Here is a 57671-nt window from a genome sequence, read left to right on the forward strand (position 1 = left end):
CTTCCTATATCGAAGAGTATTATTGACGCTCCAGCAGGTGCCGCTAGCACATGGAGCGGTCTCTTGACTTCAGCCTTCCGGGTGAAAAAATTTACTGAAGGCGAAATTTTTTACGCGGTAAGGACGGAGCAGGCATGACATTTACAGCGGCAGTGATTCTTTTCATTCTTGTCATGGATCCTTTGGGTGGCATTCCCTTTTTCATTGCCGCGCTACGGAAGGTTCCCCTGGAACGTAAGAAGAAGGTAATCGCTCGTGAAATGCTGATCGCTCTTACCTTCCTCATACTTTTCATGTTTCTCGGGCCGAAAATTCTTAAGCTCCTCAGTATTTCGGGACCCTCTCTCACCATTGCGGGAGGGATCATCCTGCTCCTGATCGCGATAAAGATGATATTTCCGGGGCATCAGGACTGCGGATTTGAGACCCTCGTGCAGGACGAGCCGCTAATTGTTCCCCTCGCCATTCCGTATGTTTCAGGCCCTTCCGCGCTGGCTACGGTGATGCTCGTCGTGAGCAGGGAGCCGCAGAGGTGGCCGGAGTGGCTGTTGGCGCTAGTTGTAGCCTGGCTCATAACCGGGATAATCCTGATGATGTGTGTGGAATTGGAGAATATTCTGGGAGAAAGGGGGGTAGTCGCCATAGAGCGGCTGATGGGGATGATCCTGACAGCCATAGCCGTAGAAATGACTTTGACGGGCGTGCACTCCTATCTCACCCTTCTGGCGGAGGTCGGATGAGGCCGTATGCACGATCAGCCGCAGTTTATGTGTCCTGATCGCGCATAGCTCGAAATAAAGAGGCTCTGTTACCCTACCGTTACCGTGAGAGTAGCGACTCCAGGAATGTCGGCTGTGAGGCTGTCTCCGGAAACTATTTGACTGACCCCTGAGGGGGTTCCGGTGAGTATCACATCTCCCGGCTCCAGGGTGAAAATTCCCGACATGTGGCTAATGATGGCCGGGATGCTGTGTATCATCATGGATGTATTTCCGTCTTGACGAATTTCACCATTAACTGAAAGTACGATCCGCAGGTTTTGAGGGTCCGGCACCCGTTCCGCCGGTGTGAATCGGGAGAGGGGACAAGCGGTATCGAATCCTTTTGCAATTTCCCATGGAAGCCCCTTCTTCTTCAGGTCAGCCTGGACGTCCCGCAAAGTCAGGTCTATCGCCACACCATATCCCGCTACATGCTCAAGCGCCTTTTCAATGGGTATGTTCTTTCCCCCTGTCCCGATGAGAAGTGCCAGCTCTGCTTCATGATGACAGTCACGCGAGTATTCCGGGATCACTATGGTTTCCCCTTCGCCGATGACGGAGCTGGCAGGTTTTATGAAAATTACCGGTGCCTCGGGAGTCTCATTTCCTAGTTCCCTGATGTGCTCGGCATAGTTGCGGCCGATGCATATGATCTTGCCGATGGCGTATCCGTCGCTATCCATGATTTGAGCAGTCCTCAAGATTTCCTCCTGTGAAATGTCCAGCCGAAGCGTGGTTCTGGAGCTTCATGCGCTTCTCGCCGCATTCGCTATACTTGCATCATACGGGGGTGTTGCTATGGCTGCCAATCTTGATGATCGGAGCGATCGTTCCTCGGAAACGGGCGGAATGGCCGCCGTCGTAGATCGTAACATCGCAGCACTCCTCACGAGACGTCAGTCGGAGGAGAAGGCGAAGGGGCTGCAGGAGCGGCTTGCCGACGCAATTACCCGCTTTACCGGCAGTATGCTTTTCGTCTACATCCACATCGTAATTTTTGGCTTATGGATACTGATTAATGCAGGGTTTATACGGGTAATCCCCAGATTCGATCCATCACTAGTCATTCTTGCCATGGCGGCATCGGTGGAGGCCATTTTTCTGTCCACCTTCGTTCTCATCAGTCAGAACCGGATGCAGGCACTCGCGGATCGGCGAGCGGAGCTTGAGCTTCACATAAACCTTCTTGCCGAGCACGAGGTGACGCGTCTTATTACTCTTGTGACGGCAATTGCCGAGCGCATGGGAATAGAAGAGTCGTTAAATCCGGAGCTTGAAGAGCTCGCTCAGGATGTGGCTCCGGAGAAGGTTCTCGACAGGATGAGCGAGGTCGAAAAGGAACTCGTCGATTAAGTCCCCGGATTATACCTGGCATCCCTGCCACGTGCCACGGCGTTTGAGTTCATTAACCACCGAGTACCACATCTGGTTATTCTTCAAATCCCAGGTTGGCGCAACCCGTATTGAGAGTGGTGCTGACCCGTAAAGCCGCTGTATCGCTATGCGCGAAGGGATTCGCTCGAGGAAATCGCATGCGGCTGCCACGTATTCCGAATGGGCGAGTGGAATGAATTTTCCTTGGAAATAAAGATCTGCCAGGCGCGTTCCCCTAACTGCGTGCAACTGGTGAAGCTTGACGGAGTCGATGGGCAGCGAACGGATCAGTCCGGCGACCTGGAGGATGCTATCCCGTTTTTCTCCGGGAAATCCATGGATGAGATGGGTGCAGATGTCTATGCCTCTGCCGGATATGCGATCCACTGCTTCAAGGTATTCTGCAAGGTTGTGTCCGCGGTTGATGCTTTGCAGTACATGGTCATCCATTGACTGGAGCCCAAGTTCGACACAAACATAATGGGTCTTGGCGAATTCCTGAAGAAGGTCGATGGCTTCGTCTGAAAGCGAGTCGGGGCGGGTTCCAATCGAAATGCCGACCACTTCGGTATGTGCAAGGGCGCGGCCATAGAGCTCGCGAAGCAGTGCGACGGGAGCATAGGTATTGGTGTGCTTCTGAAAATAGATTATGAATTTTTCGCTGCCGAGCCTTTGCCGATGGTAAGCCATCCCTTCGGCCATCTGCACTTCTAGGGGAATCTCCGGTGTAGTTCTCCCGGGAGAGAACGATGCGTTGTCGCAGTAGATGCAACCTCCGGTGCCGCGACTGCCATCCCGGTTGGGGCAGGTGAAGCCGGCATCGACATTGACTTTGCTGATTCTGCACCGGAATTTCCTGCGCAGCCAGCTGCCGTACGAATTGAACCGCAGGTCGCGGTGTATGAGCGATAGATCCATGTAAGCGTGATCTTTTAAACGGCGCCGTTGAGACGGGCGATGAGGCTTTCAGCGGCTTGCTGCGGCCTGTCGGCGGCCAGAACCGCAGAAATGAGTGATATGCCGTGGGTTCCTGCGGCCATTACCTGATGTGCATTGTCGAGAGTCACCCCGCCCAGGCCAAAAACGGGTATAGTTAGCGATTCCGTTACCTGCTTAAGCTTGGAGAGGCCAAGAGGCTCTCCATACTGCGCTTTCGACGGGGTGTAGAAGACTGGGCCGTAGGTGATGAAATCTGCGCCCTTGTCCTGTGCGTTCATTGCACTTATCTGATTGTGGCAGGAGACACCGATCATCTTGTTTTTTCCAACCAGGTGGCGTGCCTTGTACAGCGGGATGCTATCGCCTCCGAGATGTATGCCGTCGGCATCAACGGCAAGCGCGATGTCGATGCGATCGTTTATAAAGAGAAGCGCTCCGTATTGAGCAGTCAGCTTTCGCATTTCGGTTGCCAGTTCAAAGAGCTCACGGCTTACGAGGTCCTTCTCTCGCAGCTGGACGGCCTTAATGCCACCGCTCAGTGCCTGCTCCACGCGGTCTAGCAGATTGCCCCTTGCCTGGTGCCGGTCGGTAATTAGATACAGTCTGAAATCGACCGGTAACCGTGGGCGGGGCATCAGACAAGGCCTTCAATGGGACTCGAGGCCGTCGCATACAGTTTTTTCGGAATACGCCCCGCGAGGTACGCAAGCCTTCCGGCCCGGACAGCGAGATTCATGGCGGTGGCCATGGAGACGGGGTCTTTGGCGCCTGCTATTCCCGTATTCATCAGGACCCCGTGGCATCCCAATTCCATGGCGATAGCGGCATCGGAGGCGGTGCCGACTCCCGCGTCCACTATCACGGGGACTTTCACGGTATCAAGAATGATGCGGATGTTGTACGGATTCCTGATACCGAGACCGCTCCCGATTGGAGCGCCAAGGGGCATTACTGCGGCACATCCTATATCCTCCAGCTTCTTGCATATTATCGGGTCGTCGCTGGTATAGGGGAGAACAGTGAAACCTTCCTTCACGAGGATCTTTGCAGCCTTTAGCAGTTCCTCATTGTCCGGAAAGAGCGTTTGTTCATCCCCGAGAACTTCGAGTTTCACGAATTCGGAAAGTCCGGCTTCCCTGGCGAGCCGGCAAGTGCGGATCGCATCTTCTGCGGTATAACAGCCGGCGGTGTTAGGAAGCAGTGTGTACTTGGATACATCGAGATGGTCCAGAAGGGACTCCTTGCTGCGGTCGGAAATGTTGACTCGGCGCACAGCAACCGTAATGACCTCAGCTCCTGATGCCTCAATTGCATCCACCATCTGCTTGAAGTCCGCGTATTTCCCGGTACCCACCATGAGCCGTGACGTGAACTCTCGGCCCCCGATTACAAGTTTATCTTCATTAGGCATCAGTAGCTCCTCTTGTTGTGTCTGCAGTGTTTATGCAAGATGCTCCGCCCCCTACGAAATGTACGATTTCAATGCGATCCCCGGATTTAAGACGCGTCTTTTCATATTCCATCTTGGGTAGGATTTCCAGGTTCAACTCAATTGCGATCCGGCGCGGATCTATGTCCAGCTCCTGCAGCAGTTCCAGTACCGTTGCCCCTTTCGTCTCCTGCAATTCGCCATTAACTGTAATCTGCATTACTGTTCCTTGTCGCCGAAAAAGAAATAGCCGCGGATGCGGCCATTATCGGTCTCAGCAAGCCGCTTCCCTACGCCGGCATTACCCGGATCAGGTACAAAGGGTTGTCCAGCGTTTCTGCAGACGGTTGCGTGATCAACCTGCAGAAACCATGGGACTCTCAGTCGAAACTCCCCCAGCGATTCTATTTAGTTGAGAATATGGGATTTTGCGGTGCTAAACTAGCAACAATGACAGCTGGCTGTCAAGCTCTTTTCCTCAGGACCGAGGCCGCGTGAGGGGGCGGATCCTACGGTGCTCATTCCTCTGCTTCATGCTTTTTTTTCAGCGTTCGGTGAAGTTCCTGGAGAGCTTCCTGCTCCTTTTTTATATCCTCGGTGCAGCGGGTCCAGCTGTGGTAACTTTCGAGGCTGAGAATGGTAAGGCCGGCTGCGAAAACTGCCCAGAAATTGGCTTCCATGGCGCCTGCAAAATGGTAGAAGAAAAAGAACCCGGCAAGATAGCCAACGTGGGCAATCCCGCTGCTGCTGGCAGAGCCGCTCGCCATTCGGGAGAGAATGAGAATAATTGCGGAAAAACTGTAGAGCATCAACGCGGCACTTATCATGTTTGAGGAAGGGGGGCGGCCAAGCAGCGCTCGGAACTGAGGCGAGAAAGAGGGTAGAAAATCGAAATCACGGACCGCTCCTATGCTCAGGGTGATGAAGAGCGCAAGCGAAAACAGGCCCCGGCTCGCTTTTGACTTAAGGCGGCGGATATTTTCAAGCGCTTCGACCTGCCTTTGTTGAAGTGCAGACAGGCCGTCGCTTCCTTTATCCCCCGAGGGGTGTGCGGTTTGGTTCTGCATCAGTCGGTGATTTCTCCGGCGGGGAAATGTAGATGATGTGGCTTCACCCGGATTTCTGCCTCACGCTGTTCCGGGCAAGTTCCAGCTCCTGTTCGGCCTTTTGCAGTCGCTGTGCAACAACGGCGACGTTGTCAGCGAGCGCTTTAAGTTCTCCGGTATGAGGGGGGGGCGCGGCATTTATATTACCATTCCTTACGGCCGCGGTGAATTCGATTATCTCCCGAAGCGGTACGAACACGTTGCGGCGAAGCAGAGCGCAGACTCCGCCGATCGTAAGTATCAGGACGAGGAAGCTGAAGATCATGAGCCTGCTGCGCATGAGAGAGAGTGCTTTCTGGAGCGGAGCGGATGAAACCCCCAGATCGAGTGTCCCGAGGACCTTCTGATTCGCGCTATGAAAATGGCAATCAGCGGTGAAGCAGACCGGTTCATTGTATACGGGAGCGGTAATGGCTATAACCTCGACCCCTTTTTCGTTCACGTACCGCCGCGCCTGCTGCATGACCCCCAGGCTGGCGGCTGGGACGGGGCCTGCGTGACAGCCGACGCATCCGGCTGCATTCTTGTCCACGAGCCTGTTGATCTCATTGTGGTCCTCGGAGAACATGACGAGGCCCTTTTTGTTGAAAATCCTGACATGCTCCATTCGCTCCTGCGCTCCCACGCTATCTATGATGTTGCGCAACGTTTCCCTGTCGGACTTGAGCATGGCGTAACGTGTGGATCTGATGATCGTGTCTGCCAGATCGGTTTCGTAGCTGACGGCGTCGTTGATCAGATCGTTCTTCATGTGGGAGTAGAGAAGTATGCTGCTCACGATCACGAAACCGGTTACGGCAACTACAACCGGCACGATGGCACGAGCGGTCAATGACTTGAACATACCATTCCTTTCAGGGGAGCGACAATTCCTGCGATGGGCAGGGGCACCGAAACTCGGTGCCCCTGCCAGTGGGGCTATTTGTGGTGGCAGGTATCACAATTGGCAGCGACGGTAAATGCGGTTTTGCCGTCATGGCATTTGCCGCAGGACTTCCCTTTCTCCATTTCCGTCATGGAGACAGGTTTGTTGCCGGTTGCAGGCTTGAAGACGCCATTGTGGCAGTCTCCGCATTTGTACATGCTGATATGGGTGTCGTGGCTGAACTTTACGTTGCTGATCTCTTTTACCTTGAAGGTGACGTCTCTCGTAGGGTGACAGGCCCCGCACTTGGCGACGCTGAAAGCAGTTTTCCCGTTATGGCAGGCTCCGCACGATTTTCCTTTTTCCATCTCGGCCATCGTGACCCGTTTGTTGGGTCCGGTTTCGTAGAGCTTCGTGTGGCAGGCGTCGCACTGCATTTCCTTGAGGTGCCTGTTGTGACTGAAAACCACAGGCCCTGTCTCGCGAATCTTGAAGGTTACGTCCTTCACCTTGTGGCATGCGGTGCAGTTGCTTAGGGGGAAGGCGGTCTTGCCATGGCACATGCCGCACGATTTCCCTTTTTCCATATCAGCCATGGAGTATCGGGTTTTCATCTTCATGTTGTCGTTATGGCATGATTTACAACTGACATTCGGCGATTTGGGAGATTTTTTCTTCAGATGCACCTTATGACTGAAGACGACCTTCCCTCCACCCTTGGTATCGTAGGTGACATCCTTCAGTTCCAGCGCTGCAGCATTGGAAGCACAGCAGACAAGTATTGCGGGAAGAAGCAGCCATCTGAATTTCATGTTTCTCTCCTTGCATAAAAATAGAATTGCCGGACCTTTTACAGCCCGGCAATTATAGAGCAATAAATTTCCATTTTCAATTAAATCCGATTAAGTAATTTCGTCCATGGACTTGTAGCTGTTCGAGGAAAGATTCTCATTCTGCATAGTGCTATACGTGGCGACGGAGGCAGGTCTATCCGACACCCGGTATCCCGTCTGCTTGTTCTCGGTTACCGGGACCGTTGCAAGTTCGTCAGCGGTCTTCCATGCGTAAAGGATCGGCAGGCGGTAAAGGATGAACCGGTACACTGTTATGTAGATGGCAAAAATCGTTATGCAAATGACAACTTCACGCCAATGCGGGATCTCTCTGTATGGGAGCTTCCAGTTGAAGGTGATGAGAGCGGTGTTTACCCGATTTAGAACTACGCCGAAGACTGTCAGGAATGCAGTGAATCGGACGAGTCCCACCTGCTTGTTTCTGATGGCGTGGGCGAAGAGGAAGAGCGGAAGAACTACGCCGATCCCCATTTCAAACATGAACCATTTACCCCACCCGGTGGTGAGATATTCCCACTTGTTGTCATGTGCGATTCCTATGAGCTTTATCGTCAGGTAGGTAGCGAGGCCCATGCTTGCGCCCTTTGCCAGAGCTATCTGAAGTTTTCCGAGAGTGTTCTTGAAAGTTTCGTCGCAGCGCCAGCCCATGAACTTGTTTGCGATGGTGCTGACTGCGATAACCATGCACAGACCACCTGGCAGCGATGATACGAAGAAGTGTAGCCACTGGAAGGATGCGGAGTACCAGAGTGGATGTACCTTGCCAGGAGCGTAAGTGAACAGCGCACCCAATGCCCCCTGGTGCAGGGTGGAGAGGATTATGCCGGCGACGGTAAGACCGAGGACGATCTTTTTCACCGCCCGCTTTCCTATCGGGAACCCAATCCACTCGAAGAAGGAAACGGAAACCTCCGCGATCTGGACAGAAAGGTACGTCGAGACGTGCCACGCGACCAGAAAAAGAACGGCTGCAGGCCCGAAGGACACTACCATCGGGTACGGTAGCCGCCACGGCTGCCCCAGATCCACCAGCAGGTACACGACTGCGAAGAAGTATCCGAGTAGGCCGTTGAGCAGTGCCAATCGCTCGATCGGCTCGAAATCGTGCCGCCCGAATACTTCAACTGTAGTCCCCAGTTGGAATCCGGAGGAGGAGAGCGGCACCATGGCGAACAGGCCGAATCCCAGGAAGAGTCCCCAGGGGTAGTCGTTGGAGCTGTGTGTTACCCATGACAGCCCGAAAATAAAGCGGCCGATAATTATCGGGATCCCGATAGCGAAGATCACGCCGAGTATCCAGTTGAAGGGATTGCGCAAGGCCTGGGTCAGGTACTGCCCCGGCGATAGACCGAGAAACAGTTTTTCCATGAGACTCCACTTCTGGCCTGAAGCCTTGTAGAGCGAATCTACCATTTCTATGCCGTGTGCTCTGTAGGTTTTCATTTGTGGGAGTCCTCCTGCGCTGATTTGGAATGATCATCGTGCTCATGCCCTTTGTTCTTAGTCGAGAGCAGGTGAAAGCCTGTGAAAAGGGCGGGCCAGATCGAGAGCACCATCGGGACGGTGCCGAGGAACTCCTTGACGTTGGAAATAATCGGTTCGTTGGCCATCGTGGTGTCAAATCCGACCTGATCGAAGGGGACACCTGACAGGTAGAGCCAGCCGGTTCCGCCAACCTCTTTTTCGCCGTACACGTGGTCTACGTACTTGTCGGGAGTTTCCCGTATCCGCTCATGAGCCCTCTTGATGAGGTCTTTGCGGTACCCGAATGTAAGAACCTCCTGGGGACAGATCTCTACACATGCTGGGGGTTTTCCGTATTTGACCCGTGTGTCGTAGCAGAATATGCACTTCTTCACCACCGGATTGAAGGCACTAGAGTAGCTGTAGCCCGGGGCGTTGAACGGGCATGCTATCATGCAGTTGCGGCAGCCTACGCAGATCTTGGGGTTGTAGATGACCGCGCCCTCTTTCGTCTTTGTATAGGCGTTGACAAAGCATGAAGTGAGGCATGCGGGTTCGTTGCAGTGGTTGCACTGGATCTTCCGGTAGACGGGTGCTCCATTGTTCTGTTGGTCGTATTTGTTTACGACGGTGTATGCATATTCATCCGGTCGGCGTTTTTCCTTGAATACGGATTGATCGGTGAAGGAGGTTTCCGGTTCCGGAAGCTTCTGCTCCTTGTTGCAGGCGGCTTCGCAGCTGCGGCAGCCGATGCAGCGCGTCAAGTCCACCAGAACTCCCATCGCCTCGGGATACCCCTCAAAGGAACCGCCACTCCAGGCTTTCTTAGACATGCCCACCGTGGACGCAGCAGCTCCGCATGCCAGACAGCCTTTCAGGAAATCTCTTCGTTTCATGGTTGTAGTCTCCTTCGGTTCGATTTCAAATCTTCAAGCATTTCAAATGCGAATCATCAGTGGCCGCCGTGTTTTCTTCCAGCGGTTGCCTTTGGAGCGAATGCCCCCGCTTTGTAAAGTTCGTCACCGGATTTGGTTCGAGGATGGCAGTCTTCACACCCTGTCGGACCACCCTTCTTGTCATGGCATCCGATGCAGTTTATGTGGTACGCACCCTTCAAGCCGGGCTTGTCGGTGTGGTACATCTGAGGATCACGGTCCCTGAGGCTGGCAGCGGCAAACGGTTCCCGGACATGACAGGATTTACATGCAACATTCTTGGTTTCACCACTGTTGCGGTGGCATCTGACGCAGTTGCGGTCCTCGAAAAGGGTTCCCGTCGTATGATGGTGACAATCGGCGCAGTCCTTAGTGAGGCTGATATGTTTCGCATGATCGAAGGGGACTCTCTCATAATATTGAACAAGGGAGTCTAGGTTTATCGTATCGGGCACGCTGGCACCCCGAGAGTCGAGTGGGACCAGGTACAGCATCAGTGCTGCAATTCCACCGATGAGCCAGTTCCTGACAGCATACATAGTTAGTTCTCCTTTATCGTTGGCATTACCATTCAATTGAAAGCCGGTGCCGAATCATCGGGTTAAAGCATGTCAATGGCTGGAATCATTGTTGTCCGATTTGTGGATGTAGCGGTAAAAAATCGGGAATCCGCAGAAAAAAGCGACGCAGATCAGGTACTCGACCCCTTTGATGTACTGGTAGAAATCTACAAGTGTGTACACCGATTTGATTTCGCCGATTGACTGAAAAAGTTCTGACATGATAGTTCTCCTCTCTTTTTTTATTTATGGTCTCTGAACGAGAGCTTTATTTTCCTGTTTCAGCCTTGGCTGCTTCACTTTTGCCTTCAGCGGTCACGACACTTTTGATCATTCCCCAAAGCGTGATGAGAGCGGGTATCAGCTGAGCAACTACCACCAGTGCGCAGAAGCCGAGGAAAACCAGAACGAGGATGCCGCTGTTGTAAACCTTGGTTGTTGATGCTGCAAATGCAGGGGTAATGGTCAGAAGCCAAAGCAGCAACGTGTTGAGAAGTAGCATAGTCCCTTTCATGACAGCCTCCTTTTGAATGTGATTTCCTCCTGCTTAATCTTACGCATCATTTTATTCAGCTAGCTCGCTGGCTCTTGAACGCACATTGCACGGCCTGCCGGATTTCTTCTCTGTCCTCCGGTTTGACTGGCTTGAGGGCGTGGTAGAAAATCCCTTCCTTGCGAAGTTTGCGGATCAGAGGTAGAGACATTTCGTTTGAAACCAGAATGATGGTCACGTCACGATTGCACTTTTTGAGTAGCGGTATGAGGTCCGTCGCCGTAATTTCATCGAACTCGCTGCTTATCAAAATCACCTGGGCCGTCTTTTTAAGGATTCCGTGGAGCGCGTTGGCTGCCGAGTTGGTTACAGTTACGTTGTATCCGGCCTCTATGAAAAGGTCCGCCATCTGTTTCCGGGAATCCAGATCCTCATCCGCTATAAGAAGTCCTTGCGTCATGATCAGCTCCTCTTCGCGTACGTAATGTGGCAGTCCCTGTGTATCGTCAGGTCCGATCGCTCTCGGTTCCCGTTGGTGAAGCCTCTTCTTTCACTGAAGAGAAAAGGCCCTTGATCATCGACATGAAGAGCATGGTGCCGGGGAAAAGCTGAAACACGACTATTAGGGCACCGAAGGCAATGAATAGCACCAGAATCAGGCTAAATCCTTCCGTCTCGGCTCCTCCGGCTGCATAAGCAGCAGAAGCGAATCCTGTAAAGATGGCAAATGGTAGGTTCTTGATAGTCGTTTTCATGGTGATCCTCCTTCGTGACCTGCAGAGGGACTTCCTTTGCGAGTGGAAATGCACCATATGTACCAGTATTAAAAATGTTTATTATTTTTATATTAACTATTTGAAACTCATCATTTTTTTTGTGTAGAAAGGCGCTATCGCCTGCAGGCTGTCTGTTCGTCTGTATAAGTTTTTTATACGGGATATACAGGAGAAAAGGGTGTGCAAGACTCGGTATGAACGTGTAAATACCCTAAACCAATGAAGATTACGCCTGCGGCGAAGGTGTATGTAAAAATATGCGGATGTATTTTCAAATAATATTTGTTAATAATATAGTTCCAAGAGTTCATGGGGCGCCACTGAGGTTTACTGGAAGGATGATACACTTACGATAAGGCATGTTCTTAGGGCAGGCGGCTGTTCGCGGGCGGGGTAATCATGATTGAGCGGGATTGCAAATGGAGGCTCAATCCACTCAACATTTCGCTTCTTTACGCGCTCATCGGGGTGTTGTGGGTTGTGCTTCCGAGCCAGTTTTTCACGATGCTGTCGCACGAGCCAAGCATATACAGAAGGATGGAGGACCTGTACAACGGGCTCTTCATCATAGTGACCGCCTGGGGATTGCACTTCATCATCAAGAACAACGAGGAGGCGATACGCCGTCGGCAACAATCGTTGCGAAGGCTGAACAGAGCACTGAAAGCCTTCAGTGAATGCAATCACACCCTGATCAGGACGACCGAGGAACTGGAACTGATGAACAGGGTGTGTGAAACAATTGTGAAGGTTGGCGGATACCGGCTTTCTTGGGTTGGTTTGGCGCAGAGCAATCCCGAGAAGACGGTGTTGCCGGTGGCGCAGTCGGGTGATGACGGAGGGTATCTCGACACCCTGAGGGTCACGTGGTCAGATACGGAAACGGGGCGTGGGCCTACGGGACTGGCAATCCGCAGCGGCATGCCCAGTGTTGCCCAGCACATCCTGACGGATCCTCGTTGGGAGCCGTGGCGGGAACGTGCCCTCAAGTATGGCTACGCTTCGGCAATATCGCTTCCTCTCACGGACGATACGGGAGTTTTCGGTGCACTCGTCATACTTTCAGGTGAACCTGGAGCTTTTGACCGGGAGGAGATGAAGCTCCTGGAGGAGCTTGCTGACAACCTTTCTTACGGGATAAATGCATTACGCCGAAATGAGCAGCGCAAGAAAGTTGAAAAGGAACGTAAGCTTCTGGCCTCCGTCGTCGAGCAGGCAATGGAGGGAATCATCCTGTTTGACAGTGATGGCACGATCCAGTACGTAAATCCGGCGGCTGAAAGAATAACCGGATATGTGCAGCAGGGAGTGAGCGATGACCCCCATGAGGGGGAGCAGAATCGGGAACTTTACGAGGCTATATGGGAGACCTTGTCGCGAGGGCACGATGGAGTCGGGCACTTCATCTACCAGGGGAGACAGGGCATTCAGTATGAAATCGACCCGACTATTTGGGCCGTTACCGACAGTTCCGGTAAAGTCAGCAACTATGCGGCGTTAATCAGGGATGTGACGCGGGAGGTACAATTGGAGCGCCAACTGCGTCTTGCTCAGAAAATGGAAGCCATCGCTACTCTTGCAGGGGGGATCGCGCATGATTTCAACAACAACCTCGCTTCGATAATTACCTGTACCGAGATGGCAAGAGAGGATGTGTCCCCCGATTCTCCCGTGCGGGAATTGCTCGACGTTGTTTTGAAGGCCGGGTACCGGGGCAGGAACCTGGTGAAGCAGATTCTGACGATCAGCTGCCAAGGAGAGCAGGAGAAGCAGCCCGTCCAGGTGGAGCTGATAGTGGAGGAGTGTCTGAAACTGTTGCGGGCATCTTTTCCTGCTTCAATCGAGATCCGGAAGATGTTCGGCGAAAACCTGGGAGTCGTACTTGCAGACCCCACTCAGATCCACCAGATAATCGTCAACCTCTGTACCAATGCAGCCTATGCCATGCGAGATAAAGGAGGGCTGCTGGAGATATCTGCATCTAATGTGGATATCGATGCAGACGCCGCCGCGGAATTCCAGGACCTCCAGGCTGGTCGATATATGCGGCTTGATGTTGGGGATACTGGACATGGCATGACCCCAGAGGTGATGGAGCGTATTTTCGATCCTTTCTTTACTACAAAGAAAAAAAGCGGCGGGACTGGCTTGGGCCTTTCGGTGATTCACGGGATAGTGAAGAACCACCGGGGCGCGATCACAGTCGATAGCAGTCCAGGCCATGGCGCACGTTTCCATGTTTACTTGCCTCGCATCGACAGTTCACGGGAAGTTTCCGCAAGCGAGCCACCGCTTCCTGCAATGAAAGGGAACGAAAGGATTCTTTTTGTAGACGATGAGGAGGATGTAGCCTACGCCGGAGGGAAGATGCTGGCCCGCTTCGGTTATGAGGTCGAGGTTCTGCGGGACAGCCGCGAGGCTCTAAAAATGTTCCGCGCGGACCCTTATCGTTTCGATCTCGTTTTTACAGATCAGAACATGCCGAACATGACAGGAACGGAACTCACCAAGGAAATTCTCACGATTCGTCCGGATACGCCTGTAATCTTATGTACAGGTCTTGGTCCGGCCAGCTGTTTTGTGAATAAGAAAGAAAAAAAGGCTCTTGGTATTCGAGAGGTTGTGGTTAAGCCCCTGGATCAGTCTGAATTGGCACGAATCGTCAGAAGGGCTTTGGATGCACCGGGAGAGTTGGGGAGCGCTGCCGGTGCGGGTTCCGGATGAGCAGCAAGAGGTGAGGGGGAAGTATGGCGAGAATCCTCATAATCGATGATGATGAAGAAATATGCAGTTCATTCTCCTTTGTCGTAAAACGAATGGGGCATGAAGCACTATGCGCAAACACCCTTAAAAAGGGGCTGGAGCTCTCTCGGTACGAGCCGTTCGATGTCATATTTCTCGATGTGCGCATGCCGGATGGAAACGGTCTTGAAGCTCTGCCTCAGCTCAAGGGTACGCCTTCGGCCCCGGAAATTATAATTATCACGGGGTTCGGGGATGCCCATGGTGCTGAGCTGGCAATAAAGAGCGGAGCCTGGGACTACATAGAGAAGGGATCATCCCTCAAGGAGATCAGCCTCCCACTTTCACGAGCACTGCAGTATCGGGAACAGAAGCAGGCTGAGAGCACCAACGTGGTAGTGCTGAGGCGGGAGGAGATAATTGGCAGCAGTACCAGACTGACCGAATGCCTGGAGCTAGTGGCACAGGCCAGCGGCAGTGAGGCCAATGTTCTCATAATGGGGGAGACCGGGTCGGGAAAGGAACTTTTCGCTCGTGCCTTGCACCGCAACAGTTCCCGGGAGCGAGGCCCTTTTGTGACGGTCGATTGCGCTGCTCTACCGGAGAACCTGATAGAGAGTCTGCTGTTCGGGCACGAAAAAGGGGCTTTCACAGGTGCTGACCAGGCTAAGGAAGGGCTTATACGTCAGGCGGACGGCGGGACGCTCTTTCTGGATGAGGTGGGCGAACTTCCTATGTCTCTTCAAAAGGCCTTCTTGCGTGTCCTTCAGGAACATCGGTTCCGCCCGGTGGGAAGCAGCAGGGAAGTCAGCAGCGATTTTCGGCTGGTAGCAGCAACAAACCGAAACCTGGAAAAAATGGTGGAGAACGGGCAATTTCGGGGGGATTTGCTGTTCCGTCTTCAGGCGTTCGTTATCGAGTTGCCGCCTCTGAGAGAACGCCGGGAGGATATAAGGGAGCTAACAAGGTATCACGTGGACAGGTTCTGCGAGCATTACAGCCTAAGCGCCAAAGGGTTTTCCCCTGAGTTTCTGGAGACGCTCTGCTCATACCCGTGGCCGGGAAATGTGCGGGAGCTGGTCAATACCCTTGAGCGGACGGTGATTCTCGCGCGTTTCGAGCCGATACTGTTCCCTCAGCACCTGCCCCCCTACATAAGAATACAGGTAACTCAGGCTTCGCTGGTCCACGAGATCCATATCGACGAGGATACAGGTGTCAATTATCTGGTCAGCCTGCCGAAACTTCACGACTATCGGGAGACTGTGTTTTCGCAGGCAGAGAAGCAGTACTTGCATAACTTGATGTCGCTGGCCGACGAGAACATGGGCGAAGCATGCCGTATCTCGGGCCTGTCCCAGTCGAGGCTGTACGCGCTACTCAAGAAGCATCAGATTTCTTCGTAAATGTACAGTTGCGCATCGTTGGGAGGAGTTCCGTATCAAAATTTTTCCTCGAAAAATTCAGGGGAGGGTGACATTATCTTTGGTGTCGGGCCTTCTGCTCGCGCTGGCCGGCATACTCCCCGGTGATGCTGCATTCAAGTCCGGTTTCCTCATGAAGCTGTTTTACCTCTTTTTGGGGGCGATTGTGGTCGGAATGATCATAGCCTTCCAGGTTCTTCCGGGGCTGGCGAGCATAGAGACAATGGTCAGAGGCATCCGCACCCTGTCCAGAAGAGCGGGAAGGCGCCGTTGAAATCCTCCTGTCCCTCGATTTTTCCCTCCTAGTGGTGCTGCGGCACCATCCATCTATCCATCTACTACCCCTAGCTGTTGACGCTTGACTTCCAGACTCTTTTTCTTTAAAGTAATTAAGCTCATTTCATGTATGGTGATTCATCGCTTAATCTTCTAATGCTTGTGTGATTTCAACTGGTTGCACAGGGGCGAGCACGATGGAAACAAAAAATATTCTGGTTGTGGACGATGAGGCGATCATTCGTGAGGGGCTTCGGCGTATCCTGGAGGGAGAGGGTTTTGTCGTAGAGACGTTCGGTGCAGGACGCCCCGCCATAGAGAGAATGCAGGATGAGGACTTCAGCCTAGTCATAACTGACTTGAAGATGCCCGGCATGAGCGGCTTGGAAGTCTTGAAGAGCATCAAGATACTTCAGCCGGAAGTTCCTGTGATCATCATAACTGGTTATTCCACTGTGGATACGGCCGTAGAGACGATGAAAAGCGGCGCAGTGGATTATGTGGCGAAACCGTTCACGCCGGAACAGATCATAGAGAAAGTGACAAAGGCTCTTGAGCAGAAGGCAGTACTGATCGACAGCATGTACCTGCGGAAGGAACTGCGCGATCACCACGGCTTTGACATGTTTATCGGCGAGAGTCGGGAGATGCAGCGGATCTACCGGCGTATCCTTCAGGTTACACCCACTGACAGCACCGTTCTGATCACCGGGGAGAGCGGGACGGGAAAGGAGCTCGTGGCAAGGGCAATTCACCGTAACAGCCCGCGGCGAGACAATCCATTCGTAGCGGTAGACTGCTCATCTCTGGCTGAGAACCTTCTGGAGAGCGAACTTTTCGGTCATATCAAAGGATCCTTCACCGGAGCGATCCAGACGAAGACGGGTCTCTTCAAAGTCGCTGACGGGGGAACACTCTTTCTCGACGAGATTTCCAACATCAGTCTCACAACACAGGCAAAACTGCTACGTGTCCTTCAGGAACGGGAGGTTACTCCGATCGGTGGTACTCAGCCAATCCCGATCGATATTCGTCTTGTCGGAGCTACCAACAGGAACCTGCGGTCGATGGTGGCCGAAGGGTCGTTCCGGGAGGATCTGTTTTTCCGCCTGAACATTATTCCCATCGACCTTCCGCCCCTGCGAGAACGGAAGGGGGATCTGCCGCTGCTCATCGGATTCTTTCTCAAGAAGTTTTCCGAGGAGTTCGGTAAAGAGATCCGCGGAATTGCTCCCGACGCCATGGCCCTGCTGGAAGGGTACCAGTTCCCAGGCAATGTACGGGAACTGGAAAATCTGATAGAACGCGCGGTGGTTCTGGCGGAGGGTGACCTTATTCTTAAGGATGATCTGGAATTGCAATCTGCCGAGGAAAAGAGGAGCCAGGTGGCGGAGTACGTTCCGCAGAGCCTTGAGGAGCTGAAGGAGACCAAGCGGCATATCCGGGAAAGAGCTATAGAGCCTATTGAAAAGGCGTTCGTACTCCATGCTCTGCAACGTAACAACTGGAATGTCACGAGGGCAGCGGAAGAAACGGGCATGCTGCGCCCGAATTTTCAGGCGCTCCTCAAAAAACTCGGAATTTCGGTGCGTAATCAGGTGGGAGGGCATTGACGTCAGCTGCAGAAATCTTTCAACTGGTTATTCATTCCCGAACCATTGTCTGCAATTTCTTCCGCATCAAGCGGAAGTCGTATAGTAAAGGTCGTTCCTGCTCCTACCGTGCTTTCAACTTCGATCTTCCCCCCGTGACTCTCGATGATCCCGTAAGAAACTGACAGTCCGAGCCCTGTCCCCTTCGTTTCCTTTGTTGTGAAAAATGGATCGAAGATCTTCTCCAGGTTGTCCGGGGCGATACCGCAGCCATTGTCTATAACTTCTACAAAGACTCCATCTGAACCCGTGCCTGAAGTTATGGTCAAGTCACCACCAAAAGGCATTGCATGGCTTGCATTGAGGAGGATGTTGACGAAAACCTGCTCGATCTGGTGCGGATCTACCAGCACCGAGGGGATATTTTCATCGTATCGCTTCGTGATTATTATGTCATGGAAGCTGGACTGGTTGGTGACAAGGGCCAGCGTCTCGTCCATTATGGTATTTATGCATGACAGCTGCTTCTGCGGAGGGGTCTCCCGGGAGAAGTCGAGCAGTCCCTTGACGATCTTTGCACACCGCTTCGTTTCCCGGACGATCATTGCCATATCGTTCTTCATGACAGGATCTAGCCTCGAGTCGTTGTTGATCATCGAAGAAAACATGAGGATTCCGGTAAGCGGGTTGTTAATTTCGTGAGCGATTCCGGCCACCAATTCTCCCAGTGACGCAAGTTTCTCGGAACGTACCAGTTGATTCTGCATCATCTGAATTTCCTTGGTACGCTCTTCGACCTTCTCTTCCAGGTTCTTTGCCCATTCTTCCAGTTCGGTTCTTGCTTTTTTCAGGTTGACCGTCATTGAGTTGAAGGCTTTTGCAAGTTCGCCAAGTTCGTCGGTTGAAAAATAGGGAACAGTGGCGTTGAGTTCCCCTCTGGACAGAAGTTTAGTGTGTTGCAGTAGATGTTTTACCGGCTGATTGACTAACGTTTGAGTGAAGAGGGTGATGCTTCCCCATACAAGCAGCGTCACGAATACCGTCATGGCGCTGAATTTGTACCGGTAGGAATCGAGCAGCGCACGCATGTTGTCGAGAGACACCACCACGTCGAGGACACCAAGAACGCGGGCCGTGGGAGGATGGAAGTGACAGGGGGCCGTGTAGCAGGCCTTCTCGTTATAGATGGCTTTGGCGAGCCCCATGACCTGCTTGTTGTTTCGGTCGTGAAACATTCGACTACGGCTCATGGTCGGGACTTGGGTCAGAGGCACCGAGCCGGCATGACACATATTGCATGCCTCCGCACTCTTGTCGACAAATGTGCCGATCTCGCTCGCCTTTGTTGAATATATGATAATCCCGTTCTTGTTCACCATTCTGATCTGCTCGATGCCGCTCTGCGTTCCTACCTCCCGGATCGTCTGGTAAACCCGCTTCTGGTCATTTTCAAGCATTTGATGGTGGGTCGTTTTGATGAGGGTCTCGGTGAGTTTGTCCGCATCGGAGGCCGCCTCTTCAAGGACTAGCTTTTCAAGCGCCTCGAGGCTTATGTACGAAAAGAGCGCCATGAACAGCAGGAGCATCAGGCTCGTCGAGATCGAGAGCTTGGTTATCAGGCTGAACCGGAAGAAATTCACCATTTGCTCCGCAGTGGCTTGGAGGAAACTGATTAAAAATTTGAGAGGATTCAAGACTAATGTACAACCATCCTCTAGTCAAGTCCTTATTCCCAGGGCGAATCATGAGTCCGACGTGATGCCGATTCTGTGGGGGACTATCGTGTGCGCCCGAGAGGAAAGTGTTGCAAAACAGGATTAAGGTAGGATAATTACAATGCATTACAATGCCCCGGGAGACGAACTACATGAATAAACCGCAGCTCGCCCAGCAGTTGTTCCCCTTCAATACACCGGTTTCCGCACATTTTTGGAGAAAGCTGCAGCTACAGGAACTGGTCCTGGTGGCTGATGCTGCCCTGAAACTCCCCCGTATAGTTCTCGTCCGACGTCTGGTGGAGAGGCTAAACCGCTTGCCGGAGCGAAGCGGGAACCCGGTGCCTCCGGGGCTACTTCATCTGTACGGGCTGGTCTGCAAGGTTTACCGCTATGTCATAGATCATTTCGAAGCTGCACATCCGGAGATGTGGCAGAAAGCCATCCGAGGTGCGGGATACGACCCGGAGGGGGATTCGGCTCGTCTGGTGATAGAGGCTTTCTGCAAGTTTTTCCCTCCTGTCGAGGTAGCCACGGAAACACGCGATGCACATGACTTTCTTTCCGCTGATCCCGATCGACGGGGGAGGAACCTTCTGCTTGGAGAAATGCTCCTGCTGCGGGTAGCCGCCGAAAATCCCGCTCTCGATCCTGTTCGGGAGCTTGTTGCCGACCACGAGCTGGTTACGCTGCAGCCCGAATATGCGCCATTCACGTTGAGAACGGAGCGGGAACTTGCCAACACGCCACCCGTTGCTCCTTTTGAAATGCCCATTCCGCAGCTACTCCGGGCTCCTGTCAAAGCGTCTCCCAATTCTCTCTCAGGACAGATGGATTACATACGTCTCCACTGGCGGCAGATGCTCCCTCCTGAAATGCTTGAGGAGATAACCGTAGCACTCGACATCGTTAAGGAGGAAGAGAGGGCGTGGTGGTCCGGTCCCGGGCTTCCGCAGGTGCTCCAGTTTCCATCCCGGGAAGAGCTGCGTGCCCATGGTGCAGCGGGCTACGAATATCCGGAATACGAGAGGTTTTCGCCCGACATTGACTGGATGGCGGATGTCGTGATGATGGCAAAGATGGTCTATGTCTGGCTGGATCAGCTTTCCCTCAAGTACGGAACAGTCATCCAGCGTCTCGACCAGATCCCCGACGAGGAACTGGATACACTCGCGCGCTGGGGGTTCACGGCTCTCTGGCTTATCGGACTCTGGGAGCGCTCTCCCGCATCACAGAAGATAAAACAGTTGAGCGGGAATCCAGATGCCATCTCTTCGGCCTATTCCCTCTATGACTACATGATAGCTGCGGACCTGGGTGGGGAGGAAGCTCTCAACAATCTGAAGGGGCGTGCGTGGCAGCGAGGCATCAGGCTTGCCAGCGACATGGTGCCCAATCACACCGGTATATACTCCCGTTGGACGGTGGAGCATCCCGACTGGTTCGTTTCACTCGACTACCCTCCCTACCCCGCCTACCGCTTTACAGGGCCCGATCTTTCCTTCGACGGACGGGTAAGTCTCCAAATCGAAGACGGGTACTGGGACAAACGTGACGCTGCTGTTGTCTTCAAGCATGTGGATAATCAGTCGGGGCACACCCGTTACATCTATCATGGCAACGACGGTACGAGCACCCCCTGGAACGATACGGCACAACTAAACTATCTTCTTCCTCAGGTGCGTGAGGCGGTGATACAGACGATCCTCCATGTGGCCCGGCAGTTTCCGATAATAAGGTTTGACGCGGCCATGACTCTTGCAAAGAAGCACTACCAGCGGCTCTGGTATCCCCAGCCGGGGCACGGCAGTGGCGTTCCCTCCAGAGCGGAGCATGGCATGAGTCGTGACGCCTTCGATGCCGCCTTTCCGGTGGAGTTCTGGCGGGAGGTGGTGGACCGTGTCGCGGCGGAAGCTCCGGATACGCTCCTGCTGGCCGAAGCCTTCTGGCTCATGGAAGGATATTTTGTGCGGACTCTGGGGATGCATCGCGTTTACAACAGTGCCTTCATGAATATGCTGAAGATGGAGGAGAACGCAAAGTACCGCCAGACCGTCAAAAACGTCCTTGAGTTCAATCCAGAGATCCTGAAACGGTTCGTCAACTTCATGAACAACCCCGACGAGCGGACTGCCATCGAGCAATTCGGGAAGGAAGGCAAATATATCGGGGCGGCTGTTCTGCTCGTGACCATGCCGGGGCTGCCGATGATAGGGCATGGGCAGGTCGAGGGATTCCACGAAAAATATGGGATGGAGTATCGCCGTGCTTACTGGAACGAGCCGGTGGATGAGCACCTGGTGGCCGTGCACGAGGCAAAGATCTTTCCCTTGATGCGCAGGCGGCACCTCTTTAGCGGCTCTGAAAACTTCATTTTCTATGATTTCTTCACTGCCGATCATGTTGACGAAAACGTTTTCGCCTATTCAAATCGTTCGGGAAATGAACGAGGCATCATAATCTACCATAACACCTTCGCTTCCACTGCCGGGTGGATCCGCACATCCACTGCCCGGGCCGAGAAGATCGATTCGGGAGAAACAGTGCTGCGGCAAACGTCTCTCGGCGAGGCACTTTCCTTCAACTCCGACGGACGCTACTATTACGGATTTCGCGATTATGCCTCCGGAATGGAGTACATAAGGGCAGGGCGCGAGTTGTGTGAAAAGGGGCTCTTTGTCGAGCTGGAAGCTTATGAGTTTCATGCGTTCCTCGATTTCAGGGAGATCATAGACGACGAATATGGTACCTGGGGAAGGATGTGTCATGTCCTGGAAGGCCGCCCGGTAATTAGCCTGGATGAGGAAGTGAAACGGATCCGTTACGGCTCGGTCATCGATAGGTTCGGAACTGCCCTCCAGCGGTGCAGTAGTTTCTTCCTTTCACCGGAAGAGGTTGAGCGTGCAGCCGCCCGGGAAGCATTGACCGACTTTTACTCCGCCCTCAATGAGACGACGATGTGTGGCGGTGATGCGGAACAGCTTGCGGAAGAAGCGTTGCTTGAGATGGCTGCCTCAGCTCGGATCGTGGCACCCCAGAAGGAGGAGAAATCCCGCCGAATGAAGGCTCCCTCGCAGCCTGCCGAGCCTGGCCGGAACCATCTGCTGCTTGCGGCGTTTCTCATGATGCACCGCAGCGGCCGGCTTGCCCGGAGCAAAGACTATTCAAAGACCGCTGCATGCTGGTTTGACGAACTCGGACTCGCTGCGGCCTTTGCAGGATCTTTCGATGGGGCTCGGGTCACCGACGATACTAAGGACATTGACGGCGCTGCCGCGGCCCTTCTCCTGGAAACGGTGCTGGCCAGGCAGGAGCTGTTTCTAGGGTGGGATCGCGCGACTGCGGCGGAAACCGTGAAGGAGTTGTTCGAGGATGACGCGGCGGGGAGATTCCTGGGTCGCCACTGGAGCGACGGGAAAGAGTGGTTCAACAAGGAGCGCTTCGAGCTGTTGGTCTTCTGGCTGATGCTTTCGGAAGCAGTACTGTCGCTGCGTCCGCCGCGCCGTACGATCAAACGGCTCCCCTCCCTGAACATCAGGCATGAGGATGTTGCATGGTTGGCGAGTCTTGCTCTTGAGGCGGGCTATCAGACTGAAGCTTTCCTTGAATTGCTGTCGGTAGAGGGGAAATCCAAACGAGATTGATTCTCGGGGGGATGAAGAAGGGAATGGGCCGGCTCCGGCTTAAAGGGAGCCGGCCTCTTTGTTGGCGTTACTTGTCTCCGAACCACCTTTCCTTGTTCTTCGTGATGTCCTGTATCAGCTTGTCACGCTGCGGAGGGCTCAGAATCGAATGCAGTTCGGCGAATTTTTCTCCCGAGAAGGTCAGGAATTCGTCGTAACGCTTGATGTTCTTATCCTTGAAGTCGTCAAACTCGGCCTGGTCGAATTTTTCCCTGCGCAGCTGAGTCGTCAGTTCGTATTGCAGCTGATCAACCATCTGCCGATTAAATATTTCAGTACGCTTGTTGAGGATATCGTTTTTGATGATTTCCACCTTGCGGCGCTGTACATCCGTCAGGTCGAGGTTCCTTGCTAGATGGTCGCTGATTTCGGTGGCTCTGTCCTCGGTCGATTTTTTTTGGCACCCCGTAGAGCAGGCCAGAACCAGAGCGAATAAGGCCAGCAGCGGGAGCATGGGAACCAGCGTCAATTTCTTCATGTCGTTCCTCCTTTCGTTGTATTGGTGGTCTCGTCTGTGCAACGAAGTAAAATGATTATTAAAAAGCATACATAAAGAATAGCGGCTTTCGGATGCCCGTCAAGTGGACAGGGGGACACGTTCACGATGGCTGGGGTGGGGGAGATATGTCGGGCAAAAAGAGACTGACTGTAAAAAACGTTTCACAAATACTCCTTAAGCGTGGGCTGATTTCTCAGGAGCAGTACGAGCACATCCTCGTAAAGGGGGAGGCGCAGGCCGCCCGTCTGCAAAATACTCAGGCGGCTGGTTACGCCCGGCGAAGCCTGCAACTGCCCGATGCCGTTTCTCCTGCAGAAGTGATTTCTTCTTTTAATCTGGAAATCCCCGGCTTGGGCGGGAAAATTCTCACCGAAGACGCGATAACCGAGGCTGTTGCCGCTGCGGTGGGATTGGCGTTTGTGAAGATCGATCCGCTCAAGCTCGATCTCGGCATCGTGACGTCCCATGTCTCGCGTCCCTTCGCGCTGAAGAACCTCATCGTTCCCATTGCTGAAGAGGGGGGGGAAATTACCATAGCAGTCGCCGATCCCTTCAACGACGACATCATCGAAGATCTGTGCAGCGCGAGGCAGATCAGGGTGCGGCGGGTCCTTACCTCCCGCAGTTCGATTCTGAAGATTGTCCGTGAATTTTTCGGGTTCAGGGCTTCGGTGATTGCTGCCCAGTCGGAAGTGGTTCCCGGTGCCGACCTGGGGAACCTTGAACAGTTCGTGACCATGAAGGGGGAGCACGAACCGGAGGGGAACGACAGAAACATCGTGAACGCCGTGGAGTTCCTCCTTTCCTATGCCTTCGATCAACGCGCCAGCGATATCCACATCGAGCCGAAGCGGGACAGGTCACTCATCCGGCTGAGGGTCGACGGGGTGCTGCACAATGTCCACACGGTACCGAAGCAACTTCATCCGGCTATCCTGTCCCGGATGAAAATGCTCTCCCGCATGGACCTGGCAGAGAAGCGTAGGCCTCAGGACGGAAGAATCAAGACCTCACACCAGGGTAAGGAGGTAGAGCTGCGTGTTTCGACCCTTCCGGTGGCATTCGGAGAGAAGCTCGTCGTCAGGATCTTCGATCCGGAGGTTCTCATGCAGGACCTTGATCAGATCGGTTTCTACCCGCGGGAGTACCAATTGTACAACTCCTTCATTCGAAAACCGAACGGGATAATTCTTGTAACCGGTCCCACCGGCAGCGGTAAAACGACAACCCTCTACTCGTCGTTAAGAGCCCTTTCGTCCCCCGACGTGAATATCGTCACGATCGAAGATCCTATCGAGATGGTGATGGAGGAGTTCAATCAGGTGGGGGTTCAGCCACATATCGGAGTGACCTTCAGCACCATACTGCGCAACATCCTGCGACAGGACCCCGATATCATCATGGTGGGGGAGATACGGGATAAAGAGACCGCGGAACATGCCGTGCAGGCCGCGTTGACGGGGCACCTGGTGCTTTCGACCCTCCATACCAACGATGCCCCTTCTTCAATTACGAGGCTCCTGGATCTGGGGATTCCGGGTTTTCTTATTTCGTCAACGGTGATCGGCATTGTGGCACAGAGGCTTCTCCGAAGGATCTGTCCGGCTTGCAAGCGTCAACGTCTGCTAAGTGACGAGGAGGCAGTTTACCTGCAACTGCAGCATAAGCAGGCTGTCTGGTATGGGGAAGGGTGCGGAGAGTGCCGCGGAACCGGCTATCGCGGAAGAACTGGGATATTTGAGGTCATGGACATGACCGATCAGGTGAGGGGGAGGCTTACGGATAGTGTGGACCCGGCAGCGCTTCTCGATGTGGCTCTCGGCGAAGGGATGGTGCCGCTGCGGCAGGTGGCGGTGAAGAAGATGCTGGAGGGAATCACGACATATGAGGAAGTGGTGACGGTAACCGGCTGATGACGTTTTTGCGCATCTTTCCTGTCCCCCCTGAAAGCCTCGAAAAACGGTAGTCTTCACAACCCATGCTACCTTAGATTTTCCTTGAGAAGAGCCGTATTGATCGCAAATGCGGCTTCTACCCCTTCTGCGGCTGCAACGATTGCCAGTTGCACCGAGCGGGCGGCGTCCCCTGCGACAAAAAGGCGTGAATGAACCTGCTGGAATTTTGCGGTGTTCACTACCCCTTCCGTAACAGAGCATCGCAGCTTCTCCGCCAGCGGCGATGCCTGGAACTGGCCGGGGCTGAAAAAGAGTGCGTTTCGAGGAAGTGGTGGAGCGCCTTCAAATTCTATCGCCTCCAGTCTGCCCATCTCCCCCGAAAGACGCGCAATCCGCTCGCTCCTGAGGCCGATTCCGTTTCGCTCAAGCCGTGATAGCTGTTCCGGTGGAGGGAGAGGCCCGCCATCGGTGCAGAGAACTATGTCACTGCTCCACCCGGTCAGCTCCAGGGCGTACTCTGCCCCCTTCGCGCCATCACCATATGCCGCCAGCGGCTGGTCCCGCCTCTCCCATCCGTCGCAGTAAGGGCAATGAAACACGCTGCGGCCATAGAAGTCTTCGATCCCCGCAACCGGCGGAAGCAGGTCGATGAGCCCTGTCGCGATGAGCAGGTACCGGGTCGAGAATTGCTCTCCACTATCGAGCGTCACGCGGTACTGTTCGTCGTTATCTTCCGCATCCACCACCGTGCCGCTGCGATATGAGACGGTCGTATAGCGTTCCAGTTGCTGACGTCCAATTGAACGCAACTCCAGCGGATCGATTCCGTCACGTGAAAGAAACCCGTGAAGTTCCGAGGATTTCAAGTTCCTTGGTCTTCCGGAGTCGACAACGAGGACCCTTCGTCGGCACCTTCCCAGAATAAGGGCCGCGCTCAGCCCCGCTATTCCTCCTCCGGCTACAAGCACGTCGAGCATACCGGCTCCTCTTGTCGAAGTGGAAACTTTGTAAAGTGTATCTTCAACTCCATTGGTGGCAACAAGCGGCTGTATAGATCGGTGTCAAATCGAGAATTGCCGTAAAGCTGCCGATGTTTGACCCTTGCCGCGAAGCGGGTACACTTTCCTTAGTTCCATTCTTGGGCATTCAGGAGGAGAGTGATGAAGAACGTTGCGTCTTTCTTGGCTTTGGTTATGCTCCTATCCGTCGCCTCTTCCGGTATCGCATCGCCACTCCGTTCCGGATTTTACGCAGGCGGGTTTCTGGGCGCCTCGGTGCCTGAAAAAAGCGAAGTCACCACCATTGATTTTTCCGACGACCGGATTTTCGAGGATAGAGTAAGGTGGGACCCCGGTATGTATATCGGCGGCATGGCAGGGTACGATTTCGGTTATCTGCGCCTTGACGGGGAGCTTTCGTACAGGCATTCGGAGATCGGAGCGGTAACCGATGCGGAAGGCTTTCGCTTTCGCAACCCTGACGGCGACATAGGTGCGCTTTCCATGATGTTCAGCGGCTTTCTGGATATTCACAACGCGACTGCCGTCACTCCGTATCTCGGCGGTGGTATCGGCTTTTCAGCCTTGCGCCTGAGCGATACGTTCGGTGTGGACACGAGAGGATCTGTCCAGAGGGTCCTGCTCTACGAGGAAGATGATGATACTGTCTTTGCCTATCAGGCGGGGGCAGGCTTTCAGATCGCCCTGAACGAACCGTACTCCCTTGACATCGGATACCGGTACTTCGGCACGGATACCGCCCGTTTCGGAAGGGGGACGACGAGTGAGACCAGCCTTCGCTACAGGAGCCATAACGGGCTTATCGGGTTCAGGGTGGATTTTTAGGGATAGGGAGATTCCGGGCTGGCATATCGTTCGGACGACGCCAGCGGGTTGATTCCCTTCATCAATAAAGACAGGCGATCGGCAGGAATTTTTCAGAGCAGGAAAGGTTGTGACTCTTCAGGCTCGCCGATCATTCCGAGGAGTGAATCAGCTGTGGGATCGTGCATTTCTCCTCCGGTTAACCGACTGTCGCAGGAGGCGTAGCAGTAAAGGCAGCCGTGAGAGCAGGTGCCATATATGCCGAGATCCACACTTCGGGCGCAGCGGCAGTCGGTGCGTTGCCCGCGGTCTTTCGCAGGTGCAAGTTCGATATCGAAGAGCCTCCTGATGAGGTCGACGTCGATGCAACTTCCCGGTTTTATCCCATAAGAAGTAAGATCAACGGGTTCGGCGCAGGACTGAATCCTCATCCCTTTTTCGACCGCCACCGCAGCGAGGGCTTCGGCCAGCGCACGTTTTTCGGTTGCGTCCCCTGCCAGAAAATGTACAGGTTCGTCTGCGGCTGCTCTCGCAAGGCGCCTGCCAGCGCTGCGGTAGTTGCGGGCGAAGCTGACGATCACTGTCGTGACGCTTCCTGCAAGCTTTTCTGCGAGAGTGGCAAACGTACTGACGATTCTGGCCTGGGTAACGGAGGGGGAGAGGAGGATCGGGTCGAACCGCCAGATGACCCGATCCGCACCGAGCCGGCGGGCCAGGTGAAGCATAGCGGGAGTGATGGCTCCCGGTCCCGGGACTTTGGGTTCGAACATGCGGGGCAGGCCCGTCATCGTCACCTGGAAACAGTAGCGGTATCCGCGGTGGTCGAGTTCATCCAGGCAGGCAATCATGGGGCGGGGGTCCTTGGTCACAAGCATCAGGCAGGCGACCATCTCTGGACGGAGCATTACGGTGCTCACCTGCCGAGGGTTGAATGGATTCGGCACCTTCGCGAAACCCGCTCGAAGACGGTTCATGAGCCACTGCGAGTAAAAGGCAGGGATGTCGGTGCGGCGGCTTGCGGAGACGATCTGCATCAAACTGTCCCATTTGGATGGAATCGGACACTGCCCGTGATGGGTAGCTGCGGAAGCGGCTGGTCCATGTCACGAGCATACACAAGCAGGGGCATGCAGATCAAGGGAAGCGGCACCTGCTGAAATCGCGGGTGCTCTTTACCGTGTCCCGCTGTCTGGCTTGATCTCCCTGACCTCGCCGAATGTGCCGAGCGGCTGGTCGAATTTCTCCCTGCTTCCGACTACCACTACAACCAGTTTCTCGGGGTGAAGATACTGCTTTGCCACCCGTTGCACGTCCTCTTTTGTTACGGCAGCTATACGCTGACGGTAATTTTCGAGGTACCCCGGCGGATAGCCGTAGTACTCGAGACGTGCCAGCTGGCTTACTACCGCGGCGGTACTGGTAAACCCGAATATGAACGAGTTGATGATCGAGTCTTTTGCGAGCTTGAGTTCCTGGTCGGAGACCGGCTCCCTTCTCATTCCATCGATGATCTCCTTCATCAGACCGATAGTTTTAGTAGTTGATCCCGCCTTGGTTTCCGTTTCTGCTTCGAACGTTCCAACAAAGCGCCGCCCGATGTCGAAGTGGCTTCCCACGTTATAGGCGAGTCCCTGGTTGGTGCGGATCTCCGCCATCAGCCTGGAGTTGAAACCGTTGCTTCCAAGGATTGCGTCCATGACCCTGATCGCATAGAGGTCGGGATTGCTCTTTTCGATACCGAGATGTCCCATCCTGATAACCGACTGGTTGACACCCTTCTCCACAAGGAGGATCTCCTGCCGTATAGGCAGGGGAGGATCGACCTGCGGAAGCGATACGTCCCGCTTCTGCCATCCCGAAAATGCTTTGGTGAGTTTTGCCAGCATTTCATTTCGCTCGAAATCGCCTGCTATGGCAAGGATGGTGTTGTTTGGGCGGAAATAGCGGCTGTGGAAGTCCAGGAGGTCCTGCCGGTTGATTGCGTTCACGGTGGCAACGGTGGGGACTCTGCCGAGGGGGCTACCCTGGTATATCGCCTTTGTCAGTTCACGGTCGGCGAGTTGTTTCGGGTCGTCATTCTGCCGGCGCAGATATTCCAGCGTCTGCTTGCGAGCCACTTCGAACCGGTCGTCACGGAAGGCAGGCTTCATCAGAAGCTGTGAGTATATGTCGAGGGTGCGGTCGAAATTCTTCTTGAGGGAACTCATGGTGCAGGTTCCGGCGTCGGTGGCTATGGCGCATTCCACAGCTGATGCCGTGAACTCGAGCTCGTCGTCTATTTTTTCAGGAGGCAGTCCTTCGGCTCCGCCGGTCCTGAGGACGTTCCCGGTAATGCCTGCGAGACCCGTCTTTTCAGCAGGTTCGTACGCGCTGCCGGTTCCGATGTATCCCGTGACGGTGATGAGAGGAAGCTCCCGATCCTCCATCAGATAGACTGTAAGCCCGTTTTCGAGTACTACCCGTTCAGCTTTCGGTATCTGGAATTCCAGGGATGGGAAGGCCATGGCTCGCGGGTCTCCAGTTCGCCCATTATGGGCGCATCCGGAGATAAGCGCCAGTGTCAGTAGTGCCGCTATATGAAAGATACCTCTTCTCATTTCGTTTCCTCCCGCTTCTTGATGGTGCCGACAGTCCGGTTCTCTTCGGTAAAATAGGTGCGGGCGACCCGCATGACTTCCTGCGGGGTAACCTTGGCGACCTGCTTTCGACGTTCGATGAAGTTGCGCCAGCTGCCGGTGGTCGCTTCGAAGCTGGTGAGGCGGTACGCGAGCCCGCCATTGGAGGCCATTGCCCTGATCTCGGTAGCCTCAAGGTTGTTGAAGATTCGCTGCAGGTCCCGCTCGGAGACAGGTTCGGTCTTGAGCCGCTCAAGCTCGGCGTAGATCGCTTCCTCAACTTCCCGGGCAGTATGCGGGTTGCGCGGGGTCGCGCTGATGATGAATAGGTTCGGGTAGATGGTGCCCGGCACCGCGGCTGAAGAGACTTCGGTTGCCAGCTGCTTTTCAAGCACGAGCTTCTGGTAGAGGCGCGAGGTCTTGCCGTGAGTGAGAAGCATGTCGAGAACGTCGAACACGTAATCGTCGGTTGCGGGCCATGCCGGCTTGTGGAAGCCTATGAAAAGCTCCGGCTCGGCGTCTCCTATCACCTCCGTCCGTCGCTCTCCCACCTGCGGAGGCTCTTCCACCGCTACCGGAGGAACGGGCACTCCCGGGGGGATTTTGCCGAAATATTTTTCGACCAGAGCAATGGTCTGCTCCGGATCGATGTCGCCGATAATGGCAACTACTGCATTGACCGGCGCATAATAGGCCCGAAGAAAGCGTTCGGTCTGGGTGAGGGAGAGATTTTCAATTTCCGACATCCATCCGATGGTGGGTTGCCCGTAGGGGTGGATCACGAAGGCCGCGGCCATGAAATTCTCCCACAGCTTCCCGGCCGGTTCCGCATCGTAGCTGCGCCGGCGTTCTTCCATTACCACGTTCCGCTCAGTGTAGAACTGGCGCAGTACGGCGTTCTGCATCCTGTCGGATTCCACTGCAGCCCACAATTCAAGCTTGTTGGCCGGCAGATTCACCATGTACGCTGTGTTGTCCTTTGAGGTGAAGGCATTGAATCCTACTGCGCCGTTCTTGGCGTAGAGCTCAGAATATACGTCCGGCACCACATATTTGTCCGCCTCTTCCTGGAGTTTTGCCAGCTTCTCAGAAAGGGCGGCTATCTTTTCCGTATCCGCCTTTTCCCGCTTGAGGCGCTCCGCCATGAGGGCTTGGGCGGTTTCCTCGATCAGCGGCAAAAATTTCTTTTCGGCATCCCAGTCCTTCGTGCCGAGAGTCTTGGTCCCCTTGAACAGCATGTGCTCCAGGAGGTGAGCCATGCCATGTTCGTCGCTACGCTCGTTGACGCTTCCAACCTTGAACCTGATCCATGCGGCGACGGTGGGGGCATTGTGCCGTTCCACCATGAGAATCTTCATGCCGTTCGCCAGCGTATGCTCACGTACCTTATCTTCGAGCCCGGAGGCCAGAACGACTGTGCTCCAGAGGGGAAGAAGTACGAGCGTCAGCATTATGCGAAGATGAAATTTCATGTCGAGCCCTCGCTTGTGTGTCTGGTTTTTTAATGGGGAGAATTTTACAGCATTCGGCGTGAAAGTAAAGGCCTCCGGGCTTGCACCTGGAGGCCTTTACTTTGCCGTTATCGGAATCGGCTACTGGATTACAAGATTTGCCGCAACGAGAGTTCCATCCGCTACGGTAAGAGACCCGCTTACGGTGGTGGTGCCGACTACGTTGCCGAAGGTGGTGTCATAGCCACCGGTGAGGGAGAGTGTGGCATTGTTGCCTATCACCAGGTTCTCGGAAAAAGCAGCGGCCTGCGCGTAAATATCTGCAGACGTGCCGGCCGGAACCGATGCGGTTGCACTTCCCAGGTTAGGGAAGAAGTTGGAGCTGCCTCCCGGGTATACTACCTTCACCGGCCCGGAGGTTATGGCCCAGGAGAATCGGGGGGGATTGGGGTCATAGCCGCCTGCGCTATCCTTAGCCCGGACGGAGAAGGTGTGGGAGCCGGAGGAAAGGTTGTCGAAGGTGTAGGGGGAAGTACATGCAGCAAAGGCTCCCGAATCAAGGCTGCATTCGAATGTTGCTCCCGAGGCGTCGGATATGAAAGAAAAGCTCCCGGACGAGAAAGTGGAGGGGTTGGTGGGGGTGGATGTCAGCATGGTGTTCGGTGACCTGACGGTCCAGGTGTAGCTTTCCGGAGTTGGGTCAACATTCCCTGCCCGGTCGAGGGCTCGCACGGAGAGGGTGTGGGAGCCTGCCTTCAGACTGGCTATTACGTGCGGATTCGGACAGGGGGTGAAGGAGCCGTTGTCGATGCTGCATTCAAAGGTGGAGCCGGCTTCCGTGGCGGTAAAGGTGAAAGTCGCCGGTGCCGCATAAGAGAATGACGGGGGTCCGGACGTGATTGCGGTATCGGGGCGGATGGTGTCGATCGTCCAGCTGTAGGTGACGGGGGTGATTTCGGTAATCCCCGCTGCGTTGGTGGCACGGACGGAAAAAGTATGGCTGCCGTCCGAAAGGCCGCTGAAAGCGAAGGGGGAGGTGCAGGGAAGGAAGGCCCCGGCATTGATGCTGCACTGGAAGGTCGAGCCGGATTCGTCGGCGATAAAGCTGAAAGTACCCGCGGGGGATGTGTACCAGGGAACGGGCATGGATGTGATGGTGGTGACGGGAGCCCGCGAGTTGAGGACAATGCTGCTCCAGAATCCATCGGAAACGTTTCCGGCCGAATCCCGGAACTGCACGTAGACGTATTTGGTGTCGTCACCCGTTGTGAGCGTCCATGATTTCGATGTGGCGTAGGGTTCCCATGCAGACCAGTAGGAGTTGTTGTTGCTGAAGCGCATCTCGGGGACCGGGCCGCTGTTGTCGAGGGCAAAAAGGGTGAGCGTGACGCTGGTGCTGTTGGTTATGGTGGCGCCGCCATTTATGGAAATCGTGCCGACAGGGGGCGGATCATAAGCACTACCGGAGAGGGGTACGAGCTTTACAACTGCAGCAGGAGCATTTGAGCTGATGCGCAGGGTTGCGATCTTGTCTCCTACCGTCGCGGCATTGAGTGAAATGAGTACCGAGCAGTTCTGCCCCGGGAGAAGGGTCGGAGCAAGGCTGGTACAGGAGTCTGCACTCAGGGAGAATTCCTCGCTGTCGGGGCCGGAAACTGTAATGGAGCTCACGATCAGGGGGGCGGTGCCGGTGTTTTCGAGAGTGAAGCGTTCAGAGGTGGATACCCTGCCGGTTGCGACTCTCCCGAAGTTGCGGCTTTCAGGAGTCACCGAAACCTGCGCGTAAGTTACGCGGAAGATGCCTCCCTCGGTTGCAGCGTACGCCGTGGGCGGAGAGGTGCGGGAGATAGTCACTGCGTTGACGGAAGTGTTCAATAGGCCGGTATTGATATTCTCCCATGTCGCTCCGCTGTCGTGGCTGACAAGGGCTCCGTTGCCTGTGCCGGCATAGATGACGGAAGGCGTTGTGGGGTCTATGGCCAGGGAACCGACCCATGTATCGGGCTGCGAGAAGCTGCCGGTCCAGGTTGTGCCGCCATCGGTGCTTCGATGAATCGTGCCGGAAACGGACGGATTTTCCGATGTGCCGCCGGCGTAAATATTGGAAGAAAGGACAGGATCTACCACCACACTGTTCGCCCTGAATTTCCCCTCCGCGAGGCGGAGTGTCCAGGTGGCGGCGCCGTCGGTGCTCTTGTACACACCGCTTGCAACGTCTGCGACGCCTGCATAGAGGGTTGTCGGCATCTTTGGATCAATGGCGAGGCTGCGGATTCTGATGCCGAGGCCGCTGCTGACAGCCATCCAGGCGTCGCCGCTGCTGGTGCTTTTGAACGCGCCGCCGTTGGTGCCGGCGTATATTGTGGAAGGAGTTACCGGGTCGATGGCCAGTGCGTAGACATCCTGGTTGTCGAGGCCGATGTTCACGGCGGTCCAGTTGGCGCCATTATCGGTGCTCCTGAATACTCCCGAGGGAGTAGCTGCAAAAATTTCGGAGGTTGACAGGGGGTTTACGGCAAGAGCGCGGATAGCAAAATCTGCAAGCCCGCTGCTGCTCCAGCTGTTTCCGCCATTCGTACTCTTATGGACACCGTTGGCGGTTCCGGCATATATGATTGCAGGGTTGGTCGGGTCGGCGGTTATGCACTTTGCTGCTACGCCGTCAAGCCCGGCTGATACCCACGGGTAAAGCGGCGATATGTGTAGCACGGCCTCGAAAGCTACCTGTGCAGTCTTCGGCCCATTTATGAGGATGGTGCAGACATTGCCGTTCATGCTGTCGCATCCGCTCCAGCCTGAAAACACCGAATCCGCATCGGCCAGGGCGGTAAGAGTAACGGTGGTTCCCGAAGGGAATGATTGGCTGCAGTTGCCTGCGCAGCTATCCCCCGAGGAGAGGTTTACGGTGCCGGTGCCTGTGCCGGTGGAGGTAAGCGAGAGGGTGTAAGCCTGAATAACTCCGGTGCCGGTCAGATCGGTTTCGATCATAGGGTAGTTGAGGGAGTCGGATGTGATTCGTATCTTTGCGGTCTTGATGCCCAGTTCCCGGGGTATGTAGGTAACGGTGAATGTACAGCTTTCTCCCCCCTGAAGCACGGGTGAGAGGTTCGGGCATGTTCCCAGGGAGAGCTGGTACATGGAGGTGTCGAGCCCGATGAGCGATATCCCGTTTACCCTGACGGTATAATCGGCGGTGTTGGAGAGGACGAACTGCTGCGGCGAGCTTGAGGTATGAACCGCCACATTCCCGAAACTGAAAGGGGCGGGCGAAAGAGTAACGTCGATGGCGGGAAGGCGGAACACCCCGGTCCCGAAGGTGCCGGCGAAAAGGGTGCGGGTTGTGGTGTCGAGGGCCAGGGAACGGACGCGCAGGTCCGAAAGGCCAGCGTTGATGGGCGTCCAGCTAATACCGCCGTCGGCACTGCGGAAAACGCCGCCGTCGGTGCCTGCATAAAGAGATGCAGGCGATGTTCTGTCGAACATCAGCGAATAAACATAGGGGTTGTCGATGCTGGTGGCACGGTTCCAGGTGACGCCGCCGTCAGTGCTGCGAAACAGACCCCCGTTCGTTCCCGCAACGACGATGCCGGCGCTAGCAGCAAGGGTGTTGATGAAGGGATCGGTGATTCCTGTACTGCCGGAGTTCCAGGTGGCACCACTGTCGGTGCTCTTAAAAATTGCTCCTCCCTCGACAGCGGCATACAGAATCTCGGGCGTATCAGGGTCTACGGCGAGAGCGCTGACTTTCAACGGGCTGAGCCCGGTGCTGCTTGCGTTCCAGGTAATTCCGCCGTCTGTGCTTTTGAACAGTCCGTTTCTCGTGCCTGCATACATGATCGAGCCGATGCTCGGATGGGTGGCGATGGTGGAAATATCAAGGCTGGTGAGGCCGCTGTTCGAGGCGGCCCAGGTGGCTCCACGGTCGAGGCTGCGGAATATCCCCGCATCGGTGGCGGCGTAGACCGTTGCCGGAGAAGTCGGGTTGATGGCGAGCTTCCTGATGTTGAGGCTTCCCAATCCCGTATTGGCCGAGTTCCAGAGGGTCCCGCGAGTGGTGCTTTTGAAGACGCCGCTATTTGCTCCGGCGTAGATGGTAGATGGGGATACGGGGTCTATCGCCAGGCTACGCGCACTGACACTGGAAATGCCGGTGTTCTTCTTTGACCAGTTGGCCCCGTTGTCGGTGCTCTTGTACACGCCGCTGCTGGTCCCCAGGTAGAGGGTGGCCGGGGATACGGGCGCAACTGCAATGCCGTAGACGGGGATATTCCGAAACAAGGTGCTTGGGATGGTCCAGTTGTTACCGCCGGTGGTGGTCCTGAAAATGCCGCTGTAGGTTCCGGCGTAGACAGTGTCGGGCAGGAGCGGGTTGATTGCCAAGGTGCGTATGTATGGGTCGTTGATGCCGGAATTTGCGGAAGCCCAGGTTACGCCGCCGTCGTAGGTTTTTACAACTCCTCCTCCCCATGTCCCAAGATATGCGATCAGCGGATTCGAGGGGTTTACGGCAACGGCCTGAATATTGGAAGCCGGAAGACCTGTGACCTGGCTCCAGTTGTTTCCTCCGTCGCTGCTCCTGAAGAGGCCATTCGTAGTTGCGGCATAGAGGAGGGAATCATCGGCAGGGGCTATGGACTGGACAACCTTTTCTGCAAGCCCGGTGAAGGGGAGCCAGGTTTCACCGGCGTTGCTGCTCCGGTAAGCGCCGTTCCCGGTAGCCGCAAAGATGCTGCCGCCGCGTATTGAGAGGGAGAAGACGAACTGGCTGTTTATGCCGGTCGAGACGCTGCGCCACGTGGTTCCGGCGTCGCCGCTGCGGAAGATCCCACCATTGGTCCCCGCATAGATCGTGGAATGGTTGCCGGGATCGATCTTGACGGCATAGACGGAAAGACCGGCAATGCCCTGGCTGGCGGGGTTCCAGGTGGCGCCGCCATCGGTGCTCTTATAGACGCCGTTTCCGTCGGTTCCGACATAGACGACCGACGGCAGTGTCTGGTCCACCTCGGCGCTGAGCACCACGCCGCCGTCAAATGGGCCGACCTGCTGCCACTCGTAGCGCGGGAAGGAATTCGCCCCTCCCACGGCCACATTTCCCAGCATGACGCACAGCATGAGCAGGACATGCGTCAGCAGCCTCCATCTCTTCGAGATTCCCATCAGTTATTCCCTCCTGAAAAGGTAAATGCGTCAAAGGCAGATCAAGTGGATCGGAATGGAGCAGGCACAGAATGTGTAAACGAAAAGTACGTTACTGTTATCATTAAAGTTGTGGGGGGGAAATTGGGATAAAGTATACAGTATTTTTTAGAAAATGAAATAAATTTATAAATTCTAAGGAAGGGTCGAGTGAAAAAAATTGTGGTGAGGAAACGGGCGCTTGTGAGGGCGCCCGTATGCGTTATTTGCCGAGGGTTTTCTGGCCGGGCTTCCATCCGAGGGGGCACATTTCTCCCGTTTGCAGTGCTTCCAGGACCCTGAGGGTTTCATCCACGCTACGCCCTACCGACTGGTTGTGTACCAGCATGTACTGAAGTACACCTTCAGGGTTGATGATGAAGAGTCCGCGAAGTGCTGCTCCCTCCCGCTCGTCCAGTATGCCGTATGCCGTTGCAATCTCCTTTTTGAAGTCCGCCAGAAGGGGATATTTAAGATCCCCCAGGTCGCCCCGCTGCAGCCATGCCAGATGAGAAAACTTGCTGTCTACCGAGGCTCCCAGGACCTCCGCGTTCATCTTCCGGAAGGAATCGAGGGCCGCGTTGAATCCGCGAATTTCAGTGGGGCAGACAAAGGTGAAGTCATAGGGATAGAAAAAGAGGATGACCCACTTTCCGCGGTAGTCGGCAAGGCTGATGGTGCGGAATTCTTTTCCCGGCTCCTTTCCCACCAGGGCCTCCACGGTAAAGGCGGGGGCGGCTTTCCCTACCCGTGCCGTCTGGGATTGAGGCTGCGCAGCGGGAGGGGCACTCTGTGCCGCAGCACTGCCACAGAAGAACACGGTCATCAATAAGCATACCCATATCTTGCGAAACATATCTCCTCCTGTCCTGCGTCTTTCGATTAATGATAGCTCCATTGGTAATTATTGCAATTGCCCGTGACATTCAAGGATTTTTGTGCAAAATAATCCGAGACAACATACCGAAGGAGGATTACATGGCTGAAGAAACCAACCCGCAGGTACTCCTGGAGACCTCGATGGGGAACATCAAGATCGAACTGTTCAAGGAGAAAGCGCCCATAAGCGTCCGCAACTTCCTTTCTTACGTCAACGACGGTTACTACGAGGGCCTTATTTTTCATCGTGTCATAAAGACCTTCATGATCCAGGGGGGAGGGCTTGATGCCGACATGCAGCAGAAGAAGACGAAATTCGCCATAAAGAACGAGGCTGCGAACGGACTCTCCAACAAGCGTGGAACTCTTGCCATGGCACGCACCAGTGTCGTTGACAGCGCCACTTCACAGTTTTTCATAAACGTCGTAGACAACCCGTTCCTCGATCACAAGGGAAAGAACCCGGACCAGTACGGTTATGCGGTTTTCGGCCAAGTCATCGAGGGAATGGACGCTGTCGATGCCATCAGGGACGTTAAAACGGGAAGCCGTGCCGGCCATTCCGACGTGCCGGTAGACCCGGTCATGATCAACAAGGCAACCGTTCTCCCTGCCGAGTAAACCGAGAGGGGCATCTGACGGTGCCCCTTTTCACTGCAGAGCTGCTTCCGTGTCCTATCCTCCAGATTCCGGAAATGTCCGATCCCAGGCACTCCCTGTAGCGCATTTCGTTCTAATAGCTGCGGTTGCCTGCGTTATATACGCTGGGACCTTCCAAGCGCCGTTCGTCTTTGATGATCGTACCTCCATCGTGGAAAACGGCGTCGTCCACAGCTTGGACGGGTTTCTCCACGAAGGTGCCGGATATCGCAACCATCCCCGCAGGGTCCTTGGATACCTTACTTTCGCCCTGAATTACCAGGTAGGAGGGCTCCATCCGGTTGGCTATCACGCCGTCAACCTTCTCATCCATATCATTGCCGCTATCCTTGTCTATACCCTCTGTAGGATCATCTTTCGGGAACCCAGTATGCGGGAAAGCAGACTGGGAGGTCATGCTCCGCTGATCGCCCTCTCCGCCTCACTTCTTTTTGTCGCACACCCGGTCCAGACGGAGGCGGTTGCCTACATAACCCAGCGCCTCACTTCAATGGCGACGATGCTGTACCTTCTCTCTCTCGTCCTTTGGGCGAAGTGGGGATTGTTGCAGGACGCTGCGCGTCAGACGGCTGTGCCCCGTTGGGTTTATGCGGCCGTCTCCTTTTCCGTTGCCTCTGCGGCCATGCTGACCAAGGAGATTTCGGTTACGTTGCCGCTGGCGGGGCTGCTTTACAGCGCCCTCTTTCTTTCTGTCCCCTGGCGTGTCCGGCTGCTGCGCCTTCTTCCCCTACTCCTGGGGGTGCTTATTCCCGTTGTTGGGTGGCATCTTTCAGGGCCTTCTGCCGATTCGGTAGAGGAGATGCTTGACCAGGCACGAGGAGGCACAGCCGTTTCCCGCTGGGAATACCTCGTGACACAGCCCCGGGTGCTCGTGACGTACCTGCGACTTCTTGTTTTTCCCGTGGCGCAGAATCTGGACTACGATTACCCCTTGTACCATTCGCCGCTGGCCCTGCCGGTATTCTGCTCACTGGTATTTCTGCTGTCTCTGGTCTTTCTGGCTTTGTGGCTTGTGAGACGGGCAAAGGCAGGAAGGATCGATTCAGCATTCTTGTTCATCCCGTTCGGCATCGGGTGGTTTTTCCTTACACTACTTGTGGAGTCAACCGTAATTCCTCTGGATGACGTCATTGCGGAGCACCGGCTCTACCTTCCTTCAGCCGGTGCAGCCATGGCAGTCGCGGTATCGGCTGGTCTTCTGGTTGCGCGAGTGGGGGCAAAGGTGGTGGTGGCTGGTAGCATTGCAGCGGTCCTGCTTCTCGGGACGGCGACGTGGCGGAGGAACGAAGTGTGGCAAAGCCCTCTGGCCCTATGGAGCGATGCGGCGGCGAAATCTCCGGCCAAGGCACGTCCTCGGTACAACCTGGGCACTGTTCTGACCGGACTGGGGCGGTATGACGAGGCCATAGGAGAGTTTCGGGAAGCGCTGAAAAGGAAACCGGAGTATCCCGAGGCGTGGCACAATCTGGGCACTGCTTTCGCGGCAAAGGGTGAAACTGATGAAGCAATTGCTAGCTACAGGCAGGCGCTGCGGCTTGCTCCCGACCTGCCGCAGGCGCATAACTCTCTGGGAACGGCTCTCATGCAGAAAGGGGAAACCGAGGAGGCCGGAGGTCATTTCATCCAGGCGGTCCGGTCTGCGCCGATGTACCCGGACGCCCGCAACAACCTTGGAGCATTTTACGGCATGGAGGGAAAGACCGATGCGGCCATCGCAGAGCTTGAGGAGGCCGTGCGCCTTCAGCCGGACAATCCGCGATTCCGGTTCAATCTGTCGGAGGCGTACGAGCAGAAAGGCTGGGGGGCAAGGGCCGCTGAAGAGCGGCAGAAGGGGGAGCGGTTGAGAAATGGTTCTTGAGGATACGGCGGTTACGGCTCCCTTTTCTCCGGAGAGCGCTTCCGATACCGCATGTCCTGGAGCACTATTTCGCGGAGCGTCTTATCCAGTAAGGCCTTACGGCAATCGACCCTGTCGATGGCGCCGTGACTCATCAGGGTTATGAGCCTGCACCCGCCGAAGCAGAGCGGAAGATAGGCGCAGTCGAGGCACTCCTCCCTCTTCCAGAGGTCGAGGTTGTGTGACTCCCGGTAATCGCCCACCCCCTGGGCCAGCGTTCCTACCGACATTTCCGGCCATCCCATGAAGCCGGGGCACTTGTAGAGGGCGCCGTCCCAGTTCACCACCAGGTCGTTTTCCATTTCCACGACGCAGGCCGACATGGTCGTTTTCTTTACTGCAAATCCGCGCTTCAACGTCTCCTCCCGCAGGAAGAGGGCGGCTTCGGCAACCCACGGCTCGCTGCTGGAGATGCAGCCATGCCCGCTGTCTGTTCCGACCAGACCCCCGGTTTTAGGCATTATCGGAGCAAACTCGACGAATCCCAGCTTCTCCGGGCCGATCCCGCGTTCTTTGAGCACGTCGAGCATCGTGGGGAATTCGCGGTAGTTCTCCTCGGTGAAGTTCCCTCCTATCTGGACCTCGGTAAGGTTAGCCACTTCCGCGATATTGGTGACTATTACGTCGAAGCTCCCCTTCCCGGAGACGAAGGGGCGCTGGCGGTCGTGAATGTGGCGAGGGCCGTCGAGAGTGACGATGGCGCCGGTAAGCCCGAGGGGGAGAAGTTTCTCCACCACTTTCCTCGTTAGTAGCGTTCCGTTGGTGGTGAGGGAGAAGGTGTAGGAGGAACCGGTTTGTCCTGCTTCTTCCAGCAGTCGGGTGGAGATTTCCGTGATGAGGGGAATGGAAAGAAGCGGCTCGCCGCCGTAGAAGCCGAGCCTGACGTCACCCCCTTTCCGGAGGTGATTCCGCACGTGCTCGACGAGCAGGCCTGCGGTTTCTTCGGACATGTACTGTTTTTTCCGAAAGTTACCCTCGAAACAGTAGGGGCACGCCAGGTTGCAGTCGAGGTTGAGGGCCACCTTCGCGCGGAACATCCTGCTCCGGCTGTTGGTTTGCTCCATCAGGGTTTCCATCTCCTGCCGTTCCCGGTCACGGTCCTCAACGAGGATGCCGACACGCTGCAGTGCTGCCGTTTCCGCTTCACCCGCGTTTCCTGATGTAATGTCGTCGAGGCGCGATTCGGGGATGCGGACGACGGAGCCCTTACGGGTTGAGTAGAGGATGATACATCCCGGCCTGTCGGGGCAGGGCCAGATTTTAACATAGCGTGACAACGGCATTAATTCTCCGAAAAAAAAGGGGAGCAGAAGCTCCCCTTGAGCAACGAGGCGCAACAACAGGTCTAGAATCTGCCAAATCCTACCGTGCAACACCCCATAATGCCGTCAGCGTCGTCGATTCCTTCATCTATGACTTCCAGCTCCATCTCCCGCTCGACCTTCTCGCTGTCGTTTCCCATAAATCCTCCTATTGGGAATTTCTCATCCTTTTTCAGGATGTTAGCCAGCATTATATGCTGGACATGAAAAGGTGGAAAGTGATAAATACTCGCTGCGACATTGCGCCTCATTATCGCGTGTCGGCACCTGCTTCTGTTCCCTTGAGGGCTTCTTGTACAAGAAATTCCTGACAGCTATGGCAGTCCTCCTTGCCGTGTGGAGTGCAGCAGTGCCCTCTCCCCGCGCTGAGGAGGGCTCGTCTACCCTCGCTCTTTTCGAGGGGGAAGAGGAGCCGGTCCTTTCCACATCCCGCGTTCCCCGCCCGGTATCTCGCATCGCCGAAAATGTCACCGTCGTCACCGCCGACCAGATCGCCCTTCTCAACGCCCACACCCTTGCCGATGTCCTTCAGACGATCCCGGGTATCCAGCTTCAGTATACCCGCACCCCCGGAACATGGACCGACTTCTTCATCCAGGGCGCGATCGGGACGGACACCCACATACTGCTCCTCATCGACGGTGTCCAGATCAACACGTATGTTCAGGGGATCACAGATCCGGGGGGCATCCCGGTACAGCAGATCGATCGGATAGAAATCATCAAAGGCGCGGCATCTCCCTCGTGGGGGCCTGCCCTGGGAGGGGTCGTCAACGTTATCACGAAGTCGCCGGAGAATCAGCGCCGGTTGACCGGTGCTCTCTCCACCTCGCTGGGTGAACGATCTACGAGCGATACCAGAGGGGAAGCCAGCGGCACCATCGGCAGGCTCGGCTACTACCTATCCGGCGGCACCCTTCATTCGGACGGCCTCCTCCCCAATAATGGAATCAATCAAAACAACGGTTACCTGAAGCTCACCTATGACCTTCCGACGAACGGACTCCTGACGCTGGGCGCGAGCATACGTGACAATAGGCAGGGAATGGAGGAGGGATGGCTTCTTCCGTGGGGCATCTTTGTTCATGACTTTGGGAAAATAGATTCCGGATATTCGTTCCTGTCTCTCGACCAGCCGCTGGCGGAGCGTACGACCCTCACCATAAACCTGCGGGGGAGCAGCCGGGACAGTGAAACCACCTGGGGAAATATTGCCGGCGGCACTTTCGTGATCGATCAGGCTGTCTCGGACCGTGAATCTGCCTGGGGAGGGAGCGCCAAGCTGTCGTGGGGGGACAGCTCCACCGGGGTCGTCGGCGGGTTCGATTACGATCATGTAAATGTCCACGCGGACATTACCATCCCTCCCACTACCACTAGCTTTGATCGCTCCTTCGACCGCTGGGGAGCCTACGCCAACGGAGCATTTTCCCTCGGCCGCTTCACACTCCTTCCCGGCATCCGCCTGGACCACACCGGAATTGCCGGTGAATACCTGAGCTACAACGCGGGTGCAACGTTCCGCGTTACCGAAAAGACCTTCCTTCGTGCCTATGGAGCACGCGGATACGGGATGCCGTCTCTCGGTCTGAGCGAAAATATCCAAAAAGTCTGGACGGCGCAGGCGGGGGTCGAGAGCAATGATATCCCGTATCTGTGGCTCAAGGGTACCCTCTTCTACAACCGCATATGGGACGTTTTGATAGACGCGAATCCCTCGACCTTCGCCAGACAGACGAAGCAGGGGTTCGAGGTTGAGGCACGGACCCTTTCCTGGCAGGGGATCTCGCTGTCGGGGGGATATACCTTCACCGACGCAAGGGACGCGGATACCCACGAGCGCCTGCAAGGGGTGCCCCAGCACGGAGCGAAGCTGGGGCTGACGTACGACGACAGCCGCATCGGACTCAAGGGAATCGCCACGGGAAATTACGTCTGGTGGAGGTCTCCTTCTATATTCGAAGGTAGATATACCGCCATCACCTGGGATCTTCACCTGACCCAGAAACTACCCCGGCTAGGCTACATCGAGCCTGAGGTTTTCTTCTCGGCCCGCAACCTCTTCAACGGTGCCCAATATTCGAAGCTGATTTTCAGGAATGCCCCCCGCTGGATCGAGGGTGGAGTGAGGTTCAGATTTTGAGAAGATCCATCGTTCTCATACTCTGCCTCATTCTCTGGGGGACCGGTGCTGCGTGGGGGTACGACCTGCTCCTCGTCCAGAGCAACAGGAGCTCTGTGTACGACGACGTAGTGCGCGGTTTCCGCAGTGCCTGCGGGGCTGAAAGCCGCCTCCTTGTCCTCAGCGACTACGCCGATGCCGATGTCGTGCGGGTGGTGCGGGAGGAGCGGCCGCGGCTCGTGGTGGCTCTTGGCGACGAAGCCATGGCCAAAGTTCGGAAACTGCGGCAGACGCCGGTTCTTGCTGTAATGACCCTGGGCCTTCATGACGGACAGCGCACCGGCATTGCAGGCATCGACATGTATGTTCCTCCTGAGAGGTATTTCCCTCTGTTCGGTCCGCTACGTGCCGAGAGAATCGGTGTCCTGTACGATCCTGCAAAGACGGGTTGGTACGTAAAGCGGGCGGTGGCGGCGGCGAAGCGGGCAGGGGTGCACCTGGTGCTGCGCGAAGTGCATAACCCCAGGGAGGCGGTAGCCGCCCTCTATGACCTGAAGGGGAAAGTGGATGCCCTCTGGATGATCCCGGACACAACAGCAGTGACGCGAGAGAACCTGGAGGCGTGGTTCGGTTTCTCGCTGCAGCAGTCGGTGCCGGTGGTTTCCTTCACTGCAGCTCACCTGCGGATGGGCGCTGCCGCAGCCGTCGATATCGACAGGGGGGCATTGGGCCGGCAAGCGGGTGAGCTGGCCAACCGGCTTCTAGACGGATCTCCTCATGCCGAGCAGCCGGTAGAGTCTCCTCAGACCACCACCATAAAGAGTAATGCATCCGTCCTCAAAAACCTCGGATTTCCCGCCAACCTTCTCGACAGACTTGCGGACCGGTAACACCGCCTGCCGGCGATCTTGCGCGTGAGCAGTATGCAAAAAAGGGCGACCCTGATGGGCCGCCCTTTTTTATTCAAGTCGGGTCGCCGTTCATTTTTTCATCAGACTGATCCTGGGGGCTTCCTTGTTCTCTTCCTGCTTCGTCCCGTTCAGCATCACGATGCGATTCCGTCCCCCTGATTTGGCCTCGTATAGAGCTATATCGGCGGCGTTGACGAGGGTAGTGGGGTTGTTGCCGTCATGGGGAAAGGAGGCGATGCCTATGCTTGCCGTCAATCGGCCGAAAGGAAGGTGCTCTTCCCCCTGAAACAGTTCCGCCTCTACATCCCGCCTGATCCTTTCGGCTACGAAAATCGACTCGCGCTTTGACGTTCCAGGCAGCAGAACGCAAAATTCCTCCCCTCCGTAACGGGTTACGACGTCCATCTCCCGCACCGAGCCCCTCAGTACCCGCGCGATCTTCCTGAGAGCCTTGTCCCCAGCCACATGCCCGCAGATGTCGTTGTAGGTCTTGAAGTAATCGATATCGATCAGCATGACCGTCATGTGCTGCTGATTGCGCATGCTTCTGTTGATCTCTTCATCCATGCGACGTTCAAGGAAGCGCCGGTTGTAGAGATCGGTAAGGGGGTCTGTGATGGAAAGACGCTCCAGCATCTCGACCTTTTCCTGGTAGTCGTTCCGGCGCAGCATCGAGGCGACATGGTTGGTGAAGGGGGTTAGCAGCGCCAGATCCTCCTCCACGAAGATACCCTCGTTCTTTTTGTCTGCCAGGTTGAGAACGCCCAGGACCTGCCCGCGGTGGAGGAAAGGGAGCGACATGAATGACTTCGTCTTGAACCGCGGCCGGTTGGGGGAGGCAACCCGCGGGTCCTTTTCGATGTCGTTTACCACCAGAGGGGTTCCGTTCAGTGCGACTTTCCCGGCAATGCCGCTGCCCGGTTTAACATCCATCACCTTGAGCAGCTGCGGATTCAGTCCGAGGGCGGATTTGATGCGTAGAACTTCACGGTCCTCAGCGAAAAGCATGAATGAGCCGCTGGAAGCTTCCACCAGTTCCGCTGCCGTCTGAAGCACGATGTCGTGAAACGCCTCTCCATCGCTCAGAGCCAGAGTGCTGATCATGCCGAGCAGCCTCTCGGAGCGTGAGGTTTTCCGGGTAAACTCTTCTTCCCTTTGGAGCATGGCCAGCCGCAGCGCGGCGCGCCCGATCATTATGCCCATCAGCAGGAGATCGTCTCCGGCCACTTCCCCCCCCTGCACGATCATGGCGCCAAACGTCGTCCCCCCCGTGGAGAGCGGCAGGTAGGTTGCCGTGTGGACCTGACTGGAAGGGAGGAGTTTCCGTAGTACGTCTTCCTGCAGAGGCACGGGTGGTGTCGATCCGGGGGGTGAGAAACGATAGAGGAGGTCGGCTTTGACGGAGGTAGGAGCGCTTTCTCCCCACAGCTCCTGCAAAGTGAAAGTGCTTCCATTGTCGGAGGGAATGACGGCGGAAATGCCCGGTGCGTCGAGCATGATCCCAATGGCTTCGGAGAGGAGGTCGAAGACTTCCTGGGGGGAGGCGCAGCTATCCAGTTCTTCCGACACATGCAAAGCAAGCTTCAGCCGGTCGCGCAGGTCGGCGTCGCCCGGCGTCCGTTCCGTTCCCTCAGCCGGAAGAACGGCTAAGGCTTGCACCCGTTGCGCGGCGCTGCTCACCTCCTGCTCGGTAACTACGGGCAGTTCCTGCAGATGTTCAAGAAGGGCGAAGGGATTCATCCCCTCAGCCTTGGATATGGCCTCTATCCGATAGAGGTCCAGAGACTTTTCTCTTACACCGGTGGCTACAAGGTAGTGGTGTTGCCCGTTCTGGTGTTGCAGCTCGACTACGAATCCAAGCAGACCCAGGGGGCAGCGGAACAGTGCGGGGCGTCCTGTTTCGGATGCCTGGTCAATGCTGGTTTTCAGCGAGGAGAGGCAAACCGCGCTGCACAGTGAGCTGTATCCTTCGGCGCGGCAGGCCTGCCACGCCTCACTGCCGGTAATCCGGTTGTCTCCCTCCCGCCCGTAAATTGCGAGATGGTAGCCGTCCAGCGATGCCCGCTCTTGCACAGATGACAGGAGATGTTCGTAAGGAGGAGTGGATGGGTGGGGCATGTGTAGCATCATCCCTTCCTTGAAAACTTGGTGCTGTATTGTCTCATGCTGCTCCACCGACCGTGATTTCCCCGATCAGAAGTGTCGGCTGTGCATCGGCAACCGGTACACCCTGACCGTCTTTTCCGCAGGTGCCGATGCCGAAACCGAGGTCGCTGCCCACCTTTTCGATTTTTTTCAAAACGTCGGGTCCGTTCCCCGTCAGGGTCGCTCCTCGCACCGGTTCTCCCACCACTCCATTTTCGATGAGGTACCCCTCGGTCACTTCGAACATGAAGTTGCCGTTCACTGTGTTGACCTGACCACCCCCCATTTTTCGCACGAGCAGCCCCCGCTCGACCCCCTGGATGATGGATTCCGGCGATGACGACCCGGGAGCGATGATGGTGTTGGACATCCTGACGATCGGTTTCATCTGGTAAGACTCGCGCCGCCCGTTGCCTGTGGATCGGCAGCCCTCCTTCATGGCTGTGAGGCGGTCGTACATGTATCCTTTGAGGATGCCGTTTTCCACCAGCACCGTTCTCTCGGCAGGCGATCCCTCGTCGTCGAAAAAGAAGGATCCGCGTGCATGGGGGATTGTTGCGTCGTCGACGACAGTGACGAGGGGGGATGCGACCTGCGTGCCGACCTTTCCGGAGTAAACCGACATTCCGCTCTGTGCAAGGTCGGCCTCCAGCCCGTGGCCGATTGCCTCGTGAACCATCGTTCCTCCCGCTTCAGAGGAGAGAACCACCGACATGGACCCGCCGGGCGCCTTGCGTGCCGAAAGCATCATGACGGCTCTCCGGGCGGCGGTGACGGCGATTTCCTCAGGAGAACGGTCACGGAACAGTTCGAAACCCCGAACGCCTCCCAGTGGTTCGTAGCCGGTCTGGATGATGTCGCCGCGGGCGGCAACCGCCTGAACGGTGAAGACGGTGCCGGTGCGGCTGTTCTCGATGAACTCCCCAAGAGAGTTCATGATTTTCATGGTGGCGGTGCCGTCCCGATAAAGTACCGTTACTTGCCGCACATCGGGGTCAAAAGCGCGGGCAGTTCGGTCGGCTGCCTGGACAAGAGCGACTTTTTCTTCGAGAGGAACGGTGTCGGGGGGCTGCAAGATCGGGAACCCCCCTGCGGACTTGCGAGGGCGCAGATCCATGACTCCTGCGAACTGCTCGCCTTTTACGGCTCTGCTGGCCGTATGGGCCAGGGAGAGGAGTGCCGCTTCCGTTATGTCGTTGGTGAAGGCGTAAGCGGTCCGCAGATCGGAGATGACGCGGATTCCGACACCTCTGTCGGTTCCGGCGAGAACCTTTTCTATTTTTCCGTCGTCACAGACAATTGCCGTCGAGGAGCCTTCTTCATAATAGATGTCGGCGAACTCCCCGCCATTGGCCAATGCCTGCCGCAGAATCCTTCCGGTGTCGAACTGTTCAAGCATGACCTGGACTCCATTGTGAGAAAGTGGACGGGTCCGCCACGACTTCGACCATCCCCGTTTCCTGCTGCAATGCCGACAGCAGGTCCTCCACATCGGGGGCAAAGGCCGGGTCGTAGCTGATACGGACGATACCGTTCAGTTTATCTGCTGTACTCAGAGTGGCAAGCCCTTCGTAGGCCTCCATGATGAACTTGAGGTATATCAGTTCGCGGCGCATGATCCGGAAGTGACGAACAGAGGTGCACTGCATGGTATCTCCTGCTGAGGATGTTCTTAGATAGCAGGTAAAGCCCCAAAAAACAAGACAAGATGCAACCGGAAACGGGTTCAGTGGAAACTTCCCCCGCTCCTGCAGTGTTTCTACGGATTATTGCTCCCCATGCGACCTGCGGGAAAGGGGAACGCCCCTGTTTCTGAGACGCCGGTGGAGAGCCTGCCGTGTGATTCCGAGCATCCCGGCGGCTATATTGCGCCGTTCCCCGGCAATGCTCATGGCTGCTTCGATCATGCACTCAGCCACCTCTTCTATCGTTGGAAACCTGCCGAACAGGCGGCGCAGCATCTCGGAAGCTTCCTGGGGAGTGGCGGCTTTCAGAGGCTTTACCTCGATATGGCTGCGAATGCAAGGGAAGCTGTCGGCGGTAAGCGTTCCTGTGGCGTCTCTGGCAACGGCGTCATATACGAGGGCCTGCAGTTCCCGAACGTTGCCGGGAAACTCGCAACTGGCCAGCTCTTCGGCCAGCCCCGGAGCAAGCAGGGGCTGTTTCCGCCGCAACGAGACAGCTGCCTGTTCCACGAAATGCCCGAGGAGCAGTGGAATGTCATCGGTGCGCTCGCGGAGCGGCGGCACGTGCAACTGGTAAGCGCACAGCCGGTAGTAGAGATCCTTGCGAAACTTACCCTCTGCGATGAGCCGGGTCAGGTCCTGGTTTGTGGCTACGATGATACGCGCATCGGTGGACTTGAGGGTGTCCGAGCCGAGGGGGTAGTATTCGTGGCTCTGCAGGAGGCGTAGCAGTTTAACCTGTGACGAGGGATTCAGGTCTCCGATTTCGTCAAGGAAGAGGGTGCCTGCCGCGGCTTTCTGGATCAACCCGTCCCGTGACCGGTCCGCACCCGTGTACGCTCCCTTTTTGTGGCCGAAGAGGGTGTCGGAAAAAGTGAAATCGTCAAGCCCTGCGACATTCACAGTCACGAACTCGCCGGGCATGCCGCTCAATTCATGCACAGCTGCGGCAATGAGGTCTTTGCCGACGCCGGTTTCGCCGGTGATGAGAATCGGCTGCCGGCTTCGGCTGATTACCTCCGCATACTGGAAAACCGCACGCATCTTTTTATTGCATGTGATGATGTTCCGGAAGGCCTGGGTGTTGTCGAGCCGGTCGGCGAGAAGGCACTCCTTCAGGCTGGAGAGTTCAGTTTCGAGAGAGCTTAGCCGGAGAGCTTTCTCCACGACGGAGATGAGCCGGTTAGGGTCAACCGGCTTTACCAGGTAGTCGAATGCCCCCGTCTTTAGACACTCCACCGCGGTTTCGACCTCATCCATGGCGGTCATGACGATAACGGGAATGTGGGGATGCGTTCCGACAAGGGTAGTCAGGAGTTCCGTCCCGGAAAGCTTCGGCATCATCAAGTCGAGGACGATGACCGAAACCCGTTCCTTCTCCAGCAGGTGGAGGACATCCCTGCTGTCTGTGGTGGTCGTTACGTCGCCTATCCCTTCTCCTGACAGCGTCATCTTCGTCAGTTCCAGGATTTCCGGTTCGTCGTCCACCAGAAGAATGCTGCCGCCGGTGTAGGAGATGTTCATGCAGGTCCTTTCATTTCTGAAGCCTCAGGCTTTTTTTTCTGATGACTCACCGGGAGCAGTATTGAGACTACCGTTCCTTTTCCGGGCTCGGAGTCGATCTCGATGGAAGCGCCGTGCTCGTCGAGGATTGATTTGGAGATGGCGAGGCCGAGACCGGTGCCGCCATAATCCAGTTTAGTGGAGAAGAAGGGTTCGAAGATGTTGGCCTTTACGTCTGGATGCATTCCGCAGCCTTCGTCGGCGATGGTGACCCTGATGCGTTCGTTACCGGCGTCCAGCGAGGTGGCGACCGTAACACCCGCTTTTTTTCCCGGCAGGGCCTGCACTGCGTTCAATATGAGATTGATGAAGACCTGCTCAAGCTGCTGCGGGTTTCCCTTCACGCGGGGGAGGTGGTCTGTCAGTCGCAGTGTGAATGCATCCGTATGCCGCTTGATCTGGTTGCCGATCAGTGATGCAGCTACGGAGATGGCGCTGTTTATGTCTACCTCGCTGCCCAGGTCCGCTTTTCCCTTGCGTACGAAGTCCTTCAGGTTCTTGATGATCCCTTCGATCCGGCGTGCGTTGTCGGTTATTCCGGCAATATGCTGGGGGAGGGTCTCGCGGATCTGTGAGTAGTAGTGTCCGCCGATGCGGAAGTCCCCCTCCTCCTCATAGTAACGGTCCAGCACCGCGCCGGCGTCTTGCCACGCCTTTGCGACCAGGTGTGCCGTAAAGATGATGTTGCTGTTGGGGTTGTTGACTTCGTGGGCCATTCCTGAAACGAGGAGTCCGAGGGAGGCCATTTTGTTGGTCTGGATCAGCTTTGCCTGCATCGCCCGTTTTTCCGCTTCCGCTTTCTTGCGTACCGAAATATCCCGCGCCACATAGACCAGCTCCGTCATATCCCGGCTGTTTCCGGAAAGTGGAGTAAGGGTGACCCAGTACCAGCGGTCTCTCTCTTCGTCGCGCATTTCCGTCTGAACCGCTGATTTGGAAGTCTGCCGTTCATACTCCTGGTACACGCTGCTGCATCCGGGGCACAGTTCGCTGCAGTGGCGCCCGGCCGCTTCATCTTTTCCTACCCCCAGGTGCTCGGCCATTGCCCTGTTAATGCGAACTATCCGCTGCTCCCGATCCAGAATCGCGATCAGGTCGGGCACAGTGTCGAACGTGCGTTCCCACTCCTCTTTCGCTTTCATCTGCTGGGCAAGGCGAAGCTGTTCCTCAAGTTGCCGCTTTTCCCTGTCCCGTCGCTCCAGGTTCTCAACCATTCCATTGAAAGCGTGGGCCAGCCGGCCGATCTCGTCCTCGCCCCGTGGTGCAATGCGCTGGTAGACTCCGCTGCCGAGTATGTTCACTCCCTCCATCAGAGACGTGAGCGGTTGTGTCATTTGACGTGCGATGAGGTAGGCGCTGCCGGCGCCGAGAAGCAGGAAGGCCGTCATGCAGAGCCCGGCGAGCCAGATGAGGCGCTGCAGCCGCTCTTCCAGGGCGCTCTTGTCGAGCTCCAGCCGTACTGAGCCCAGAAGGGCCGGGGTTTCGTTGCCGTCGCCGTAAAAGAGCATCCCGGCACTCGGCCCCGTTCTGAGCGCCTGGATAGGTGCAATGACCTCGATGACATCCGGGTGCTCCACTCTCAGAGGTGTCTCACCTTCAGCTGGGGGGATATCGATCTTTTTGGGGGGGAGGGGGCCTGTTCCGGATTTGGATCTGGAAATGAGGAGGTCGCCGGAGCTGCTGTAGACTGCAATCGACGTGACATCCCGCTGTGTCGCTATCACTCCCTCAGCGGTTTCGCCTATGGCAGCCGTATCCGCGGCAAAAACAGGCAGCCTAAGGGAGGTCGCGAGCAATGCCGCAAGCAGTTCGCCCTGCCGCCCCATTTCCGTTTTCTGCTCATTTCTGCCGTGAGTTATGAAAAAAATGGTGAATGCGCAGGAAATGGTGACGATGATGACGGCGGCCATGCCGAAAATCTTGGTACGGAAGCTGGGCGATGATGTGAGTGGGAGAAGGGGGAGTCCCATCTAACGGTTCCTTTTACTCAAATGCAAACGGGTAAGAACGTTAGCAAATTGCGTTTCTTTTGTCCATTCTGCAGACTCTTCTTCAAGGAGGAACTTTTTGTGGGTTGTCAAATGCACAGGGATCAAAAATCGGCTGATCCGATGACTTCCCGGATTTTTTGCTCCAGACGTTCTACAACGGCCCCTTTGTCCGCTGTCTGAACTATCTGTTCCGAGAGTTGTTCGATCAGTGCGAGGTCTTCGGGAACGAGATTCATGTGTGTTGAAAGGATGTGCCGCTTCAGTCGTATGAAGTTGCATTCCAGCCTTACCTTAAGCATCTGGTCCAGGCCGGACGTCTTGATTCTGTTGAGGCACTTGTTCGTAATGCTGTAGTTCCTTTCCCTGATCATGTTGCTCCTTTCCGATCCCCTGTTTTCATGCGTTGGCTGCCTGAACTGATGAGGTGTCTCCGATTTCAGGAAACATGCCAGCCACAATAATGCTACAAAAAGCTTATTAATCGGGGACATAGGAGCCGGTCGGTTAGAATTGTGCGGGGCGATGTAAAAAAAGTTTACGTCAATGAGGGGGTGTTTGGATAAACCATCGAATTTTATTGATGAGTTTGGAACGTAAAGTTTTTTGACGCTGGTAAAAAAAGTTTACGGGAAAAGCTCCGGAGGGGGGACGTCAAGCCCCTGAATCGCAACGTTTCCGATCACGCCAGGCATCTCACCCATGGAGAGAGGAGCATCGGGCGCATTCCTGCCGAATTCGTCTGCGGCCTCTTCGAGGGTTATGAAAGTCGCTCCTGAGTCCTTCAGCCGTCCGATCAGGTCGGCGAAGAGCCAGGCCATTGCCTTTCCTTCCCGTTCAGCCTGGATTGTGTGGACGTTAAGTCCGGGGGAGAGGAGGGAGAGGTAGTAGTCGTTGATGTTTTCGGCCGTGATACCGTTCTCGCCAAGGATTTCGTCCATGACCGGGAGCGTCGTGGGAATCTGGAGAGTTGTAAAACGCCGGCCTCCCAAAACAGGGTAGAAAGGTGATGTGCCACGGGCGTCACTGCTGTATGAGAGGAAGAGGGCGTCCTGGATTTCCAGGGAGTCAGCCGTTATGGTCCAGCCTGGCGCGGCGGTGGTGCGTGTCCGGCGCCCGAAGATGTCCTCGAAGCGAGCGCACGCCCTGCCGATCTCCATGGCTACGGTCTTCTTCGGCATCCAGGGGAGCAGGTCGTGCCATTTCACATGATCCCAGCAGTGGATTCCTACTTCATGCCCCATATGCTCAACACTCTTCAGGATATACGGGAATGACGAGCCGATCATCGGTGGAGGGAGAAGAGTTCCGTAGAGCATGGTTGGCAGGCCGAAGGCGGAGGGGGCTCTGCCTCTGAGCATCTTGCGGAGAAAGCCCTTGCGCGTGAAAACGCGGCGTATGGCTTTGCCGGAGTTGTCGGGGCCCATGGAGAAGTAGAATGTGGCGCGGACCCCAGCCTCCTTCAGGATGTCGAGAAGCCGCGGCACGCCGTCACGGGTTCCGGCATAGGTGTCGACGTCGACTTTCAGGGCTATGACAGGTTTCTCCATAGGGCCGCCGCCTGGTTCGCTTGTCAAATGATCAAACTATTATGGATAAATAATCCTTCTCCGTTTCGATTTCAACCGGAGAAATGCCGAAAGGGTCCCCATCGGCCTGAATGGGTTTGCATCCGTTAATCCGTACCTTTTCAGTTCTCAGCCGCACGATATCGGCGCTGCTTGGCACGCCTCCACGCAGTACGGTCGCCAGGAACCGCAGGTACGCACCTCGGGACATGGAACGCAGGCCGATCAGTTCCAGGGTGGGTGTAAATATGCTCGCTTCTGGTGCCAGAATTGCGGGACCGCCGTATCGCGCCGTGTTGCAGAGGAGCAGGGAATGGCAGGAAAAAGTCTGTTCCGGCGTAGTTACCGTCAGTTCCTCCGTTTCCCACTCCCACGCATGGCGCAGCGCAGCAACCGCGTATGCTCCCTTCCCGAAAACCTTCTTTACCTTAAGAGAAACCTTCTGGACAACAGCTCCGTCGACACCGATTCCAGCCATGAGGAAAAAGCGCCTGGTGCGATCGCCGCACCTCAAGGTTCCTGCTGTGAAAGACCGGGAACTCCCGGCGACAATCCGGGAGACAGCGGCTTCCGCATTCTTCAAACCCAGTTCGAGAGCCAGCACGTTGGCGGTTCCCAGGGGGAGAAGGGCGGCTGTCGCCCTGCTGCCGGCGAGTCCGTTCAGGACGGCATTGACGGTCCCGTCGCCGCCGGCGGCGATGACGAGAGGTGCCTCCTCGGTGCTGGCAAATTCACGCGCAAGGGAGGTCATTTCGGAAAAATGCTCGCCAAGGAAAATCTGCGTCTGCACCCCCCCTTCGCGGAGCCGGAGATCGAGCTGCCTGAGTCTCGCCTCCGAAAAGGTCCCGGCGCCGCGGTTGGCTATGAGCGCGCATGCCCTTTTCATATCTTCCTCTGAGCCGGCCGGAGGTTCATCTGACCTTCCGGCGCAGGATGTCCAGGGGGCGGGTGCCTGGTGGAAGTTCCATCCGGATCAGCTGGTTGGGATGAGCGACGGATGCCGGCGAGCCGTCAAGGTTTTGGAAGGATTCGAGAGTGAAGTTCGAGCCTTTCATACCGGGGGCGACCACCTCGATATCGTCCCCGGGGGCGAGACGGTTCCTGACGGCGACGACGAAAGTTCCATCACTATCTTCTTCTTCGACGACTCCGGCCAACTGGTGGCTTCGGAGATAGCGCGAGTGATATTCATGGTCCAGGTTCCGGGGGGGGCCGAGGAAGAATCCGGTGGTGTATCCCCGGTGGCTTATCTTGCAGAGCTCTTCGAGCCACTCGGGACGGAACCGGTAGTTCTGCGGGTCGTCGAAGAACCGGTCGATGGCTTCCCGATATACCCGTACCACCGATGCCACATAGTGGATTCCCTTCATCCGGCCCTCGATCTTCAGGGAGTCGACGCCGCTTCCAACGAGTTCGGGAAGGAACTGGATCAGGCACAAGTCCTTGGAGTTGAAAATGAACGTGCCGTTGGCATCCTCCATAACAGGGAAATATTCTCCCGGCCGCGTCTCCTCCACAAGGGAGTAACTCCAGCGGCAGGGGTGGGCGCACTCTCCCTTGTTGGCCGGTCTGTCTGACATGACGCTCGACAGCAGGCAACGGCCGGAATAGGAGATGCACATGGCGCCGTGAACGAAAACCTCGAGTTCGGCCTCTACCCGCTCACGTGTTTCCCGAATGCCTTCCAGAGTTGTCTCACGCGCAAGATTGATCCGTTTTACACCGCGCTCCTGCCAGAAACGGGCGCTCTTCCAGTTGGTGGTATTCGCCTGGGTGGAGAGGTGGACGGGCTTGGAGGGAGATACTTCGGTCACCATCGAGAAGACGCCGGGGTCCGCAACGATCAGGCCGTCCAGCGGCAGGGCATCGAGCTCTTCCAGGTAACGGTACAGGGAATCGATTTCACTGTTGTCGGGGAAAGCGTTCACGGTCACGTAGACCTTGACTCCCCGTGCGTGGGCGAAGTCGGCTGCCCGCGCCATTTCGTCCAGTGTGAAGTTGTCCGCCAGGTTTCGCAGGCCGAACGATTTTCCACCCAGATAGACCGCATCTGCGCCGTAGTGAACGGCGATACGGAGTTTCTCCAGGTTCCCGGCCGGGGCCAGGAGTTCCGGCTTTTTCATCTGACCTCTCTTTTTTAAGAAAAATAAACCGAATCCTACCACACAACATATACAAAAGAATCCTGAAAGAGAAGCTCGATCAGGGGAAACTTCCTCCTTTGTCCTTGACAAAACCGGGTATTGCCATTAAAGCTCTGTGAAATTTGCGACTGAGGAGGGAATATGAGGATTCGGGTGTTGGTATGTGCCTGTTCCGCAATGCTGTGCATTTCCGGCTGCGGTGCCAACGACCTCATGGTCAAGCGGCAGACGGAAATCGAAGCACGAATGGAGCAGCTCATACAGCGTTATGCTTCTGCCGACGCACGGCTTGCCGAAATGTCGGGGGAGCTGAAGGATGTTCAGGCTCAGGTGAGGCAGAACAGTGCCGATCTGCAGGAAGTGAAGCCGCTACTTTCAGAAATGAAGAGTGCTGTCGATGTAGTGCGACAGAAGCCCCTGGAGACGCAACAGCCGTCCTCTACGGCACTCCCCCCCTCCAGGATCGAAGTAATCAACGGCGAAGCGGCACCGCCGGATAGCGCTTCAAAGATCCAGGACCTCTACATGAAGGCCTTCGGCCTTTACAGTGCCAACGAGTATCAGAAGGCGATCGAAGCCTTTGAGGCCTTCATCGGCACACACCCGGAAAGCGAATATGCTGGTAATGCCCGATACTGGATCGGTGAATGCTTCTATACGCAGAAAGATTTTCGTTCGGCGCTCGAATCGTTCCGCCGCGTGATCGCCGAGTATCCGAAGGGAAACAAGGTTCCCGATGCCATGCTGAAGCTGGGGCTTACCCAGATCAACCTGAACGAGCCGGTCAGGGCCCGGGAGACGCTTCTGGGGCTTGTGGAGCGTTACCCGAAGAGCCAGGCTGCAGCCAAGGCCCGGGAGCGGCTCGGAAAGCGGTAGGCGCTTCCGCTACGGTTAAAGTTATACGTTCATGTGCCGAAAATAAGACGATCCGTATTTCCCGGTCTTTTTCTGCAGCCGCAAGGACTACAGGCCTGGTTGAAACGTATCTTTCTTTAGCGTGATATTCGAGGTGCACCATGAAAAGTATCCTCTCCGCTCTTCTCTTCGTGCTTCCGGCCCTCGCCGCCGGCAGCAGCTACTCCCTTGCCGCCGAGGAAGAACCCTCCGTCTACGTGATCCAGAAGGGGGATACCCTCTGGGGGCTTTCCGACAGATTTCTCCAGGACCCCCGGTTCTGGCCGGACCTCTGGGCGAGGAACGAAAGGATCGGGAACCCGCACTTCATCTTCCCAGGGCAGAGACTGAGAGTCTTTCCGGATCGGGTGGAAATAGAGCCCGCTCAGCCCGCCGTGCCGGCGCCGCGACCGGTTCCTTCTCCACCGGTACCCAAGCCCCATGTCGAGGATACCGCACCTGAAAAAACCTATATGGTGAGCGGCGGCGAAGGATTTCTCATGGAGAACGGCTTCAGGCCGGCCGGCTTCATCGTATCCACATATCAAAACAGGCAGATCGTCGGGGAAGACGATATTGTGTATGTGGATATCGGCAAGGCCCATGGCGCCGGAGTCGGAGACAGGTTTTCCATATTCAAGAGGCTCGATCCGATCAGCCATCCGGTGACCAACGTCATTCTTGGTTACAAAGTCATTCCCCTAGGCACTCTTCAGCTATCCGAGACGGAGGAGAAGGTGTCGAAGGCGCTCATCACCAAGTCCTACATGGAGATCGGCCCCGGTTCTTTTCTGACACCGCACGAGGAACGAAGGCGGGAGATCCCCCTCAGGCAGCCGGAGCACGACCTGGCCGGTTATATAGTCGAGACGCGAAGCGGAAATGCAGCCCTGGCAGCTGGAGATATAGCCTACCTGGATCTGGGAAGGAACCAGGGGCTCGCTGTAGGGAACATGCTCTACGTCGTTCGGGAGGTGGTTCCCGACCAGAAGCTTGTCGAGATGCCGGTGGAGAAGCTCCCGCTCGATGTGGTGGGGGCTGTGGTGGCTGTGGAGGTGGGGGCGAATACCTCTACGGTTCTCATAGTCAAAAGCATTGATACCGTGTATCGCGGCGACAGGGTGGAGATTCGAAAAGCGAAGTAGGGAGTTTCTAAAAGGACCGGTATAGCCGGTCCTTTTTGTATGGGCAGATAACCCTTGTACTGCAGCGGAAGCAGCCGATGGATCACTATTACTGGTTCGCACTCAAATCGGTACCACAGGTGGGAAACGTGACGTTTCGCCGTCTGCTGGAACATTTCGGAACTCCTGAACGTGCTTTGAACGCACCTGCTGAAGAGCTGGCCCTGGTGCGGGGGGTAGGCCCGCAGCTCGCCCAGGCGATAAGGGGTCATGACTACCGCAGGGATGCGGAGCGGGAGTGCAGGCGGATGGAGCTGTGC

General features: G+C 55.8%; 51 protein-coding genes and 1 riboswitch (2 of these 52 cut by a window edge). Of the genes, 17 read left to right on the forward strand and 34 right to left on the reverse strand.

Annotated elements, in window-relative coordinates; translation table 11 throughout:
• A protein-coding gene (locus CFB04_RS17425; RefSeq protein WP_088536584.1) for a radical SAM protein crosses the window boundary here: on the forward strand, window positions 1-26 show its 3' end. The gene continues 856 nt to the left of window position 1, outside the view; the window shows 26 of its 882 coding nt (coding positions 857-882); the start codon falls outside the window, past its left edge; it ends in the stop codon at window positions 24-26.
• Between the two features lie 108 nt (window positions 27-134).
• Window positions 135-740, forward strand: coding sequence for a MarC family protein (locus CFB04_RS17430; protein ID WP_088536585.1), 606 nt, complete (start codon window positions 135-137; stop codon window positions 738-740).
• A 68-nt stretch (window positions 741-808) separates the two neighbouring features.
• Here CFB04_RS17430 and CFB04_RS17435 read toward each other — a convergent pair whose 3' ends face one another.
• Window positions 809-1462, reverse strand: coding sequence for a fumarylacetoacetate hydrolase family protein (locus tag CFB04_RS17435; protein WP_172825533.1), 654 nt, complete (start codon window positions 1460-1462; stop codon window positions 809-811).
• A gap of 97 nt (window positions 1463-1559) precedes the next feature.
• Here CFB04_RS17435 and CFB04_RS17440 point away from each other — a divergent pair, with 97 nt between their 5' ends.
• On the forward strand, window positions 1560-2114 hold the full coding sequence (locus CFB04_RS17440; RefSeq protein WP_088536903.1) for a DUF1003 domain-containing protein: 555 nt from the start codon (window positions 1560-1562) through the stop codon (window positions 2112-2114).
• 9 nt (window positions 2115-2123) lie between these two features.
• Here CFB04_RS17440 and CFB04_RS17445 read toward each other — a convergent pair whose 3' ends face one another.
• The 14 genes from CFB04_RS17445 to CFB04_RS17505 form a co-directional block, all read right to left on the reverse strand.
• Complete coding sequence (locus tag CFB04_RS17445; protein WP_088536587.1) at window positions 2124-3053, reverse strand: TIGR01212 family radical SAM protein; 930 nt, start codon at window positions 3051-3053, stop codon at window positions 2124-2126.
• A 14-nt stretch (window positions 3054-3067) separates the two neighbouring features.
• Window positions 3068-3709 (reverse strand): thiamine phosphate synthase, encoded by a 642-nt coding sequence (gene thiE / locus CFB04_RS17450; RefSeq protein ID WP_088536588.1) that lies wholly within the window; start codon window positions 3707-3709, stop codon window positions 3068-3070.
• Window positions 3709-4485: a thiazole synthase gene (locus CFB04_RS17455; RefSeq protein ID WP_088536589.1), complete on the reverse strand. Its 777-nt coding sequence runs from the start codon at window positions 4483-4485 to the stop codon at window positions 3709-3711. Before CFB04_RS17455 ends, thiE begins: the two co-directional genes overlap by 1 nt.
• Window positions 4478-4723, reverse strand: a complete 246-nt coding sequence (gene thiS / locus CFB04_RS17460; protein ID WP_088536590.1) for a sulfur carrier protein ThiS — start codon at window positions 4721-4723, stop codon at window positions 4478-4480. Before thiS ends, CFB04_RS17455 begins: the two co-directional genes overlap by 8 nt.
• Window positions 4724-4773: 50 nt before the next feature.
• A riboswitch (TPP riboswitch) is annotated at window positions 4774-4910 on the reverse strand.
• 111 nt (window positions 4911-5021) lie between these two features.
• Window positions 5022-5570: a menaquinol oxidoreductase gene (locus tag CFB04_RS17465; protein ID WP_088536591.1), complete on the reverse strand. Its 549-nt coding sequence runs from the start codon at window positions 5568-5570 to the stop codon at window positions 5022-5024.
• Between the two features lie 43 nt (window positions 5571-5613).
• On the reverse strand, window positions 5614-6453 hold the full coding sequence (locus CFB04_RS17470; RefSeq protein ID WP_088536592.1) for a HAMP domain-containing protein: 840 nt from the start codon (window positions 6451-6453) through the stop codon (window positions 5614-5616).
• A 74-nt stretch (window positions 6454-6527) separates the two neighbouring features.
• Window positions 6528-7286: a cytochrome c3 family protein gene (locus CFB04_RS17475; protein WP_088536593.1), complete on the reverse strand. Its 759-nt coding sequence runs from the start codon at window positions 7284-7286 to the stop codon at window positions 6528-6530.
• Window positions 7287-7376: 90 nt separating this feature from the next.
• Window positions 7377-8771, reverse strand: a complete 1395-nt coding sequence (locus CFB04_RS17480) for a polysulfide reductase (protein ID WP_231934273.1) — start codon at window positions 8769-8771, stop codon at window positions 7377-7379.
• A complete protein-coding gene (locus CFB04_RS17485; RefSeq protein WP_088536594.1) occupies window positions 8768-9688 on the reverse strand; it encodes a 4Fe-4S dicluster domain-containing protein in 921 nt (306 codons plus the stop codon). Before CFB04_RS17485 ends, CFB04_RS17480 begins: the two co-directional genes overlap by 4 nt.
• 56 nt (window positions 9689-9744) lie before the next feature.
• On the reverse strand, window positions 9745-10266 hold the full coding sequence (locus CFB04_RS17490; RefSeq protein WP_088536595.1) for a cytochrome c3 family protein: 522 nt from the start codon (window positions 10264-10266) through the stop codon (window positions 9745-9747).
• 72 nt (window positions 10267-10338) lie between these two features.
• Window positions 10339-10509, reverse strand: coding sequence for a hypothetical protein (locus CFB04_RS18160; RefSeq protein WP_172825534.1), 171 nt, complete (start codon window positions 10507-10509; stop codon window positions 10339-10341).
• Between the two features lie 46 nt (window positions 10510-10555).
• Complete coding sequence (locus CFB04_RS17495; protein WP_088536596.1) at window positions 10556-10801, reverse strand: hypothetical protein; 246 nt, start codon at window positions 10799-10801, stop codon at window positions 10556-10558.
• Between the two features lie 55 nt (window positions 10802-10856).
• Window positions 10857-11240, reverse strand: coding sequence for a response regulator (locus CFB04_RS17500; RefSeq protein ID WP_088536597.1), 384 nt, complete (start codon window positions 11238-11240; stop codon window positions 10857-10859).
• Window positions 11241-11286: 46 nt separating this feature from the next.
• Window positions 11287-11535, reverse strand: coding sequence for a hypothetical protein (locus CFB04_RS17505; protein WP_088536598.1), 249 nt, complete (start codon window positions 11533-11535; stop codon window positions 11287-11289).
• Between the two features lie 420 nt (window positions 11536-11955).
• On the opposite strand from CFB04_RS17505, the gene CFB04_RS17510 reads away from it, so the two are divergent.
• From CFB04_RS17510 to CFB04_RS17525, 4 genes are all read left to right on the forward strand, one after another.
• Entirely contained in the window at window positions 11956-14280 is a 2325-nt protein-coding gene (locus tag CFB04_RS17510; protein WP_088536599.1) for an ATP-binding protein, read from the forward strand.
• Between the two features lie 23 nt (window positions 14281-14303).
• The gene (locus tag CFB04_RS17515; RefSeq protein ID WP_088536600.1) at window positions 14304-15704 is read left to right on the forward strand and encodes a sigma-54 dependent transcriptional regulator; all 1401 of its coding nucleotides are present in this window, start codon (window positions 14304-14306) and stop codon (window positions 15702-15704) included.
• A gap of 67 nt (window positions 15705-15771) precedes the next feature.
• On the forward strand, window positions 15772-15996 hold the full coding sequence (locus tag CFB04_RS17520; RefSeq protein ID WP_157698828.1) for a hypothetical protein: 225 nt from the start codon (window positions 15772-15774) through the stop codon (window positions 15994-15996).
• Between the two features lie 199 nt (window positions 15997-16195).
• Complete coding sequence (locus CFB04_RS17525) at window positions 16196-17611, forward strand: sigma-54 dependent transcriptional regulator (protein WP_088536602.1); 1416 nt, start codon at window positions 16196-16198, stop codon at window positions 17609-17611.
• Window positions 17612-17613: 2 nt separating this feature from the next.
• On the opposite strand, the gene CFB04_RS17530 is transcribed toward CFB04_RS17525, so the two are convergent.
• Window positions 17614-19233 (reverse strand): sensor histidine kinase, encoded by a 1620-nt coding sequence (locus CFB04_RS17530; RefSeq protein ID WP_088536603.1) that lies wholly within the window; start codon window positions 19231-19233, stop codon window positions 17614-17616.
• A gap of 224 nt (window positions 19234-19457) precedes the next feature.
• Between CFB04_RS17530 and CFB04_RS17535 the strand changes: the two genes are divergently transcribed.
• A complete protein-coding gene (locus tag CFB04_RS17535) occupies window positions 19458-22949 on the forward strand; it encodes an alpha-amylase family glycosyl hydrolase (protein WP_088536904.1) in 3492 nt (1163 codons plus the stop codon).
• A 67-nt stretch (window positions 22950-23016) separates the two neighbouring features.
• Here the strand turns inward: CFB04_RS17535 and CFB04_RS17540 are convergent, their stop codons facing one another.
• A complete protein-coding gene (locus CFB04_RS17540) occupies window positions 23017-23466 on the reverse strand; it encodes a Spy/CpxP family protein refolding chaperone (RefSeq protein ID WP_088536604.1) in 450 nt (149 codons plus the stop codon).
• 146 nt (window positions 23467-23612) lie between these two features.
• On the opposite strand from CFB04_RS17540, the gene CFB04_RS17545 reads away from it, so the two are divergent.
• Window positions 23613-25400 (forward strand): GspE/PulE family protein, encoded by a 1788-nt coding sequence (locus CFB04_RS17545; protein WP_088536605.1) that lies wholly within the window; start codon window positions 23613-23615, stop codon window positions 25398-25400.
• Between the two features lie 68 nt (window positions 25401-25468).
• Here CFB04_RS17545 and CFB04_RS17550 read toward each other — a convergent pair whose 3' ends face one another.
• Window positions 25469-26359 carry an NAD(P)/FAD-dependent oxidoreductase gene (locus tag CFB04_RS17550; RefSeq protein ID WP_088536606.1) on the reverse strand — a complete coding sequence of 297 codons (891 nt, stop codon included), beginning with the start codon at window positions 26357-26359 and terminating at the stop codon, window positions 25469-25471.
• A gap of 183 nt (window positions 26360-26542) precedes the next feature.
• On the opposite strand from CFB04_RS17550, the gene CFB04_RS17555 reads away from it, so the two are divergent.
• Window positions 26543-27226: an outer membrane protein gene (locus CFB04_RS17555; RefSeq protein WP_088536607.1), complete on the forward strand. Its 684-nt coding sequence runs from the start codon at window positions 26543-26545 to the stop codon at window positions 27224-27226.
• Between the two features lie 92 nt (window positions 27227-27318).
• Here CFB04_RS17555 and CFB04_RS17560 read toward each other — a convergent pair whose 3' ends face one another.
• The 5 genes from CFB04_RS17560 to CFB04_RS17580 form a co-directional block, all read right to left on the reverse strand.
• Window positions 27319-28239 carry a DUF1848 domain-containing protein gene (locus tag CFB04_RS17560; RefSeq protein WP_088536608.1) on the reverse strand — a complete coding sequence of 307 codons (921 nt, stop codon included), beginning with the start codon at window positions 28237-28239 and terminating at the stop codon, window positions 27319-27321.
• Window positions 28240-28377: 138 nt separating this feature from the next.
• Window positions 28378-29802, reverse strand: a complete 1425-nt coding sequence (locus tag CFB04_RS17565; protein WP_088536609.1) for a pitrilysin family protein — start codon at window positions 29800-29802, stop codon at window positions 28378-28380.
• Entirely contained in the window at window positions 29799-31292 is a 1494-nt protein-coding gene (locus tag CFB04_RS17570) for a pitrilysin family protein (RefSeq protein WP_088536610.1), read from the reverse strand. The genes CFB04_RS17565 and CFB04_RS17570 overlap by 4 nt, the downstream gene beginning before the upstream one ends.
• Window positions 31293-31412: 120 nt before the next feature.
• Window positions 31413-36431, reverse strand: a complete 5019-nt coding sequence (locus CFB04_RS17575) for a choice-of-anchor D domain-containing protein (RefSeq protein ID WP_088536611.1) — start codon at window positions 36429-36431, stop codon at window positions 31413-31415.
• A 241-nt stretch (window positions 36432-36672) separates the two neighbouring features.
• On the reverse strand, window positions 36673-37305 hold the full coding sequence (locus tag CFB04_RS17580; protein ID WP_088536612.1) for a peroxiredoxin: 633 nt from the start codon (window positions 37303-37305) through the stop codon (window positions 36673-36675).
• A gap of 122 nt (window positions 37306-37427) precedes the next feature.
• Here CFB04_RS17580 and CFB04_RS17585 point away from each other — a divergent pair, with 122 nt between their 5' ends.
• Entirely contained in the window at window positions 37428-37949 is a 522-nt protein-coding gene (locus CFB04_RS17585; protein ID WP_088536613.1) for a peptidylprolyl isomerase, read from the forward strand.
• A 112-nt stretch (window positions 37950-38061) separates the two neighbouring features.
• Here the strand turns inward: CFB04_RS17585 and CFB04_RS17590 are convergent, their stop codons facing one another.
• Window positions 38062-38301 carry a hypothetical protein gene (locus CFB04_RS17590; protein WP_088536614.1) on the reverse strand — a complete coding sequence of 80 codons (240 nt, stop codon included), beginning with the start codon at window positions 38299-38301 and terminating at the stop codon, window positions 38062-38064.
• Window positions 38302-38358: 57 nt separating this feature from the next.
• On the opposite strand from CFB04_RS17590, the gene CFB04_RS17595 reads away from it, so the two are divergent.
• The gene (locus CFB04_RS17595) at window positions 38359-39846 is read left to right on the forward strand and encodes a tetratricopeptide repeat protein (RefSeq protein ID WP_088536615.1); all 1488 of its coding nucleotides are present in this window, start codon (window positions 38359-38361) and stop codon (window positions 39844-39846) included.
• A gap of 11 nt (window positions 39847-39857) precedes the next feature.
• Here the strand turns inward: CFB04_RS17595 and gptM are convergent, their stop codons facing one another.
• Complete coding sequence (gptM, locus tag CFB04_RS17600) at window positions 39858-41168, reverse strand: geopeptide radical SAM maturase (protein ID WP_088536616.1); 1311 nt, start codon at window positions 41166-41168, stop codon at window positions 39858-39860.
• 331 nt (window positions 41169-41499) lie between these two features.
• On the opposite strand from gptM, the gene CFB04_RS17610 reads away from it, so the two are divergent.
• A complete protein-coding gene (locus CFB04_RS17610) occupies window positions 41500-43350 on the forward strand; it encodes a TonB-dependent siderophore receptor (RefSeq protein ID WP_157698829.1) in 1851 nt (616 codons plus the stop codon).
• On the forward strand, window positions 43347-44219 hold the full coding sequence (locus CFB04_RS17615) for an ABC transporter substrate-binding protein (RefSeq protein ID WP_088536619.1): 873 nt from the start codon (window positions 43347-43349) through the stop codon (window positions 44217-44219). Before CFB04_RS17610 ends, CFB04_RS17615 begins: the two co-directional genes overlap by 4 nt.
• Window positions 44220-44309: 90 nt before the next feature.
• Here CFB04_RS17615 and CFB04_RS17620 read toward each other — a convergent pair whose 3' ends face one another.
• The 9 genes from CFB04_RS17620 to CFB04_RS17660 all read right to left on the reverse strand — a co-directional run bounded on the left by CFB04_RS17620 (window position 44310) and on the right by CFB04_RS17660 (window position 55312).
• Window positions 44310-46370 (reverse strand): diguanylate cyclase, encoded by a 2061-nt coding sequence (locus CFB04_RS17620; RefSeq protein WP_088536620.1) that lies wholly within the window; start codon window positions 46368-46370, stop codon window positions 44310-44312.
• 31 nt (window positions 46371-46401) lie between these two features.
• Window positions 46402-47784 carry a TldD/PmbA family protein gene (locus CFB04_RS17625; protein WP_088536621.1) on the reverse strand — a complete coding sequence of 461 codons (1383 nt, stop codon included), beginning with the start codon at window positions 47782-47784 and terminating at the stop codon, window positions 46402-46404.
• A complete protein-coding gene (locus CFB04_RS17630; RefSeq protein ID WP_088536622.1) occupies window positions 47777-48034 on the reverse strand; it encodes a DUF4911 domain-containing protein in 258 nt (85 codons plus the stop codon). The genes CFB04_RS17625 and CFB04_RS17630 overlap by 8 nt, the downstream gene beginning before the upstream one ends.
• A gap of 117 nt (window positions 48035-48151) precedes the next feature.
• A complete protein-coding gene (locus CFB04_RS17635; RefSeq protein ID WP_088536623.1) occupies window positions 48152-49594 on the reverse strand; it encodes a sigma-54 dependent transcriptional regulator in 1443 nt (480 codons plus the stop codon).
• Window positions 49591-51603 carry a PAS domain-containing sensor histidine kinase gene (locus CFB04_RS17640; protein ID WP_088536624.1) on the reverse strand — a complete coding sequence of 671 codons (2013 nt, stop codon included), beginning with the start codon at window positions 51601-51603 and terminating at the stop codon, window positions 49591-49593. Before CFB04_RS17640 ends, CFB04_RS17635 begins: the two co-directional genes overlap by 4 nt.
• A gap of 122 nt (window positions 51604-51725) precedes the next feature.
• Window positions 51726-51995: a hypothetical protein gene (locus tag CFB04_RS17645; RefSeq protein ID WP_088536625.1), complete on the reverse strand. Its 270-nt coding sequence runs from the start codon at window positions 51993-51995 to the stop codon at window positions 51726-51728.
• 252 nt (window positions 51996-52247) lie between these two features.
• Complete coding sequence (locus CFB04_RS17650; RefSeq protein WP_088536626.1) at window positions 52248-53171, reverse strand: polysaccharide deacetylase family protein; 924 nt, start codon at window positions 53169-53171, stop codon at window positions 52248-52250.
• A gap of 31 nt (window positions 53172-53202) precedes the next feature.
• Window positions 53203-54075: a diacylglycerol kinase family protein gene (locus CFB04_RS17655; protein ID WP_088536627.1), complete on the reverse strand. Its 873-nt coding sequence runs from the start codon at window positions 54073-54075 to the stop codon at window positions 53203-53205.
• 25 nt (window positions 54076-54100) lie between these two features.
• Window positions 54101-55312: a U32 family peptidase gene (locus tag CFB04_RS17660; RefSeq protein WP_088536628.1), complete on the reverse strand. Its 1212-nt coding sequence runs from the start codon at window positions 55310-55312 to the stop codon at window positions 54101-54103.
• Between the two features lie 162 nt (window positions 55313-55474).
• On the opposite strand from CFB04_RS17660, the gene ybgF reads away from it, so the two are divergent.
• The 3 genes from ybgF to dprA all read left to right on the forward strand — a co-directional run.
• The gene (gene ybgF / locus CFB04_RS17665) at window positions 55475-56209 is read left to right on the forward strand and encodes a tol-pal system protein YbgF (RefSeq protein WP_088536629.1); all 735 of its coding nucleotides are present in this window, start codon (window positions 55475-55477) and stop codon (window positions 56207-56209) included.
• A gap of 140 nt (window positions 56210-56349) precedes the next feature.
• Window positions 56350-57372, forward strand: coding sequence for a LysM peptidoglycan-binding domain-containing protein (locus CFB04_RS17670; protein ID WP_088536630.1), 1023 nt, complete (start codon window positions 56350-56352; stop codon window positions 57370-57372).
• A 77-nt stretch (window positions 57373-57449) separates the two neighbouring features.
• On the forward strand, window positions 57450-57671 hold the 5' end (the start) of the coding sequence (dprA, locus tag CFB04_RS17675; protein ID WP_088536905.1) for a DNA-processing protein DprA. Its footprint extends 852 nt past the window's final position; only the first 222 of its 1074 coding nucleotides appear in the window; it begins with the start codon at window positions 57450-57452; the stop codon falls past the right edge of the window.

Origin of the sequence: Geobacter sp. DSM 9736 (genome assembly GCF_900187405.1) — a bacterium.
In the GTDB taxonomy this organism is placed as follows: Bacteria; Desulfobacterota; Desulfuromonadia; order Geobacterales; family Geobacteraceae; genus DSM-9736.

Coding starts and splice junctions, on each gene's coding strand:
- CFB04_RS17620 (WP_088536620.1), bottom strand. CDS start 46,370: ATGATGCTACACATGCCCCACCCATCCACTCCTCCTTACGAACATCTC.
- CFB04_RS17650 (WP_088536626.1), bottom strand. CDS start 53,171: ATGGAGAAACCTGTCATAGCCCTGAAAGTCGACGTCGACACCTATGCC.
- ybgF (WP_088536629.1), top strand. CDS start 55,475: ATGAGGATTCGGGTGTTGGTATGTGCCTGTTCCGCAATGCTGTGCATT.
- CFB04_RS17540 (WP_088536604.1), bottom strand. CDS start 23,466: ATGAAGAAATTGACGCTGGTTCCCATGCTCCCGCTGCTGGCCTTATTC.
- CFB04_RS17640 (WP_088536624.1), bottom strand. CDS start 51,603: ATGGGACTCCCCCTTCTCCCACTCACATCATCGCCCAGCTTCCGTACC.
- CFB04_RS17590 (WP_088536614.1), bottom strand. CDS start 38,301: ATGGATGAGAAGGTTGACGGCGTGATAGCCAACCGGATGGAGCCCTCC.
- CFB04_RS17545 (WP_088536605.1), top strand. CDS start 23,613: ATGTCGGGCAAAAAGAGACTGACTGTAAAAAACGTTTCACAAATACTC.
- CFB04_RS17555 (WP_088536607.1), top strand. CDS start 26,543: ATGAAGAACGTTGCGTCTTTCTTGGCTTTGGTTATGCTCCTATCCGTC.
- CFB04_RS17635 (WP_088536623.1), bottom strand. CDS start 49,594: ATGAACATCTCCTACACCGGCGGCAGCATTCTTCTGGTGGACGACGAA.
- CFB04_RS17575 (WP_088536611.1), bottom strand. CDS start 36,431: ATGGGAATCTCGAAGAGATGGAGGCTGCTGACGCATGTCCTGCTCATG.
- CFB04_RS17505 (WP_088536598.1), bottom strand. CDS start 11,535: ATGAAAACGACTATCAAGAACCTACCATTTGCCATCTTTACAGGATTC.
- gptM (WP_088536616.1), bottom strand. CDS start 41,168: ATGCCGTTGTCACGCTATGTTAAAATCTGGCCCTGCCCCGACAGGCCG.
- CFB04_RS17645 (WP_088536625.1), bottom strand. CDS start 51,995: ATGATCAGGGAAAGGAACTACAGCATTACGAACAAGTGCCTCAACAGA.
- CFB04_RS17500 (WP_088536597.1), bottom strand. CDS start 11,240: ATGACGCAAGGACTTCTTATAGCGGATGAGGATCTGGATTCCCGGAAA.
- CFB04_RS17470 (WP_088536592.1), bottom strand. CDS start 6,453: ATGTTCAAGTCATTGACCGCTCGTGCCATCGTGCCGGTTGTAGTTGCC.
- CFB04_RS17565 (WP_088536609.1), bottom strand. CDS start 29,802: ATGAGAAGAGGTATCTTTCATATAGCGGCACTACTGACACTGGCGCTT.
- CFB04_RS17445 (WP_088536587.1), bottom strand. CDS start 3,053: ATGGATCTATCGCTCATACACCGCGACCTGCGGTTCAATTCGTACGGC.
- CFB04_RS17515 (WP_088536600.1), top strand. CDS start 14,304: ATGGCGAGAATCCTCATAATCGATGATGATGAAGAAATATGCAGTTCA.
- CFB04_RS17480 (WP_231934273.1), bottom strand. CDS start 8,771: ATGAAAACCTACAGAGCACACGGCATAGAAATGGTAGATTCGCTCTAC.
- CFB04_RS17655 (WP_088536627.1), bottom strand. CDS start 54,075: ATGAAAAGGGCATGCGCGCTCATAGCCAACCGCGGCGCCGGGACCTTT.
- CFB04_RS17530 (WP_088536603.1), bottom strand. CDS start 19,233: ATGGTGAATTTCTTCCGGTTCAGCCTGATAACCAAGCTCTCGATCTCG.
- CFB04_RS17560 (WP_088536608.1), bottom strand. CDS start 28,239: ATGCAGATCGTCTCCGCAAGCCGCCGCACCGACATCCCTGCCTTTTAC.
- CFB04_RS17490 (WP_088536595.1), bottom strand. CDS start 10,266: ATGTATGCTGTCAGGAACTGGCTCATCGGTGGAATTGCAGCACTGATG.
- CFB04_RS17570 (WP_088536610.1), bottom strand. CDS start 31,292: ATGAAATTTCATCTTCGCATAATGCTGACGCTCGTACTTCTTCCCCTC.
- CFB04_RS17525 (WP_088536602.1), top strand. CDS start 16,196: ATGGAAACAAAAAATATTCTGGTTGTGGACGATGAGGCGATCATTCGT.
- CFB04_RS17510 (WP_088536599.1), top strand. CDS start 11,956: ATGATTGAGCGGGATTGCAAATGGAGGCTCAATCCACTCAACATTTCG.
- CFB04_RS17535 (WP_088536904.1), top strand. CDS start 19,458: ATGAATAAACCGCAGCTCGCCCAGCAGTTGTTCCCCTTCAATACACCG.
- CFB04_RS17475 (WP_088536593.1), bottom strand. CDS start 7,286: ATGAAATTCAGATGGCTGCTTCTTCCCGCAATACTTGTCTGCTGTGCT.
- CFB04_RS17595 (WP_088536615.1), top strand. CDS start 38,359: ATGCGGGAAAGCAGACTGGGAGGTCATGCTCCGCTGATCGCCCTCTCC.
- CFB04_RS17430 (WP_088536585.1), top strand. CDS start 135: ATGACATTTACAGCGGCAGTGATTCTTTTCATTCTTGTCATGGATCCT.
- CFB04_RS17495 (WP_088536596.1), bottom strand. CDS start 10,801: ATGAAAGGGACTATGCTACTTCTCAACACGTTGCTGCTTTGGCTTCTG.
- CFB04_RS17465 (WP_088536591.1), bottom strand. CDS start 5,570: ATGCAGAACCAAACCGCACACCCCTCGGGGGATAAAGGAAGCGACGGC.
- CFB04_RS17670 (WP_088536630.1), top strand. CDS start 56,350: ATGAAAAGTATCCTCTCCGCTCTTCTCTTCGTGCTTCCGGCCCTCGCC.
- CFB04_RS18160 (WP_172825534.1), bottom strand. CDS start 10,509: ATGTCAGAACTTTTTCAGTCAATCGGCGAAATCAAATCGGTGTACACA.
- CFB04_RS17625 (WP_088536621.1), bottom strand. CDS start 47,784: ATGCTTGAACAGTTCGACACCGGAAGGATTCTGCGGCAGGCATTGGCC.
- CFB04_RS17660 (WP_088536628.1), bottom strand. CDS start 55,312: ATGAAAAAGCCGGAACTCCTGGCCCCGGCCGGGAACCTGGAGAAACTC.
- CFB04_RS17630 (WP_088536622.1), bottom strand. CDS start 48,034: ATGCAGTGCACCTCTGTTCGTCACTTCCGGATCATGCGCCGCGAACTG.
- thiS (WP_088536590.1), bottom strand. CDS start 4,723: ATGCAGATTACAGTTAATGGCGAATTGCAGGAGACGAAAGGGGCAACG.
- CFB04_RS17550 (WP_088536606.1), bottom strand. CDS start 26,359: ATGCTCGACGTGCTTGTAGCCGGAGGAGGAATAGCGGGGCTGAGCGCG.
- thiE (WP_088536588.1), bottom strand. CDS start 3,709: ATGCCCCGCCCACGGTTACCGGTCGATTTCAGACTGTATCTAATTACC.
- CFB04_RS17485 (WP_088536594.1), bottom strand. CDS start 9,688: ATGAAACGAAGAGATTTCCTGAAAGGCTGTCTGGCATGCGGAGCTGCT.
- CFB04_RS17455 (WP_088536589.1), bottom strand. CDS start 4,485: ATGCCTAATGAAGATAAACTTGTAATCGGGGGCCGAGAGTTCACGTCA.
- CFB04_RS17440 (WP_088536903.1), top strand. CDS start 1,560: ATGGCTGCCAATCTTGATGATCGGAGCGATCGTTCCTCGGAAACGGGC.
- CFB04_RS17585 (WP_088536613.1), top strand. CDS start 37,428: ATGGCTGAAGAAACCAACCCGCAGGTACTCCTGGAGACCTCGATGGGG.
- CFB04_RS17580 (WP_088536612.1), bottom strand. CDS start 37,305: ATGTTTCGCAAGATATGGGTATGCTTATTGATGACCGTGTTCTTCTGT.